This window comes from Anaeromicropila populeti, from assembly GCF_900112775.1.
Taxonomy (GTDB): Bacteria; Bacillota; Clostridia; order Lachnospirales; family Lachnospiraceae; genus Anaeromicropila_A; species Anaeromicropila_A populeti.
On the sequence record NZ_FOYZ01000020.1, the window covers coordinates 1 to 57,671 of the forward strand.

At 36.0% G+C, this 57,671-nt stretch carries 60 protein-coding genes (1 of these 60 running past the window's edge); 50 read left to right on the plus strand and 10 right to left on the minus strand.

Features of this window, described 5'->3' with window-relative positions:
* Window positions 1–281 precede the first annotated feature (281 nt).
* The 9 genes from BM305_RS17300 (at window position 282) to BM305_RS17335 (ending at window position 9,177) form a co-directional block, all read left to right on the plus strand.
* On the plus strand, window positions 282–746 hold the full coding sequence (locus BM305_RS17300) for an RNA polymerase subunit sigma-70 (RefSeq protein WP_330393531.1): 465 nt from the start codon (window positions 282–284) through the stop codon (window positions 744–746).
* A complete protein-coding gene (locus tag BM305_RS17305) occupies window positions 736–1,992 on the plus strand; it encodes a site-specific DNA-methyltransferase (RefSeq protein WP_092563826.1) in 1,257 nt (418 codons plus the stop codon). Before BM305_RS17300 ends, BM305_RS17305 begins: the two co-directional genes overlap by 11 nt.
* Window positions 1,970–3,292 (plus strand): DNA cytosine methyltransferase, encoded by a 1,323-nt coding sequence (locus BM305_RS17310; RefSeq protein WP_092563829.1) that lies wholly within the window; start codon window positions 1,970–1,972, stop codon window positions 3,290–3,292. The genes BM305_RS17305 and BM305_RS17310 overlap by 23 nt, the downstream gene beginning before the upstream one ends.
* An 88-nt stretch (window positions 3,293–3,380) precedes the next feature.
* A complete protein-coding gene (locus tag BM305_RS17315; RefSeq protein ID WP_092563832.1) occupies window positions 3,381–4,163 on the plus strand; it encodes a hypothetical protein in 783 nt (260 codons plus the stop codon).
* A gap of 119 nt (window positions 4,164–4,282) precedes the next feature.
* On the plus strand, window positions 4,283–5,173 hold the full coding sequence (locus tag BM305_RS17320; protein WP_092563835.1) for an amidoligase family protein: 891 nt from the start codon (window positions 4,283–4,285) through the stop codon (window positions 5,171–5,173).
* Between the two features lie 113 nt (window positions 5,174–5,286).
* Window positions 5,287–5,778, plus strand: coding sequence for a gamma-glutamylcyclotransferase family protein (locus tag BM305_RS17325; RefSeq protein ID WP_207649509.1), 492 nt, complete (start codon window positions 5,287–5,289; stop codon window positions 5,776–5,778).
* A complete protein-coding gene (locus BM305_RS19250; protein ID WP_330393532.1) occupies window positions 5,759–5,962 on the plus strand; it encodes a DUF4314 domain-containing protein in 204 nt (67 codons plus the stop codon). The genes BM305_RS17325 and BM305_RS19250 overlap by 20 nt, the downstream gene beginning before the upstream one ends.
* Before the next feature lie 189 nt (window positions 5,963–6,151).
* A complete protein-coding gene (locus BM305_RS17330) occupies window positions 6,152–6,631 on the plus strand; it encodes a phage terminase small subunit P27 family (RefSeq protein WP_092563838.1) in 480 nt (159 codons plus the stop codon).
* Window positions 6,631–9,177 carry a terminase TerL endonuclease subunit gene (locus tag BM305_RS17335; RefSeq protein WP_092563841.1) on the plus strand — a complete coding sequence of 849 codons (2,547 nt, stop codon included), beginning with the start codon at window positions 6,631–6,633 and terminating at the stop codon, window positions 9,175–9,177. Before BM305_RS17330 ends, BM305_RS17335 begins: the two co-directional genes overlap by 1 nt.
* A gap of 202 nt (window positions 9,178–9,379) precedes the next feature.
* Here the strand turns inward: BM305_RS17335 and BM305_RS17340 are convergent, their stop codons facing one another.
* A complete protein-coding gene (locus BM305_RS17340) occupies window positions 9,380–9,592 on the minus strand; it encodes a hypothetical protein (protein WP_092563844.1) in 213 nt (70 codons plus the stop codon).
* A gap of 158 nt (window positions 9,593–9,750) precedes the next feature.
* Here BM305_RS17340 and BM305_RS17345 point away from each other — a divergent pair, with 158 nt between their 5' ends.
* From BM305_RS17345 to BM305_RS17425, 18 genes are all read left to right on the plus strand, one after another.
* The gene (locus BM305_RS17345; RefSeq protein WP_092563847.1) at window positions 9,751–11,055 is read left to right on the plus strand and encodes a phage portal protein; all 1,305 of its coding nucleotides are present in this window, start codon (window positions 9,751–9,753) and stop codon (window positions 11,053–11,055) included.
* On the plus strand, window positions 11,052–11,741 hold the full coding sequence (locus BM305_RS17350; protein ID WP_092563850.1) for a head maturation protease, ClpP-related: 690 nt from the start codon (window positions 11,052–11,054) through the stop codon (window positions 11,739–11,741). The genes BM305_RS17345 and BM305_RS17350 overlap by 4 nt, the downstream gene beginning before the upstream one ends.
* A 12-nt stretch (window positions 11,742–11,753) precedes the next feature.
* Window positions 11,754–12,950, plus strand: coding sequence for a phage major capsid protein (locus BM305_RS17355; protein WP_092563853.1), 1,197 nt, complete (start codon window positions 11,754–11,756; stop codon window positions 12,948–12,950).
* Window positions 12,951–12,961: 11 nt separating this feature from the next.
* Window positions 12,962–13,237, plus strand: coding sequence for a head-tail connector protein (locus BM305_RS17360; RefSeq protein WP_092563856.1), 276 nt, complete (start codon window positions 12,962–12,964; stop codon window positions 13,235–13,237).
* Window positions 13,237–13,569 carry a phage head closure protein gene (locus BM305_RS17365; protein ID WP_092563859.1) on the plus strand — a complete coding sequence of 111 codons (333 nt, stop codon included), beginning with the start codon at window positions 13,237–13,239 and terminating at the stop codon, window positions 13,567–13,569. Before BM305_RS17360 ends, BM305_RS17365 begins: the two co-directional genes overlap by 1 nt.
* Window positions 13,570–13,574: 5 nt before the next feature.
* Entirely contained in the window at window positions 13,575–13,955 is a 381-nt protein-coding gene (locus tag BM305_RS17370) for an HK97 gp10 family phage protein (protein WP_092563862.1), read from the plus strand.
* Window positions 13,952–14,269, plus strand: coding sequence for an LAGLIDADG family homing endonuclease (locus tag BM305_RS17375; protein ID WP_092563865.1), 318 nt, complete (start codon window positions 13,952–13,954; stop codon window positions 14,267–14,269). Before BM305_RS17370 ends, BM305_RS17375 begins: the two co-directional genes overlap by 4 nt.
* A gap of 3 nt (window positions 14,270–14,272) precedes the next feature.
* The gene (locus tag BM305_RS17380) at window positions 14,273–14,857 is read left to right on the plus strand and encodes a major tail protein (RefSeq protein WP_092563868.1); all 585 of its coding nucleotides are present in this window, start codon (window positions 14,273–14,275) and stop codon (window positions 14,855–14,857) included.
* 10 nt (window positions 14,858–14,867) lie between these two features.
* Window positions 14,868–15,245, plus strand: a complete 378-nt coding sequence (locus tag BM305_RS17385) for a hypothetical protein (RefSeq protein WP_092563871.1) — start codon at window positions 14,868–14,870, stop codon at window positions 15,243–15,245.
* On the plus strand, window positions 15,242–15,406 hold the full coding sequence (locus BM305_RS19255) for a hypothetical protein (protein WP_177214789.1): 165 nt from the start codon (window positions 15,242–15,244) through the stop codon (window positions 15,404–15,406). The genes BM305_RS17385 and BM305_RS19255 overlap by 4 nt, the downstream gene beginning before the upstream one ends.
* A gap of 49 nt (window positions 15,407–15,455) precedes the next feature.
* Window positions 15,456–18,299: a phage tail tape measure protein gene (locus BM305_RS17390; RefSeq protein ID WP_092563874.1), complete on the plus strand. Its 2,844-nt coding sequence runs from the start codon at window positions 15,456–15,458 to the stop codon at window positions 18,297–18,299.
* 2 nt (window positions 18,300–18,301) lie between these two features.
* Entirely contained in the window at window positions 18,302–18,664 is a 363-nt protein-coding gene (locus BM305_RS17395; protein ID WP_092563877.1) for a hypothetical protein, read from the plus strand.
* 11 nt (window positions 18,665–18,675) lie between these two features.
* Complete coding sequence (locus BM305_RS17400; RefSeq protein WP_092563880.1) at window positions 18,676–20,412, plus strand: hypothetical protein; 1,737 nt, start codon at window positions 18,676–18,678, stop codon at window positions 20,410–20,412.
* 10 nt (window positions 20,413–20,422) lie between these two features.
* Entirely contained in the window at window positions 20,423–21,910 is a 1,488-nt protein-coding gene (locus tag BM305_RS17405; RefSeq protein WP_092563884.1) for a hypothetical protein, read from the plus strand.
* Window positions 21,911–21,967: 57 nt separating this feature from the next.
* Entirely contained in the window at window positions 21,968–22,372 is a 405-nt protein-coding gene (locus BM305_RS17410) for a phage holin family protein (RefSeq protein WP_092563887.1), read from the plus strand.
* Window positions 22,373–22,399: 27 nt separating this feature from the next.
* Window positions 22,400–23,356 (plus strand): N-acetylmuramoyl-L-alanine amidase, encoded by a 957-nt coding sequence (locus tag BM305_RS19560; protein WP_242940578.1) that lies wholly within the window; start codon window positions 22,400–22,402, stop codon window positions 23,354–23,356.
* A gap of 157 nt (window positions 23,357–23,513) precedes the next feature.
* A complete protein-coding gene (locus BM305_RS17420; protein WP_242940579.1) occupies window positions 23,514–24,803 on the plus strand; it encodes a recombinase family protein in 1,290 nt (429 codons plus the stop codon).
* Window positions 24,739–26,064 carry a recombinase family protein gene (locus tag BM305_RS17425; protein ID WP_242940581.1) on the plus strand — a complete coding sequence of 442 codons (1,326 nt, stop codon included), beginning with the start codon at window positions 24,739–24,741 and terminating at the stop codon, window positions 26,062–26,064. The genes BM305_RS17420 and BM305_RS17425 overlap by 65 nt, the downstream gene beginning before the upstream one ends.
* A 141-nt stretch (window positions 26,065–26,205) precedes the next feature.
* On the opposite strand, the gene BM305_RS17430 is transcribed toward BM305_RS17425, so the two are convergent.
* Both BM305_RS17430 and BM305_RS17435 read right to left on the minus strand, forming a co-directional pair.
* A complete protein-coding gene (locus tag BM305_RS17430) occupies window positions 26,206–26,814 on the minus strand; it encodes a hypothetical protein (RefSeq protein ID WP_092563893.1) in 609 nt (202 codons plus the stop codon).
* An 11-nt stretch (window positions 26,815–26,825) separates the two neighbouring features.
* Window positions 26,826–27,368 carry a zinc metalloprotease gene (locus tag BM305_RS17435; RefSeq protein ID WP_092563896.1) on the minus strand — a complete coding sequence of 181 codons (543 nt, stop codon included), beginning with the start codon at window positions 27,366–27,368 and terminating at the stop codon, window positions 26,826–26,828.
* Between the two features lie 261 nt (window positions 27,369–27,629).
* Here BM305_RS17435 and BM305_RS17440 point away from each other — a divergent pair, with 261 nt between their 5' ends.
* The gene (locus tag BM305_RS17440) at window positions 27,630–28,958 is read left to right on the plus strand and encodes a DNA cytosine methyltransferase (RefSeq protein WP_092563899.1); all 1,329 of its coding nucleotides are present in this window, start codon (window positions 27,630–27,632) and stop codon (window positions 28,956–28,958) included.
* Window positions 28,959–29,078: 120 nt separating this feature from the next.
* Here BM305_RS17440 and BM305_RS17445 read toward each other — a convergent pair whose 3' ends face one another.
* The gene (locus BM305_RS17445; protein ID WP_177214790.1) at window positions 29,079–31,571 is read right to left on the minus strand and encodes a toll/interleukin-1 receptor domain-containing protein; all 2,493 of its coding nucleotides are present in this window, start codon (window positions 31,569–31,571) and stop codon (window positions 29,079–29,081) included.
* Window positions 31,572–31,667: 96 nt separating this feature from the next.
* Window positions 31,668–32,615 (minus strand): hypothetical protein, encoded by a 948-nt coding sequence (locus tag BM305_RS17450; protein WP_092563905.1) that lies wholly within the window; start codon window positions 32,613–32,615, stop codon window positions 31,668–31,670.
* A 196-nt stretch (window positions 32,616–32,811) separates the two neighbouring features.
* On the opposite strand from BM305_RS17450, the gene BM305_RS17455 reads away from it, so the two are divergent.
* The 11 genes from BM305_RS17455 (at window position 32,812) to BM305_RS17505 (ending at window position 43,138) form a co-directional block, all read left to right on the plus strand.
* Entirely contained in the window at window positions 32,812–33,120 is a 309-nt protein-coding gene (locus BM305_RS17455) for a P-loop NTPase family protein (RefSeq protein WP_092563908.1), read from the plus strand.
* A gap of 182 nt (window positions 33,121–33,302) precedes the next feature.
* Window positions 33,303–33,854, plus strand: a complete 552-nt coding sequence (locus BM305_RS17460) for a type II secretion system F family protein (protein ID WP_092563911.1) — start codon at window positions 33,303–33,305, stop codon at window positions 33,852–33,854.
* Window positions 33,855–33,859: 5 nt separating this feature from the next.
* Window positions 33,860–35,329, plus strand: a complete 1,470-nt coding sequence (locus BM305_RS17465) for a type II secretion system F family protein (protein WP_092563914.1) — start codon at window positions 33,860–33,862, stop codon at window positions 35,327–35,329.
* A gap of 11 nt (window positions 35,330–35,340) precedes the next feature.
* Window positions 35,341–35,517: a Flp1 family type IVb pilin gene (locus BM305_RS17470; RefSeq protein WP_092563917.1), complete on the plus strand. Its 177-nt coding sequence runs from the start codon at window positions 35,341–35,343 to the stop codon at window positions 35,515–35,517.
* Complete coding sequence (locus BM305_RS17475) at window positions 35,498–37,882, plus strand: DUF5702 domain-containing protein (RefSeq protein WP_092563920.1); 2,385 nt, start codon at window positions 35,498–35,500, stop codon at window positions 37,880–37,882. The genes BM305_RS17470 and BM305_RS17475 overlap by 20 nt, the downstream gene beginning before the upstream one ends.
* A gap of 179 nt (window positions 37,883–38,061) precedes the next feature.
* The gene (locus BM305_RS17480; protein ID WP_092563923.1) at window positions 38,062–38,916 is read left to right on the plus strand and encodes a TadE/TadG family type IV pilus assembly protein; all 855 of its coding nucleotides are present in this window, start codon (window positions 38,062–38,064) and stop codon (window positions 38,914–38,916) included.
* A gap of 29 nt (window positions 38,917–38,945) precedes the next feature.
* A complete protein-coding gene (locus tag BM305_RS17485; RefSeq protein ID WP_092563926.1) occupies window positions 38,946–39,377 on the plus strand; it encodes a TadE/TadG family type IV pilus assembly protein in 432 nt (143 codons plus the stop codon).
* Window positions 39,378–39,381: 4 nt separating this feature from the next.
* Entirely contained in the window at window positions 39,382–40,602 is a 1,221-nt protein-coding gene (locus BM305_RS19385; protein ID WP_207649510.1) for a DUF6382 domain-containing protein, read from the plus strand.
* A 90-nt stretch (window positions 40,603–40,692) separates the two neighbouring features.
* Window positions 40,693–41,688: a rhomboid family intramembrane serine protease gene (locus tag BM305_RS17495; protein ID WP_092563929.1), complete on the plus strand. Its 996-nt coding sequence runs from the start codon at window positions 40,693–40,695 to the stop codon at window positions 41,686–41,688.
* A 10-nt stretch (window positions 41,689–41,698) separates the two neighbouring features.
* Complete coding sequence (locus BM305_RS17500; protein ID WP_092563983.1) at window positions 41,699–42,688, plus strand: SCP2 sterol-binding domain-containing protein; 990 nt, start codon at window positions 41,699–41,701, stop codon at window positions 42,686–42,688.
* A gap of 21 nt (window positions 42,689–42,709) precedes the next feature.
* On the plus strand, window positions 42,710–43,138 hold the full coding sequence (locus BM305_RS17505) for an HIT family protein (protein ID WP_092563932.1): 429 nt from the start codon (window positions 42,710–42,712) through the stop codon (window positions 43,136–43,138).
* Here the strand turns inward: BM305_RS17505 and BM305_RS17510 are convergent.
* Both BM305_RS17510 and BM305_RS17515 read right to left on the minus strand, forming a co-directional pair.
* Window positions 43,135–44,202, minus strand: a complete 1,068-nt coding sequence (locus tag BM305_RS17510; RefSeq protein ID WP_092563986.1) for an undecaprenyldiphospho-muramoylpentapeptide beta-N-acetylglucosaminyltransferase — start codon at window positions 44,200–44,202, stop codon at window positions 43,135–43,137. The two genes, BM305_RS17505 and BM305_RS17510, sit on opposite strands and share 4 nt — an antisense overlap.
* Before the next feature lie 17 nt (window positions 44,203–44,219).
* Window positions 44,220–44,465, minus strand: coding sequence for a TIGR03905 family TSCPD domain-containing protein (locus BM305_RS17515; protein WP_092563935.1), 246 nt, complete (start codon window positions 44,463–44,465; stop codon window positions 44,220–44,222).
* Between the two features lie 134 nt (window positions 44,466–44,599).
* Between BM305_RS17515 and BM305_RS17520 the strand changes: the two genes are divergently transcribed.
* From BM305_RS17520 to BM305_RS17530, 3 genes are all read left to right on the plus strand, one after another.
* Window positions 44,600–45,298: a 5'-methylthioadenosine/adenosylhomocysteine nucleosidase gene (locus tag BM305_RS17520; RefSeq protein WP_092563938.1), complete on the plus strand. Its 699-nt coding sequence runs from the start codon at window positions 44,600–44,602 to the stop codon at window positions 45,296–45,298.
* A gap of 135 nt (window positions 45,299–45,433) precedes the next feature.
* Window positions 45,434–46,162: an ATP synthase subunit B family protein gene (locus tag BM305_RS17525; RefSeq protein ID WP_092563941.1), complete on the plus strand. Its 729-nt coding sequence runs from the start codon at window positions 45,434–45,436 to the stop codon at window positions 46,160–46,162.
* A gap of 111 nt (window positions 46,163–46,273) precedes the next feature.
* The gene (locus BM305_RS17530) at window positions 46,274–47,623 is read left to right on the plus strand and encodes a glucose-6-phosphate isomerase (protein WP_092563944.1); all 1,350 of its coding nucleotides are present in this window, start codon (window positions 46,274–46,276) and stop codon (window positions 47,621–47,623) included.
* Between the two features lie 43 nt (window positions 47,624–47,666).
* Here the strand turns inward: BM305_RS17530 and BM305_RS17535 are convergent, their stop codons facing one another.
* Together BM305_RS17535 and BM305_RS17540 are read right to left on the minus strand one after the other, a co-directional pair.
* Window positions 47,667–48,530 carry a M15 family metallopeptidase gene (locus BM305_RS17535; protein ID WP_242940580.1) on the minus strand — a complete coding sequence of 288 codons (864 nt, stop codon included), beginning with the start codon at window positions 48,528–48,530 and terminating at the stop codon, window positions 47,667–47,669.
* Window positions 48,530–48,802: a hypothetical protein gene (locus BM305_RS17540; RefSeq protein WP_092563947.1), complete on the minus strand. Its 273-nt coding sequence runs from the start codon at window positions 48,800–48,802 to the stop codon at window positions 48,530–48,532. The genes BM305_RS17535 and BM305_RS17540 overlap by 1 nt, the downstream gene beginning before the upstream one ends.
* A gap of 171 nt (window positions 48,803–48,973) precedes the next feature.
* On the opposite strand from BM305_RS17540, the gene BM305_RS17545 reads away from it, so the two are divergent.
* From BM305_RS17545 to recR, 6 genes are all read left to right on the plus strand, one after another.
* Window positions 48,974–49,480: a transcription repressor NadR gene (locus tag BM305_RS17545; RefSeq protein ID WP_092563950.1), complete on the plus strand. Its 507-nt coding sequence runs from the start codon at window positions 48,974–48,976 to the stop codon at window positions 49,478–49,480.
* Window positions 49,481–49,533: 53 nt separating this feature from the next.
* The gene (locus BM305_RS17550; RefSeq protein ID WP_092563953.1) at window positions 49,534–50,607 is read left to right on the plus strand and encodes a PTS sugar transporter subunit IIC; all 1,074 of its coding nucleotides are present in this window, start codon (window positions 49,534–49,536) and stop codon (window positions 50,605–50,607) included.
* Between the two features lie 57 nt (window positions 50,608–50,664).
* Window positions 50,665–51,738, plus strand: a complete 1,074-nt coding sequence (locus tag BM305_RS17555; protein ID WP_092563956.1) for a 6-phosphofructokinase — start codon at window positions 50,665–50,667, stop codon at window positions 51,736–51,738.
* Between the two features lie 183 nt (window positions 51,739–51,921).
* Window positions 51,922–53,508 carry a DNA polymerase III subunit gamma/tau gene (gene dnaX / locus BM305_RS17560; RefSeq protein ID WP_092563959.1) on the plus strand — a complete coding sequence of 529 codons (1,587 nt, stop codon included), beginning with the start codon at window positions 51,922–51,924 and terminating at the stop codon, window positions 53,506–53,508.
* Between the two features lie 27 nt (window positions 53,509–53,535).
* Window positions 53,536–53,886: a YbaB/EbfC family nucleoid-associated protein gene (locus tag BM305_RS17565; RefSeq protein WP_092563962.1), complete on the plus strand. Its 351-nt coding sequence runs from the start codon at window positions 53,536–53,538 to the stop codon at window positions 53,884–53,886.
* A gap of 17 nt (window positions 53,887–53,903) precedes the next feature.
* Window positions 53,904–54,500 (plus strand): recombination mediator RecR, encoded by a 597-nt coding sequence (recR, locus tag BM305_RS17570; protein ID WP_092563965.1) that lies wholly within the window; start codon window positions 53,904–53,906, stop codon window positions 54,498–54,500.
* A gap of 284 nt (window positions 54,501–54,784) precedes the next feature.
* Here recR and yyaC read toward each other — a convergent pair whose 3' ends face one another.
* On the minus strand, window positions 54,785–55,354 hold the full coding sequence (yyaC, locus tag BM305_RS17575; protein WP_207649511.1) for a spore protease YyaC: 570 nt from the start codon (window positions 55,352–55,354) through the stop codon (window positions 54,785–54,787).
* Between the two features lie 355 nt (window positions 55,355–55,709).
* Here yyaC and BM305_RS17580 point away from each other — a divergent pair, with 355 nt between their 5' ends.
* Both BM305_RS17580 and BM305_RS17585 read left to right on the plus strand, forming a co-directional pair.
* Window positions 55,710–56,984 carry a LysM peptidoglycan-binding domain-containing protein gene (locus BM305_RS17580; RefSeq protein WP_092563968.1) on the plus strand — a complete coding sequence of 425 codons (1,275 nt, stop codon included), beginning with the start codon at window positions 55,710–55,712 and terminating at the stop codon, window positions 56,982–56,984.
* 81 nt (window positions 56,985–57,065) lie between these two features.
* Window positions 57,066–57,671: the 5' portion of a DUF5711 family protein gene (locus tag BM305_RS17585; RefSeq protein WP_092563971.1), read on the plus strand. 582 nt of this gene lie beyond the right edge of the window; the window shows 606 of its 1,188 coding nt (coding positions 1–606); it begins with the start codon at window positions 57,066–57,068; the stop codon falls past the right edge of the window.

Here is a 57,671-nt window from a genome sequence, read left to right on the forward strand (position 1 = left end):
GGGGTAAGAAAATCTCTACAACCTTTTACAAGAAATACCGATGCACCCTTTTACGCAGAATTTCGCAGAATTAAACAGGGGGGATACCCAAAACGAAAAAAATAGCTGAAGGATGCAGGCAATAGTTGAAATAGAGAATAGAGGTTTTGTTAAAACGTAAATAAAAAAGAAGATTTTAGACCAAAAAACAAGTGAAAAAGCGATGTTTTTAAGGTCTTTTTTAGTACCATAAAAGTGTAGCTGTTGGAGAGTAATTAACTCTGGCAGCTGCACTTATTTTATTGCTGGAAAGAAAGGATAAAAAAGGAATGACGGCTTCACAAGAAAAACAGATTCGGGAACTCCGTATGCGGGGAATTGGTTATCGAGCGATTGGCTCAGTGGTAGGAGTGTCTCGTGATATTGTAAGAAACTTTTGTAAAGCAAGGGGCTTGGAAGGCTATGCAAAAGCCTTAACCAAAAATGTAATGGAACAGATGCAGTCGGGGGAGGCTTGTTTCTATTGTGGAAAAAGAATGGAGCAGCCTTATACAGGACGTCCAAGAAAGTTTTGCTCCAACCAATGCAGAAGAGATTGGTGGAAGGCACATCCAGAGGCAGTGGAGAAAAGAAAAACAGCTGTTTATCAACAGACCTGTGCTTGTTGTGGAATAACCTTTGAAGCCTATGGAAACCGAAACAGAAAATATTGCAGTCATAACTGCTATATCAAAGACAGATTTTGGAGGGAAGAGAATGGAATTTAAAAAACTAAAGATAACAGAATTGATTCCCGCCGCCTATAATCCAAGAAAAAAACTGAAACCCTGCGATAAGGAATATGAGAAAATCAAAACCTCCATTACAGAGTTTGGATATGTGGAGCCCATCATTGTAAATACAGATTTCACAATTATTGGAGGGCATCAAAGAGTTACGGTGCTACAAAATTTAGGATATACCGAAATTGATTGTATTGTAATTGCAATCGATAAAACAAAAGAAAAAGCCTTGAACATTGCCTTGAATAAAATTACTGGATCTTGGAATGAAGAACTGTTGGCAGACTTATTAAAGGACATAGAAGCATCTGATTTTGACCTGAGTAAAACAGGGTTTGAACCTCCGGAAATAGAACAATTATTTAATGCGGTTCATAACAAGGATATCCGGGAGGATGACTTTGATGTAGAGGAAGAACTAAAAAATCCATGTATTTCGCGGAAAGGTGATGTGTGGTTGTTAGGCCCCCACCGTCTGATATGTGGTGATGCTACTAGACCTGAGACTTATAAAAAACTAATGGAAGGGCAGAAGGCTAATCTAATTGTTACGGATCCACCCTATAATGTTAATTACCAATCAGAAGTTGGAATAATACAAAATGATAACTTGAAAGATGAGGAATTTTACAAGTTTCTATTTGCTGCTTTTGTGAATATGGAGGCAAACATGGAACAGGATGCCAGCATTTATGTGTTTCATGCAGACACAGAAGGATTTAATTTTAGAAAAGCGTTTCGAGCAGCTGGGTTCTATTTATCTGGAACCTGCATTTGGAAGAAGCAGAGCCTAGTATTAGGAAGAAGCCCTTATCAGTGGCAGCATGAGCCAGTTTTGTTTGGATGGAAGCTAGGGGGAAAGCATTTGTGGTATTCGGATCGAAAACAGTCAACCATATGGGAGTTTGACCGTCCAAGCAAAAATAATCTTCATCCAACCATGAAACCTATTAATTTGGTATCTTATCCGATTACCAACTCCTGTATGAGTAATTGTATTGTATTGGATCCGTTTGGTGGCAGTGGCTCTACGTTAATGGCTTGTGAGCAGACCAGTCGAATTTGCAGAACCATTGAGTTGGATGAGAAATATGTGGATGTTATTGTACATCGATATATGGAATGGAAAGGAACTGCAAAAGATGTTTATTTAATTCGGAATAGCAGAAAAATTAAATATTGTAATATGGATAAGGAAGGTGAAGCGAATGAAGCAGTTGACCTTCCTTGATTTGTGCGCAGGAATTGGGGGCTTCCGTTTGGGATTAGAGGCTGCAGGGCACAGATGCATTGGATATTGTGAGTATGATAAATTTGCAGTAGCTTCTTATAAGGCTATGCATGAGACGGAGGGAGAGTGGTTCGCTAGTGATGTCACAAAACTCAAATCAGAAGATGTCCCACGAGCAGATATCTGGACATTTGGGTTTCCATGCCAAGACGTATCCGTTGCAGGGAAGCAAAGAGGATTGTCAGGAAAAAGAAGTGGAATCTATTTTAATATTATTGACCTTATCAAAGGCAAAAAAGAAAGTGATAAACCCACATACCTTCTTGTTGAGAACGTTAAGAACCTGTTATCAGTACATGCAGGATTCGATTTTGCCACCGTTTTGTCTGAAATGGACAAAGCAGGGTATGATTGTCGATGGCAGGTGCTTAATTCAAAAGACTTTGGAGTCCCCCAAAATAGAGAACGGGTATTCATTACTGCAAATCTTAGAAGCAGAGGTAGACGAGAAATATTATCTCTCGAAGGAAAAAACGGAGCAGCTCTTAAGCAGGTTATAAGAGGTATGCAGGGCTATCGGGTATATGATCCCCATGGAGCAGCTACCACTTTAATGGGAAATGCAGGAGGAGTTGGAGCAAAGACAGGATTGTATCTGGTAGGTTTTAACCGAAAAGAAGGAATCAAAGGAAGACTTGAGACGGCACATACAATTGCTGCAAGTGACTATCGTGGAATTAACCGAAATCAGACGATGAATGCGGTGTATGAAGAAGGAAAAAAACGACAGCTTTTTATTGACCAGTCCAATACCAAAAGTCAGATAACGGACACTGCCCGCTGTTTAACTGCCCGCTATACCGCAGGAATGGTCAATCGCATGGCAATGAATTCTGCTGTATTGGAAGTTTATCCAGTTCTTACACCACAGCGTTTGGAGAAACGGCAAAATGGGAGAAGAATCAAAGACAATGGCGAACCTATGTTTACGCTTACTGGACAGGACAGGCACGGAATTCTTCTTTACAAAAGTGTGACTAAAGAGGGAGAGCCTGTTCTTAAAATTAAAAATATAATTAGGCAGGAATATCAAGGAAAAAAAGAAGCAGTAATCAAACAAGGAAGAATTCGGAGGCTTACACCGAAGGAGTGTTTCCGCCTTCAAGGGTTTCCAGATTCTCTATTTGAAAAAGCACAAGCGGTAAATTCAGATGCACAGTTGTACAAACAGGCAGGAAATGCTGTAACTACCACAGTTGCCTATGCTGTAGCAATGACATTGCCAGAGTCTAGAAAATAGATTTTCTTTTGCAGATACAAGAAAAAAGCTTGACTTAGAAGGCAGTTAGAGTGATGTATAGTGTACCAAAAGAAAAGGAGAACAGCAGATGGAAATTATGGTAACTGGCAAGGATAGAAAACAGGTAGTAAAGGTAATTGCAGAACATTTAGGTGATACTTCTGTTTATCTGGGACCGCCATCGTTTGCGTACAAAATAGGAAAAATTACGGTGGACAGAAACAACCGGATTTTAATTGAAGATGCGGAAAAGGGAAAGGAAGTAAAAAGGATATTAGAGAAAAAAGGAATGCTCGATGAGGAAGAAAAGACTTTGATTAAAATACCAATTGAAAATATGACTGCACAGGGAATCATCAATCTTGTCAATATGCTCCATTCTAAACAGTATCTGATCAACAAAGCCATAGGAAAAACAGGTTTTCTTATCAAAAATGAACTGATAGAAGCTCTCGAGAAACAGGAGTTTACCAAGAAAGAAGAGGTGGTTTCTTTTCTTCAGAAAGTTGCAGATAGTGGTGTCGGTGTTTCCTTTACAGAGGAAGGTATCTTATTTACGGGATTTCCTTTTTCCCAAGAGCCAGTCAAAGTAAAAGCCTACTGTGAACTGTCTGCCATGATGGTGGCATATGCCAGACAACATCAACGAATTCGTTCCAAGCCTACTAAGGAAGAAAATGAAAAATATTATATGAGGGTGTGGCTTGTCCGAATTGGACTGGGAGGCAAAGGCGGGAAAGAGACTAGAAGGGAACTCTTAAAAAATCTGAACGGTCATACCGCATTCTCTAACCAGCAAGAAAAAATGAAGTGGCAGGAGAGGCAAAAAGCCAAGAAGGATGCCGAAAGAGCTAGCCACTGTAAGGGTTAAACTACACAATCTGTCAACCAGATATTTGTGTACATTATGGTTCAGAATTCTCTGGATAATTAGTGTGTTTAGAGTGATATATAGACTACCAAAAGAAAACACACAGCGGAGGATTAAGAATGAGAACACAGACATTTGGAATTGAAATTGAAATGACAGGCATTACAAGAAAAAACGCAGCAAGCTTACTTGCGGAATTTTTTCAAACAGAGAGTCAATACGTAGGGACAGGTTATCAAACTTACGAAGTTAAGGACAAAAAAGGGAGGACTTGGAAAGCGATGTACGATGCAAGCATTGCCGCACAAAAAAAAGAAAATGGAAGAACCTTTCATGCGGGAGATGATTACAAGACGGAAGTGGTCAGTCCGATTCTTACTTATGAGGATATGGAAACCTTACAGGAACTGGTAAGAAAGCTAAGAAAGGGAGGAGGTATAATAAACTCTTCTTGTGGAATTCACATCCACATCGGGGCAGAGAAATTTAAGCCACAGACTCTACGGAACATTGTGAACATTATTGCAAGCAAGGAAGACATCCTTTACAAGGCACTGCAGATTGATCCAGCAAGACTTCAGTATTGCAAAAAGACCAATGAGAAACTTTTGGAAACCATTAACAGAAGAAAGCCAACAACCATGAAGCAGTTAAAAGAAATTTGGTATGCAGAAGATCCTTATAACACGAGCAGACATTATAACGAGACCAGATACCACGGATTAAACCTGCATGCCACTTTTACAAAAGGAACGGTTGAGTTTAGACTTTTTAACAGCACCCTTCACGCAGGGGAGATCAAGGCATACATACAGTTCTGTCTTGCGGTAACGCATCAGGCACTGACACAAAAGAAAGCAACACCGAGAAAAACGGTGACCGACAATGAAAAATATGCATTCAGATGCTGGATGCTCCGACTGGGGTTGAATGGAGAGGAATTTAAGACCTGCAGACTTCATTTTTTAAAGCACCTCGAAGGAAATTCAGCATGGAGAAGTGGACATTAAGAGCCAGATGTCACATGCCAAGGGCGGAGAAAACCGCCCTTAAGGCAGTGAAAGGAGGCTCCAGAGCGGGATGCTTTAAGAAGTGAAGTCTAATGTAGAAAGGAAGAATTAAGGTGAAAAAATATTACATTGCTTATGGCAGCAATATGGATTTGGAGCAGATGGAATATCGGTGTCCTAACGCAGAACTAATTGGAACAAGTATGTTGGAAGGATATGAACTGCTTTTTAAGGGTTCTCTTACTGGCTCCTACGCAACGATTGAAGCAAGAAAAGGAAGCAAGGTTCCCGTACTGATATGGAAGCTAGGGGAAGGGGATGAAGAACGGCTTGATCGCTATGAAGGATATCCAATCTTTTATGATAAGAAGGAGCTTGAAGTTAAAGTCGAGGAAAATCAGATGACAGCCATGGTTTATCTCATGGATAAACAGAGAAGCTTTGGAAAGCCGAGTGACTCCTATTATCAGGTGTTGGACAGGGCGTATCAGAAATTTGGCTTTGACAAGAAAATACTGAGAAAAGCCTTTAGAAAAAGTTTGAAAAAGAAAGGAATTTCGTATGTTCAAGGTATCGAAAAGGATTGTGAAAAAAATAAAAGCTGACTACCCTTCAGGCACGAGGGTGGAACTTATTAGTATGGATGACCCCTATGTGAAAATTCCAGAGGGAACAAAAGGAACGGTAGTAAGCGTGGATGATGTGGGAACCATTCATGTCCATTGGGATACGGGACACAAGTTAGGAATTGTTTATGGAGAAGATATGTGCAGAAAAGTCATGCAGTGAGAAGCCGACAAATAATAAGAGAATCCATGTGAATTTATTATTTGGTAAAAGATTAAGAGCAGAAAGCAAGACTTTTGTACCAAGAAACAGCAAATTGTAGCGGCTATCAAAATAAATTTTAGAGTGACAAGGGGAGAAGGCATCTTAGGAAGCCTTTTCTTTTTGTGTTTTTAGAAGGAGGTGAGGGCAGTGGCACAGAGAGGAAGAAAACCGAAGCCAACTGCAGTAAAAGTGCTTGAGGGAAACCCCGGAAAAAGAAGTCTGAATACAGGCGAACCGAAGCCGGGGAAAAAAGCTCCACGCTGCCCAGCATGGCTTGAGGAGGAGGCAAAAAAGGAATGGAAGCGTCTAGCAAAGCAGATGGAGCAGTTGGGAATTTTAACGGAAGTAGATGCGGCAGCTTTTGCAGGATACTGTCAAGCTTATGCGAGGTGGAAAGAGGCAGAAGAATTTATCTCACAGCATGGAACCATTGTAAAAACACCATCTGGGTATTGGCAGCAAGTACCACAGGTATCCATTGCACAGACCTATCTTAAGATAATGAATCGATTCTGTGAGCAGTTTGGCCTGACTCCATCTGCAAGAAGCCGTATCAATGCAAAGGACACCGAGGAGCGAAATAGTGATGAAATGGAACTTCTTTTGTTAAAGGGAGGTGGTAGGTAGTGTACAGTAAAGAAAAAGCAGAACATGTAGTGCGTTTTATTCATTGCTTAAACCACACCAAAGGACAATGGCGTGGACTCCCTTTTGACCTCCTGCCTTGGCAGGATAAAATTATTCGAGACGTATTTGGGACTGTAAAAGCGAATGGGTATCGTCAGTACAATACGGCTTATGTGGAAATTCCTAAAAAAAATGGAAAGCAGTTAGAGGTAAACACAGTAATTCCGACACCAGATGGATTTACGACAATGGGAAATCTTAAGGTGGGAGATTTTGTTTTGGATGAAACAGGAAAGCCTTGTCATGTAGTTGCGTTTAGTGAAATAGATGATACGGAGCAAGCTTATCGGATACATTTTCGGGATGGAAGTAGTATTGTTGCTGGTGCAAGACATTTATGGAAGGTGCAGGTAACCAATAATGGAAAAAGAGAAAAAATAATATCCACAGAAGAAATGTATGAAAAACAGAAAAGAAAAAATAATCAGGAGAACAGAGCACTTTTTCGAATTCCGATAGCAGGTGCTTTTTTACTGTCAGAAAAAACATTGCCAATTGATCCGTATTTATATGGCTTTTGGATCGGAAACGGAAATGCAGTTAAGCCAGAAATAACCGTTATGAGGGATGACGTGGAAGAAGTCAAAAGAAATATTCCCTACCCGATTCAAAAACAGTATCAACAAGCTGGACATAGTGATATATTGGTTTATCAAGAATTAAAGTCTGTTTTAGTAAGAGATTTTACCAAAAAAAGAATTCCCATTCGCTATCGGAGGGCGTCTATTTCACAGAGAAAACGTCTTTTGAATGGGCTCATGGATTCGGATGGCTGTATCAGTACAGTAAGAGGACAGTCTGTCTATGTAACCATACTTCCTGAGTTAGCAGAAGAGGTTCAAGATTTATTATGGTCATTAGGAATAAAAAATACAAGGAAAACAACTCCTTCTACAAGGTTTGGCATACCTACTGGAGAGACGTGTTATTTGATTCGGTTTACCGCTTTTGAGGATCAGATGATTTCAGGTCTGGAGAGAAAAGAAAAGGGTAAGAGAAAAAGAAATCCAAGAAGCTGCTCGCATTTTCATTATATTTCATATATTGAGAAGGCAGAAAAATGTAAAATGCGGTGTATTCAGGTGGATAGTCCATCTAGATTATATCTAGCTGGAAGGTCAATGATACCAACACATAATAGTGAGCTTGCCGCAGCGGTTGCTCTGTATATGACTTGTGGGGATGGAGAGTGGGGAGCAGAAGTCTATGGGTGTGCTTCTGATAGGCAACAAGCATCTATTGTATTTGATGTAGCGGTTGACATGGTAGAGCAATGTCCTGCTCTTAAAAAAAGAATTAAACCTATCATGTCTGTAAAAAGGCTTGTATATAAACCAACTAATAGTTATTATCAAGTATTATCGGCAGAGGCGTACACTAAGCATGGATTAAATGTCCACGCAGTTATTTTTGACGAACTCCATAGTCAGCCAAATAGAGAACTGTTTGATGTTATGACAAAAGGTTCTGGGGATGCCAGAACGCAACCGTTGTATTTTTTGATTACGACAGCTGGTACAGACAGACATTCCATTTGTTATGAACAGCATCAAAAGGCAGAGGATATCAGTCTAGGAAGAAAAGTGGATCCAACCTTTTATCCTGTTATTTACGGAATTTGTGATGAGGAAGACTGGGGAAGTGAGGACAGTTGGTACAAAGCAAATCCTTCTCTTGGGCATACCATTGATATAGAAAAAGTACGTAATGCTTATCTTAGTGCCAAAGAAAACCCTGCAGAAGAGAATATCTTTCGGCAGCTACGTCTAAATCAGTGGGTGAAGCAGTCTACTCGTTGGATGCCAATGGAAAAATGGGACAAGTGTGCCTTCTCCATTGATAGGGAATCTCTCAAAGGCAGGGAGTGTTATGGCGGGTTGGATTTGAGCAGCACGACGGATATTACGGCATTTGTATTACTATTTCCACCAAGAAATGCAGATGAGAAATATATTATTCTACCGTACTTTTGGATACCGGAAGAGAATATGAAGTTACGTGTAAAACGTGATCACGTTCCTTATGACATTTGGGAACAGCAAGGATTTTTGAAAACAACAGAAGGAAATGTGATTCACTATGGGTTTATTGAAAAATTTATTGAAGAATTAGGTATGCTGTACCATATCAAAGAGATTGCGTTTGACCGCTGGGGAGCCGTGCAGATGGTTCAAAATTTAGAGGGTATGGGATTTACCGTTGTGCCTTTTGGTCAGGGATACAAGGATATGTCACCGCCGAGCAAGGAACTGATGAAATTAACATTTGAGGAGAAGTTGGCACATGGAGGGCATATGGTGCTTCGGTGGATGATGGATAACATCTTTATTAAGCAAGACCCAGCGGGGAATATAAAGCCTGATAAGGAGAAATCTACGGAGAAGATTGATGGTGCAGTAGCTACCATTATGGCACTGGATCGAGCAATTCGCAATACAGGTAATTCTGGGAGTGTATATGATGACAGAGGTGTTTTAGTGTTTTAATGTAACCAATTTTTATGGAATACTATGTGTAAAGAATATATAGGGAATGGTTATCAATGTCTTATAGATTTTGTAGTGCCTTTAGGACTGCATATTTTTCTGGCTTAAATTTAGGAAATGCTTGTGAAAATAAAAAATCTATTTGGATAAAAAATAATAGAGCATTTTTAATATATAAACGCTCTATTATTTTACACTAATATTAAATGTCATTTTTGCTAAACTTTGCTCCACAGCTACTACATTTGTTATTAAATACAGTATATTTGTTGCAATTAGGACATTTTTGTCCTTTTCCACCTTTACCACTATTGGAAGGTACAGTCATTTCATAGTTACATTTTGTGCATTTTCTTCCAGTAGCTGTCTCAAAAAAAGTGTATTGATTGCAATTAGGACATAGTTTTCCTGCCATTATATGACCTCCATTCAAGCAATAAGTTAAGTTTTAATAGATAAATACATGAATATGTATATATGTATATATGTATATAATAGCTATTGCATCTTGTGATGTCAATATTTATATAAAAAGTAATAAAATAACTTTTATTATTTAGGGGGTGTAAGCCTGTGGTACTTAGTTCCATATTTGGAATTACTAAAGCAAGAGATAAACCAATCAATCATTACGGTTCGGCTTATTCTTTTTTATTTGGTCGATCCACAAGCGGTAAATCGGTGGATGAACGAACGGCTATGCAGACTACGGCAGTGTATTCCTGTGTCAGGATTCTTGCAGAAGCGATTGCATCCTTGCCACTTCATATTTATAAATATAGTGATACGGGAAAAGAAATGGTGTATGACCATCCCTTGTATTCTATTCTTCATAATGAACCAAACAACGAGATGACTTCTTTTGTGTTTCGAGAGACACTGATGAGTCATCTTTTAATTTGGGGAAATGCATATGCACAGGTTATTCGAGATGGAGGAGGCAGGGTAATTGGTTTATACCCTTTGTTACCCAATAAAGTTGAAGTGGAACGGGGTGGAAATGGTCAGCTTTTTTATATCTACTCCAAAGATTCAGATGAAAATCCAAATTTTAAAAAAAATGGTGAGTTCTATTTAAAGCAAGAAGATGTTCTTCATATACCGGGTCTTGGTTTTGATGGGTTAGTAGGATATTCGCCCATAGCCATGGCAAAGAATGCCGTAGGAATGACACTTGCATGTGAAGAATACGGTGCCAGTTTCTTTGCCAATGGTGCCAATCCAGGAGGAGTATTGGAACATCCTGGAGTGTTAAAAGATCCCAAAAAGGTGAGAGATTCTTGGAATTCTGTATATCGTGGGACAAACAATGCCCATAAAGTAGCGGTTCTGGAGGAGGGGATGAAGTACCAACAGATTGGCATTCCGCCGGAAGAAGCACAATTTTTAGAGACAAGGAAGTTTCAAATTAATGAAGTTGCCAGATTATATCGAATCCCACCACATCTGGTTGGAGATTTGGAGAAATCCAGTTTTTCTAACATTGAGCAGCAATCGCTGGAGTTTGTGAAATACACACTTGACCCTTGGGTAATCCGTTGGGAGCAGTCTTTACAAAAGGCATTACTGTTGCCCCAGGAAAAACAGGAGTACTTCATCAAATTTAACGTGGATGGTTTGTTGAGAGGGGATTATCAGAGCCGAATGAATGGATATGCCATCGGAATTCAAAATGGTTTTTTATCACCAAACGATGTCAGAAAATTAGAAAACCTAAATCCTATTCCAGAAGCAGAAGGAGGGAATCTGTATCTGATTAACGGAAATATGACCAAATTGAAAGAAGCAGGAGCGTTTGCAGAGGATACGATTTCTCAAAAAAGTATAGACGTAGAAGAAAACAATGCAGCAAAACAGAATAGGAGGAGACAGCAATGAAGCGTAAGTTTTGGAACTGGGTGAGGGATGAGGGGGAAAGGACCCTCTTTTTAAATGGGGAAATTTCGGATGAAACCTGGTTTGGGGATGAGGTAACACCTAAGCTGTTTCAAAAGGAGTTGAAAGCGGGAGAAGGAAACGTTACCGTTTGGATTAACTCTCCTGGCGGGGACGTATTTGCGGCAGCACAAATTTATAATATGTTGATGGAGTATCCAGGAAACGTAATCGTAAAGATTGATAGTTTGGCGGCCAGTGCTGCTTCGGTAATTGCCATGGCAGGAACGGAGGTACAGATGTCACCAGTAGCTATGATGATGATTCATAATCCTATGACGATAGCCATTGGAGATTCCATGGAAATGAAGAAAGCCATTGCCATGTTAGAGGAAGTAAAAGAAAGCATTTTAAATGCCTATGAGAGAAAAACGGAAATGAACCGTACCAAACTTTCAAACCTGATGGATGCAGAAACCTGGTTTAATGCCAGAAAAGCAGTGGAGTTAGGGTTTGCAGATCAGATTCTTTTTGAAGGAGAAGAGTCGGCGGATTTGGAAGTAGAATCGTTCTTGTTTTCCAGAGCGGCGGTAACCAATTCGCTGCTTACCAGATTGGTTTCTAAACCGCAAGAGAACAAGACACCGATTGAGCAATTAGAAAAAAGACTGAGTCTTATAGCACATTAGGAGGAAATGTAGATGAGTAATGTATTAGAATTAAGAGAAAAACGTGCAAAAGCGTGGGAGACAGCAAAGGCATTTTTAGATTCCAAAAGGGGGAGTGATGGCCTGCTCTCTGCAGAGGATACAGAAGTTTATGACCGAATGGAAGCAGATGTAGTGAATTTGGGAAAGGAGATTGAACGTCTGGAGAGACAGACAGCAATTGATTTAGAATTGTCAAAGCCTACTAGTAAACCCATTACTAATCAGCCAAATGCAGAATGTGGTGGTGTGATAAAAAAGGGAAGAGCATCTGACCAGTACAAAAAAGAGTTCTGGAATGCTATGCGAAAGAAGCAATATTTTGATGTCAGCAATACGCTTTCTGTTGGTACGGATGCAGAGGGAGGATATCTGGTTCCAGATGAATATGAAAGACAGCTGGTGCAGGGGTTAGAGGAAGAAAATTTCTTTCGAAGTCTTGCTACCACCATACAGACTTCTAGCGGGGATAGAAAAATCCCTATTTCAACGGGCAAGGGAGAGGCTAGTTGGATGGATGAGAATGGGCAGTTTCCAGAATCAGAGGACAGTTTTGGACAGACTTCCATTAGTGCTTATAAGTTAGGAACTATGATTAAGGTATCCGACGAGCTGTTGCATGACAATGTATTTGACCTTGCAGGATATATTTCCAAGGAATTTGCAAGGAGGATTGCAACGAAAGAAGAAGAGGCTTTTTTTGTAGGAAATGGTGTGGGGAAACCAACTGGTATTTTTCATGAAACGGGAGGAGCAGAAAATGGAGTCATTACCGCAGGAGCCAATCTTACGTTTGAGGATGTAATGGATCTTTTCTATTCTCTGCGAGCACCTTATCGGAAAAATGCAAAATGGATTTTAAATGATGCTACAGTAAAAGCTTTACGTAAATTAAAGGATGGTAACGGAAATTATATCTGGCAGCCAAGCGTTTCTGCCAATATACCAGATATGATTCTAAACCGTCCTTATTTTACGTCTATTTTTGTACCAGAAGCGGAATCTGGAAAGAAAGCAATGGCTTTTGGAGATTTTAAATATTACTGGATTGCGGATCGGGAGGGCAGAAGTTTCAAACGTTTAAATGAACTGTATGCTGCCACGGGACAGGTTGGTTTTCTGGCAAGTCAAAGAGTAGATGGAAAGTTAATTCTTTCAGAAGCAGTGAAAACCTTAACGATGAAAAGCTAGGAGGAAACGGTATGGTGATTACTCTGGAAGAGGCAAAAGCCTATCTTCGTGTGGATACAGAAGAAGAAGATACCCTTCTATTATTGTTGCTTGCAACAGCGGAAACCCTTTGTTTTGGCATTCTGAGAAAAGAAGTGGATGAGAGAGAAAAACCATCCGAACCAGTAAGGACTGCCATTTTGTATGGAACCTCTTATTTATATGAAAACCGAGAGAACGCAGATTTTAAGGAATTAACACTTACCTTGAAATGTTTGCTGTTTGGGGAACGGGAGGATGTATTTTAATGAAAATCGGGCAATGGAGAAACCGCATTCTGATTCAGAAAAGTGTACCTGAAAAAGATATGGAAGGAAATCATGTGTTAAGTTGGAGAGACTTCTATTCCTGTGCAGCTTATGTGAATCATTTGTCAGGAGCCGAGTACTGGGCAGCCGCACAGGCAAATGCACAGCAGGAGTTGTGTTTTGTCATTCGCTTTTGCAGAGAAGTAAAAGAACTGGATACTCAGCATTATCGAATTATATTTGGTGGAAAACCTTATAACATTACTCTGGTGGATCTGGTTCAGTTTCAAAATAAAGTAATGAAGCTTCGAGCTTCCTTGGAAAAGAGGTGACGGGTATGGCAGAAAGAGTAAACATTACGGAAATGGCAGATGCGATTCAGGAAGGGCTGTTGGAATATTCTCATCTTGCGGCCAATACCATGAAAGATTGTGTGAAGCAGGCAAGTACAGTTGTTAAAAAAGAGATAAAAGCCAATGCGCCAGTAAAAACAGGTCAGTATCAAAAAAGCTGGAAGGTATCCAAACAAAGGGAAACCAGTACTTCCTTGCACATGGCCGTTCATAGTAAAAACAGGCATCAGCTGGCACATTTGCTGGAAAAAGGGCATGTTAAGCGGGGAGGCGGAAGGGTACAGGAGTTTCCACATATTGCTCCAGCAGAAGAAAAAGGAAGGCAGAAGCTAACCGAAGGGCTACAAAGGGGGTTGCAAAGGTGAATCATGAAGAGGTAATGCAGATGGTGGAGGAAATGAAACTACCCAGTGCGTATCATCATTTTGTGGAAGGAGAATCTCCAGAGCCGCCATTTTTTGTGTTTTCTTATGCAAAAACCAATCCATTTGCAGCGGATGGAACGCTGTATTATCAGAGAAATCGTTTTAAAATTGAATTGTATACCAATCGAAAGTCCATCAAAACAGAAGATCAGATTGAAACCGTGCTGGAAAGGTATGGTATTTTTTATGTCAAAAGCGAAATATGGATTGCCTCAGAACGTCTGTATGAAGTGCTTTATGAAATGGAGGTGTAAAGTATGCCAAATAAAGTAAAGTTTAACATTTGTAATGTTTATTATGCACCTATTGTAATTAGTGTAGATCGTTCGGTTACATTTGGATTGCCTGTCGCTATGCCAGGGGCAGTATCCATTGCGCTGGATCCAAATGGGGAACCAGAATCCTTTTATGCGGATGGAGTGGAGTACTATATCATTAATAATAACATGGGATACAGTGGTGATTTGGAACTTGCCATGATTCCAGAGTCTTTCCGTACAGAAATCTTAAAAGAAGAGGCAGATGATAATTATGTTTTAGTTGAAAATGCAAATGCCGAAACAGGTAGTTTTGCACTCTTGTTTGAGTTTGATGGAGACGTCAAGAAAATTCGTCATGTTCTGTATAACTGTTCTGCTTCCCGTCCCAAAATTGAATCCAAAACCAATGAGGAGTCCAGAGAAGTACAGACAGAGACAGTAACCATTCAGGCAAGACCGATGGCAAACGGTTATGTAAAGGCAAAAACAGGGGATAAGACAAATTCTTCTGTTTATGCAGACTGGTATAAAGCCGTATATTTGCCAACAGCTATAACAGAAGCAGCAGAAGTAGAGGGTTAGGAGGAGAAGAATGAGCATTCAAAAGAAGATTGAAATTGATGGCAGGGAAGTGGTGTTTAAGGCTTCCGCCGCCATTCCAAGAATCTACCGTTTGAAGTTCCACCGAGATATTTATAAGGATTTACGCTTATTAGAACAGAGTATGAAAGCTTCAGATGAAGAAGAATCCGCATTGGATGTATTTAGTCTGGAATTATTCGAAAACATTGCCTTTATCATGGCTAAGCATGCAGATCCGACTATTCCAGATACACCAGAAGAGTGGCTGGATTATTTTAATACGTTTTCCATTTATCAGGTCCTTCCTCGTTTGATTGAACTTTGGGGATTAAATGTGGAGACGGAAGTGGAGGCAAAAAAAAAGTTCGTCCCACGGAGCGGGAGATGACGACACCGCTGTTTTTATTGCGTTGTGTACAGCTGGGGCTTTCTATGCAGGAGTTAGAGTTGCTGACTATTGGGTTGATTCATGATATGTATGCAGAAAGCAGAAATGATGACAGCAAATATGCTGCATTGGCTACACAGGAGGATATGGATCGTTTTTAGGCATTCGGTAGGATAACTGGGTGTCTTTTTATGTTTGGGGGGTAAGTGTATGGCAGGGAGAATACAGGGAATTACAGTAGAAATCGGGGGAGATACGACGAAGCTGTCTTCTGCTTTGAAAAACGTAAATACAGACATCAAATCAACACAGGCTCAGCTGAAAGACGTGGAGAAATTATTAAAACTGGATCCTGGTAATACAGAACTTTTGGCGCAGAAACAAAGACTTTTGGGGGCGGCAATTGAGAATACAAAAGCCAAGCTGGAGACATTAAAAACAGCACAGAGGCAGGTACAGGATCAGTTTGAGCGAGGAGAAATTACAGAAAGCCAGTACAATGCCTTGCAGAGAGAGATTGTGGAGACAGAGTTGAGTCTGAGAGATTTGGAGATGCAGGCAGAGGATGCAAATAGAGCGCTATCTCATATCAGCATGGCTTCTGAAAGAGTAGAAGCCTTTGGAAATGCCTGCACCACCGCAGGGACAAAGCTACTTCCTCTTACAGGGGCTATTCTTGGGGCCGGAACTGCGTCTGCTAGATTAGCCATGAATTTTGAAGATGCCATGGCAAAAATAGCTACCATTGCAGACACCACAGAAGTACCCTTGAAAGAATTGGAAGCGGCTATTTTAGAGCTTTCTAACCAGACGGGCATTAGTTCTATGGCTATTGCGGAAAACGTATACGACGCTATATCGGCAGGACAGTCTACAGCAGATGCAGTAAACTTTGTTTCTCATTCTACTAAATTAGCAAAGGCAGGTTTCACAGATGCAGGAAGTGCTTTGGACATTCTTACTACTATTTTAAATGCTTATGGTCTGGAAGCTTCTGAAGTCACTACAGTATGTAATACCTTGATTCAAACACAGAACTTAGGAAAAACCACGGTAAACGAACTGGCCTCTTCCATGGGTAAGATTATCCCGACGGCAAAAGCCAATGGCGTGGCATTAAACCAAATTGCTGCGGGTTATGCAATTATGACTGCGAACGGTGTGGCAACAGCAGAATCTACTACGTATATGAATGCTATGCTGAATGAACTGGGGAAAACGGGAACAACCGTGTCGGATACCTTACGGCAAAAGACAGGACAATCCTTTGCAGAACTAATGGGAAATGGCTTCAGTTTATCCGATGTGTTACAGATGATAGCGAACAGTGCAAAGGAACAGGGACTTGCTTTCAGTGATTTATGGTCTAGTACGGAGGCAGGAAAATCCGGGCTTATTCTGCTGGGAGATAGTGCAGACAGTTTTAACAACACACTAGCTCAGATGCAGAACTCTACAGGAGCAACAGACGTGGCATTTGAAAAGCTTCAGACCAATTCCAATACGATTAAAATTGCAATGAATCAGCTAAAGAATTCATCAATTGAACTGGGAAGTGCTGTTATGAGTGTGCTTGCCCCTATGATTAGTTCGCTTTCTGAAAAAATTAGCCGCTTTAGCACCTGGTTTTCAGGATTGAGTGATGGAAACAAAAGAATGATTGTTGTGATTGCAGGAGTGGTGGCGGCAATTGGACCTGCATTACTGATTGTAGGGAAAATAGCTGGCAGTATTAGTGCCATTATAAATCTGGTTGGAATCATTGCTCCTGTTTTGTCTGCCTTGATTCCTGTGATTGCAAGTGTCGGATGGCCGATTTTAGCGATAATTGCTGCAGTCATTGCAGTTATTGCAATTGGCAGATTGTTAATGAAGCACTGGGATGAAATCAAAATTGCTTGTGAAGTAATATGGGGAGCCGTAAAAGAGTTTTTTCGAGCAGTGTGGGAAAATATTAAAGTCGTATTTCAAACGGTGGTAGAGGTGATAAAGACCATTGTAATCACCTATTTTACCATATACAAGACCATTATCCTGACTTTATTGACAGCCATTAAGGTAATTTTCCTGGCTGTCTGGAATGGAATCAAACTGGTACTGGTAACCGTAGTAACGGTGATAAAGACCATAATAATGACCTATTTTACCATATACAAAACCATTATTCTGACACTGTTAAAAGCCATTCAGATTGTGGTTATGACGGTGTGGAGTGGAATCAAACTGGTGATTACTTCTGTAATCAAGGCAATTCAAACAATTATCCATACAGGCTGGAATACCATAAAAACGGTGATAACCACAGTAATAACAGCCATTCAAACGGTGATAACCACGGTGTGGAATGCGGTTAAAACAGCAACCGTAACCATAATGAATGCTCTAAAAATCATCCTGTCAACTGTTTGGAATACCATAAAATCTATTGTGACAACGGCAGTAAATACCATTAAGACAACGGTTACAACCGTATTTACGGCTGTAGTAAAGGGAATTCAAACAGCAATGTCCAAAGTATATGGAGCCGTAAAAAAAGGCTTTGATAAAGCGGTTGAGTATATAAAAAGTCTTGCTTCCAGTGCCTTTACCTGGGGTGCTGATATGGTGGATGGTCTTGTAAAGGGCATTCAGAGCTGCATTGGAAAAGTGGGAGAAGCCGTAAAAAGTGTGGCAGACAAAATCACCGCATTTCTTCACTTTTCTGTTCCGGATGAGGGTCCGCTTACGGAATATGAATCCTGGATGCCAGATTTTATGAGTGGATTGGCAAAAGGAATTGAACAGAGTAAGAGTATGGTAACAAAAGCAGTGGATGGGGTTGCTTCCGATTTGATAATACAACCGCAAGTTAGTACAGGGAATGGTTCTATGGCAGAACATACGGCTGTCAGCCAGATAAATCAGCTTTTAAGCGGATTACAAGATACCATAAGCAGCATGCAGCCACAGGCTGGTGGCACCATCTCAATTCCTGTGTATTTAGGAGGAAACTTATTAGATGAAGTGGTGGTGAACGCACAAAGCAGAGTAAATTTAAGGTCAGGAGGACGATAGGCATGTCATTTATACAGTATCTGTATTTTCAGCAGGAAAGTCTTCCTCTTCCGGAACAGTATAGTGTGCAGATAGCAGATGTAGAAGCGGACTCTTCTGGAGAAACAGAGGCTGGTACTACCCAGACGGATTTGGTGAGAATGGGGGTGCATACAATAGAGGTTACATTTTCAGTTTCTGCAAAATGGGCAAAAAAGCTGGCACAATTTCGTTCCCAGAAGAGTATTTCTGTACAATATTTTGATACCGAAACATTGTCTGTGCAGAGTACGTGTATGCGCATGCAGGATTTTTCCACAGAATTGGTAAAAGACACTTCTGGTCAGGGGCTGTGGAAAGTATCTTTTACCTTAAAAGAGCTGTAGGAGGTAGAAACGTGTATCCAGTAAGTAGTTTATTTCAACGTGCCATTCAGAAAAATACGCGCGAATTTTATTATACAGGAACCATTACTACAACAAAAGGAATGGTGTATTCTTTTGACAATTCGATACTCGTAAAAGGCAGTGGATATTTGACAAACCAATGTACTGGAACCGAGGAAATGGGAATTGGCAGTGTATATGCGGGAGAGTGTGGATTAAGTTTGTATCTGGAGGTAGATCGGTATACTTTATTTGGTGCAGCCGTGCAGCTGTTTTTTCATTTAAAATTGGAAGATGGCACTTATGAAACGGTACCCCTTGGCATCTATGAAGTAGCAGAAGCAAATCGAACCATTCAGTGTGTGGAAGTAAAAGCCTATGATTATATGCTACGTTTTGACAAAGTGTTTCCAGAGGAGTACCTGTCTCTGACAGGAACACCCTATGAGTTGTTACACATTGCTTGTCGAGAGTGTGGGGTGGAACTGGCACAAACGGAAGAAGAGATTGCGGGCATGAGCAATGGAGCAGAACGGTTTGGCATGTATTTAGAAAATGATATTCAGACGTATCGAGATCTTCTGTATTATATAGCAGTGGTAGTAGGGGGATTTGCTACCATTAACCGCAGAGGGCAGCTAGAAATCCGTTCTTTTCATAACCAAGTCTGTGATGTGCTGCCAGACCATCTGCGTTTTCGGAGTAACTTTTCTGATTTTAGTACTGCTTTTTTCGGAGTATCTTTTCAAAATGCTAAGACGAATGCTCTCGAAGAAGTCTATACCGAACGGGAGAGCGGATTGATGTTGGAGTTGGGAACCAATCCCTTCATCCAAAGCTTCTCTCGGTATTCTGCCAGAATAGAACGATTACGTGCTATCTTAAAAGCACTTGAAAAAATTAAGTATATACCATTTGATGCAAGCATTGTCAGCAATCCTGCATATGATTTAGGGGATGTTATTCGATTTACGGGAAGACATGCGGATGAGGAGGGAATTTCTTGCATTACTGGCTATACCTATCACATAAATGGAACACATGAAATTAAGGGGGTTGGGAAAAATCCAAGGCTGGCCAAGACTGCTTCTAAAACAGATAAAGCAATCGGTGAAGCAAAATCAGCGTCTGACAGTAATAAAATGGCGGTGTATCACTACATCAATCCTTATGGATTTCAGATAGCATCGGCAAAAACGCTAATTGCTACTATTTTATTTACCTCAAAGCTGGAAACACAGGCATTATTTTACGCTTCTGTGTTGTTGGAGAGCCATGCACGGGAGGCGGTTACTGTGGTAACCGTAACATACCAGTTGGATTCGCAAGAGATATCAGATTTTCAGCCAATGGAAACGTATTGCGATGGAAAGCATGTGTTAGAATTGTTTTTCCCCTTGCAGGTGAGAGGAAATCAGGCAAGCCGTTTTGAGGTGTATGTAATGGCTAGTAACGGAAGTGTGGAAATACAAGAAGGAAAAATAAGAGCCAGTATTTTTGGACAAGGCTTAGTCGCTTCTGAAGAAACGTGGGATGGTATGCTGTATGCAGAGGAAGAAGTAAAGCAAATCCAGATTGAGAATAATACAATTTCCCTAGAGACCTATGGGATAATGGATACCAGAACCTGTGTCATGGAGCACCCAAATCCTAAGGAAGTCAAAGAAGAGGTAGAGGAACTGACCATTTTACCAACCGTACAACAGTTAAAATTAACGGAATGGAAATCCTTTATGGAAATAGAATAGGGGGAAAAGCATGCAGATAAAGGGACAAGCAAAAATTGAACTGTTTCATGCGTTGACAGGAATGCAGACAGATTGTATAGAGGAAACAAATTTAGTTACCGATTATGTTAAAAATATAATAAATCCACCACAGATGGCAAGGGAGTTTGCCTATTATGAATCATCTACGCAGAGTTTAAATGCGTATCAGCAGGTTTATAGAAAAAAAATAGATGTGGATCTGATGTACAGTAGTGATTTGATAACAAATTATTTTTCTGGTTTGTTGCTGTTTCGAGAGAAGCTGGAAGAAAGTAAAGATCATATAGCGATGACAGTAGGAGACGTAGTTTGTGCAGCAGCCTGTGAAACTACTTCAATGGCTAACCTGGAGTTGGGGACTTTGAACGCCAATGAGACGGCAGACGTGACAGATTCCAATGGAAAAGTAATTGGAAAACGGTTTGTCTGGGATTTTGGAACGGATCGTGCTAATGGGCAGATTGCAGCCATGTCTTTGGTAAGCCCTGCGTGCGAGCATCGATTATATGGTCCAAGTGGAGGAGGAGACGGATCATTTCTTACCATGTACGGGTATTATTATGGTGCACCTGCATATCGAAATGGCTATTTAGTGAATGCAGGGGTAGACAGTATTACGACCATTGGCAGTCCCTTGAAGCAAAAAGAAGATCAGTCTGTTTTATCTTTGGTTTATGAAACAGAAACCAGAAAACTCAAAATATATCAAAATACCTATGATTATTCCAAGGTGTCACTAGGAAAGAGCAATCATGATACTGCAGGACGGACGTATACGTTGTTAAAAGAAGTACAGCTGACGAGTTCTGCCATTACAACCAATCTCTATGTAACGCAGACGGTTGGGGATACCTTGTATGTCATGACAACAGCCTCTGTGTATTTATCAAATGGAAATTATGCAAAACTGAATCTGCATATGGTTAATTTATCTACTTTTGAGCTGACAGAACAGTTGGGCATTACCTTGCCAGTACCGTGGTATAGTTGGGGGGATTTCTTGATTCTGGAACAGGATGTATTTTATACAGCGGGTAAGTACGGAAGTTACAATAAAGTGGTATTAGTGCATACTACCTTGCAGAATTTAGCGGATCATACTGTCATTATGGAAGAGGATACTCTTGGAAATTGCAAACTGAATTACTATAAAGGATTGGTATATTTGGCTTGTTATTCCAGTTATACCGCGTCCTCTCGGTTTGGAATTTTGTACCCAGACTCTTTAAAAATAGTACACTGGGGAAGTAATTTTAGTCTATCTTCTTCTTATAACAGCAGTTCCGTTTTCCGCATGGTGCCATCCGATTATTTAAAGCCGCCGTTTGTATTGTATCAGATAGGAAGTGAGACAAACTGTTACATGGGAACGTTTGCGTTATGTCTTAGTACCATTAATAATTTAGCTAGTCCTGTAATAAAAACAGCAGATAAAACCATGAAAATCACGTACACAATTAAAGAAATCAGCGAGTAGCTTAGTAACAACTGTCCTTTTAAAAGGGCATTTTTTTAGAAAGAGGAGGAGGTCAGCATGAAACAAGGAATGAATCAGATACCCTATTTGTTTAGTATGTTAGGTGGAATTTTAGGTTGGTTTTTCGGAGGTCTAGATGGATTTTTATATGCCTTGACTGCATTTGTTGTGCTGGATTATATCAGTGGATTAATGGCGGCGGGAGTGGAAAAAAAGCTTTCCAGTAAAGTGGGTTTTCGGGGAATCTGCAAAAAGATATTGATTTTTTGTTTGGTAGCAGTCGGGCATATTCTGGATTCCAGAATCCTGCAAACAGGAAGTGTATTCCGTACAGCAGTTATTTTTTTTTATTTATCCAATGAAGGAATCTCGCTTTTGGAAAATGCAGATCGCATCGGACTTCCCATACCTAGAAAATTGAAAGAGATACTGGAACAGTTAAGAACTGACAGTCAGGAATAAAATGCTTTTCTATTGGGAGGAATCAGAATGAGAGTGATCAAACAATTATGTACTAAATCGGATTGTTACAAGGCAGGAAAAAGCATAGAGGTAAAAGGGATTATGCTTCATAGTGTAGGGTGTCCACAACCGAAAGCCAGCGTCTTTCTAGAAAAATGGAACAAACCTGGAGTCAGTTCCTGTGTGCATGGGATTGTGGAACCAGATGGAACGGTGTATCAGCTGCTTCCATGGAATCATCGGGGATGGCATGGAGGAGGAGCTAGTAATGATACACACATTGGAATTGAAATGACGGAACCCTCCACCATACATTATACCAAGGGAGCAGAATGGATAGAAACGGGGAATGGGGAGATTACAAGAAAACATGTACTTGCTACCTATCAAACAGCAGTGACTCTTTTGGCTGCTCTTTGTGAAGAATACCATTTAAATCCGATTGCGGATGGGGTAATTCTATCTCATGCGGAAGGGTATCAAAGAGGAATTGCCTCCCATCATGGTGATGTGGAGCATATTTGGACTAGGTTTGGACTTACTATGGAGCAATTTCGGAACGATGTGAAGCAGAGGATGGGCAAAAAAGATTCTAGTAGAGAAAAAGAGACAGTCTCCAGTTTGAGAATTGAGTGTTACGGCAGATTGAAGAGGGAAATGTGTATTCGAGAAGGGACCAGTATAAAAGAGGAATGCCTTACTACTTATAAAAAAGGAGCATTTGTGGAGGTTGTATCAAAGTGTGAGAATGGCTGGTTACAAATTCGTTGTAAGGAGAGCACATCAGGGTATGGCTATGTATCGAATGTAAAAAGTGCGTATGTGTCTTTGGGAAGTGAAGTGTATACGGTACAAAAAGGTGATAGTCTTTGGAGAATTGCAGAAGACAAGCTAGGGAAAGGAATTTATTATACAAAAATTAAAACATTAAATGGATTAACGAGTGATATTCTTTCAAAAGGATTCCAGTTATTAATTCCGTAAAAAAATACCTTACAGGAACACACCCTGTAAGGTATTTTTTAAACTATACTATTGCTAAAAACTATGCCAATAAAATAAGGTGTGATAAGGATAGGGTACTTGACTTATGGAGCGTTTAGAGTGATAGATAGACTACCAAACAGAAGGGAGGAATACCATGCGAACTCGTAAAGTGGAAAAAAGAGAGCCTAAAGAAAAAAAGAAAAGAGTATGTGTATATGCCAGAGTCTCTACCAATCATCTGAATCAGGAGGATTCACTGGAAATGCAAAAAAGTTATTATGAAGAATTGATTATTGCGAATAAAGAATGGGATTATGTTGGTATTTATTATGACAGAGGAAAAACGGGTACCAAAGAAACAAGACCAGGTTTTCAAAAAATGATAGCTGATGTAAGAGCAGGAAAGATTGACTTTATTTTAGTGAAATCTATATCAAGATTTGCCAGAAATACCATTACTGTTTTAAAGTTTGCAAGAGAACTGAAGGAAATAGGAGTGGGTATTTTTTTTGAAAAAGAGAACCTCAACACGTTGACAGGTGAAGGAGAAATGCTGCTTTCGGTATTGGCATCCATAGCACAGGAAGAAAGCAGAAGTATCAGTAAAAATATTAAGTGGAGAATCAAAAAGAAGTTTGAACAGGGAGAAGCCATCTCAAGTGTGTACTGGCTGTTAGGGTATCAGCGGGATGAGTATGGGGATTTGGTTATTGTTCCAGAAGAAGCAGAGGCGGTCCGAACAATCTTTGACTGGTACTTAAGTGGAATGGGGATTAAGGCAATCTGCATAAAGTTGGACATGCTAGGAATACAGACAGTAAAGGGCGGTTTATGGGCGGAAAAAACCATTCAGGGAATGTTGAAAAATGAAAAATACAAAGGGGATTTTCATCTGCAGAAGAAATACACTCCAGAAGGAAATGTGAATTGTCCACAATATAACCATGGAGAAGTGGATAGTTTTTATATTACGGGTAACCATCCTGCTATTATTGAAAGTAAAAAATGGGACAGGGTACAGGAAATGATAGAGGAGCGTCAAAAAAAATATGGCTATAAAGCAGAAGAAAAGAAAAAATATCAGAACCGTTATCCTTTATCTGGAATGCTGTTCTGTTCTAAATGCGGAGCGCCGTTATACCGAAAGAAAAGTATGGCGAAGGGAGAAGAATTTATTTACTGGGTTTGTGCAAACCGTTTAAAGCATGGGGAAACAGAGTGTAATGGAGTTTGGATGAATGAAAAAGAGTTAAGAGAACATAAGATTACTGAACCTACCATTGTGAAGGAGGAAATAATAAATGGCAAAAAGTGTTACCATTATACCAGCAAAGAAAAATTTAGTGAGCGAAAGCAACAAAAAGAGGGAAGAAGAAAGAATGGTCAAAACAGCGGCATACTGCAGGGTATCAACCGACCTCGAAGAACAGTCATCCAGTTATGAGTTTCAAATGGCTTATTATAAGAAATATATTGAGGAGCATTCCGAATATTCTTTTGCTGGAATTTTTGCAGATGAAGGAATTACAGGAACCAATACCAAAAAGCGAGATGAGTTTAACCGTATGATTGCAGAGTGTGAAAAGGGAAACATTCAGCGCATTATTACTAAATCCATTAGCCGCTTTGCGAGAAATACACTGGATTGTTTACAGGCAGTAAGACGGTTAAAGGAATTAGGAGTTGGCGTATATTTTGAAAAGGAAAATATTGATACGTTAGATGACAAAGGAGAAGTTCTTTTAACCATTTTATCTTCGCTTGCCCAGGATGAAAGCCGCTCCATTTCAGAAAACTGTACCTGGAGCATTCGGAAGAGATATGAAAGGGGGGAGGTATTTATTAATACCTCACAATTTTTAGGATATGATAAAGACGAAGAAGGGAATCTGGTCATTCATAAAAAGCAAGCCAAAATTGTAAAAGAAATTTATCAATGGTATTTGGATGGTTGGACGGCGAGCCAGATAGCAAGAGAACTGGAAAAGAAAAGAGCAGTTAACTGGAATGGAACTACAAAGTGGCATGAAAGCGGTATTACCAATATTTTAAAGAATGAAAAATATAAGGGAGATGCTTTGCTGCAAAAGACTTATACACTTGATTTTCTTTCCAAAAAAAGAGTAACAAATGATGGAAAGGTACCACAGTATTATGTAGAAGATAATCACCCAGCTATCATTGATGCAGAGATGTGGGAGTGTGTACAACTGGAAGCCAAGAGAAGAAAACAGTATATGAACGAGCATACGCTGATGGGATACAGCAGATGTTCGAATAAGAATCCGTTTGCCTTTCATGTCATCTGCGGAGAATGTGGCAGGGGTTTTGGACGAGTGCGATGGGCTTCTTCCAAAGGACCACGTTTTGTATGGCAGTGCGGTTTCCGATATCATCAAAAAGGCATTATAGGCTGTCATAACCGACATATTGAGGACAGTACGATTGAGTTGGCATTTATCAGGGCTTGGAACCACTTAGTTGAAGACCAGTCTAATTATTTGGAACATTGGAATGCACTAGTGAAAGGTGATGATTTGTTAAAAAAATATAAAGCAAAGCAGTTTATAGAATTAAGCAAGAATGGAAGAATCACAGAACATGTCGAGTGGAAATTGGTACTTAAGGTTCTGGATCATATAAGAATATATGAAAGTGGAGAAATTGTGATTGCGTTTCTAGAGGGGACAGAATGCCAGTTCTAAACTGTTCTTATGTGAATCTTTATAAAATTACATTGTAAAGATTAAAATACAATTGCACCATAAAATAAAAACTATTTCTAGTGCAATTGTATTTGTGTAATTTTTTTGATAATTTTAATATTTGAAACAACATACGAAGCATTATTTTGTTTCGTTTAAAACATTCATAATGTCATTCAATGTAATTTCTTTGTTTGTCGTAAAATTTGTTTGTTCAGAATTTTCAGCTTTTGAAGATGCACTTTTAATAGAACTATCCGTGGTATTTAATTCATAAACAGATTGAGTTACATTCAATAAACTTGGGTAACTGTCTGGAAAGGAAGCTAATGTAAATAAATATTCCTTTTCTTGTACAATATCAGCAGAGTCTACGGTATCTAATTGCTTAATCTTGATAGTTTTATCTGCACATTCACCTTTATATACAGTAAATATTTCAACTTCATAAATGGTATAAGGAAGTTGTGAGGTATCTGTACTGCCGGTGTCGGTATTGTCATCGGTTTGACTGCCTGATACATTCAGTGATTCTTCTGTAATGCCAATTACTTTGCCATCTAACACTAAATCTGCAGCATCTACCAGAGAATTTGCTGAATCGTAGGTGGGATAATCTGCGGATATACTGACGGTGCTAGTTGTATTAACATTATTACTAGTCTCTGATAAATTATCTGTTTTATTACTACAGCCAAATAAAAAAAGTGCTGAACAAAAACATAATGCTATAAACCCTTTTTTCTTCATTATAAAACCTCCTAAAACTTTTCGTTTACATTATCAATATCAAATTGCTGCGGTGTTATCATGGTATTTCGATCTCGACTATAACTCATAATCGTGGATTGTGTAGTATTTGGATTATCACATAGCCAAAATACATGACCAAATTCATGAACTGTAGTGCTTTGGGCAAAGTTCGAGACATTTGTAGCATCATTAGTAATTGTGCGAGAGTTAATTTTGATTGTAAAAGAAGTTAAAATATTATTGGATACAATTGATGATTTTAATCCATACCATGTATCTGAATAGTAATCAGCATAAACAGTGTTAGAACTAGAAGATGATTTAGCAATTGTTACTGGTGTATCGGTTGCATTCCAAGCAGCTATTGAATTGTTTAGTCTTGTAGTCCATGTAGAATTAATACCAGATGCAAATTTTACTGATACGTTGGCACTGCTAACTCCGTAATCTAAAAAAGGATCTGCAGCTAAAATAATATAGCCACTATTAATTAATACAGAACAGCATAGAAAACAACAACTAAGTAGAACAGTAAAGATTTTTTTAAACATATTAAATTCCTCCCTGTAAAAGTATTTAAAACGGTATCTCAAATTGTGAAAAAGAAATACATTATATGTAACCATCATCATAATATTAACACAAATAAAATAAATGTAAATACAAAAGAGTAAATAAGTACAATTTAATGATTGAATTCACTTACTAGTTAAAGTATAATGAAGATTTAAGATTTCAAATAAAACCCTGGACATTTTGGACAGGTTATGTTAAAGTAAATATATAGACAATGATTAATGGAGGTTGACAAAATGCCTTATGCAATAGACTTATTTTCAGGGGCAGGTGGTATGAGTGAGGGCTTAATACAAGCAGGTTTTCATATTTTGTTTTCAAGTGACATAAATGAAGATGTTGAGCGAACTTATACAAACAGACATGAGCAATTAGGCTTAATACAAGGAATTAATACTTATTATCATAGAGGGGATATTCGAGAGTTAACAGGTCAATTTATTACTGATTGCATTGAAAACCTACAAATGTTTGAGAATGAAAATCTTCCAAGGGATATTGATGCTATTTTTGGAGGACCGCCATGTCAAGGATTTAGTAGGGCAGGCAGACGAAATGCTACTGATCCTAGAAATTTATTATTTCGAGAATATTTAAGGGTGATAAGTGAGGTTAATCCTAAATATGTAGTTATGGAAAATGTGGTGGGGTTCTTAGATACAAAATTTTTTGGTTTTATTGGTGTTACGGGACATGTTTATGCGGATGGAATGACAGCACCTCAAATATTACGACAAGAGTTTGAACGTATTGGCTATCAAACGCTAGAACCAAGAATTTTAGATGCTGCTGATTATGGAGTACCACAAAGAAGAAATCGAATTATTTTTATTGCTTATAGGAATGGTGTGGAAGCTCCACAATACCCACAACCACTTATAGTAAATGAAGAAGATAAAGTTACTATTACGGAAGCTATATCAGATTTAATTAGAAATAATCGAATTAGAAACAGAATATTCCATGGAAAAATGTCACAATTTCAAAGGGATTCCATTAATGGAAGAACTCCTAATATTAATGGTCAAACAGTTCATAGCAATGGAGTTATCCACAATAATGAGTACTCTATGCACACAGGATTAATTGAAGAAAGATTTTCGTTATTTAAGGAAGGTGAAGATGGTAATCGACTTAGAATTAGAGTAGCAACTCAAGGAGTTAATTTGCGGAATAAAACTTGTTTGGTGAGGCATTGTTCAGAGAAACTTAGAATCACAGAAGATGAAGTTATTAGATTATACAGAGGCAGAAATTTAGATAATGTGTTGCTAGATCTTCTATTAACAAAAAAAAGTATTCGAACACGCTTAGATAGAAATAGACCATCTGCGACAGTAATGACAATTGCAGATGATTATATATCGCCATTTGAAGATAGAACTTTTACTGTTCGTGAATTGGCACGATTACAGTCTTTTGATGATAGCTTTGTATTTTTAGGTAAAAGAACTACTGGTGGAATTAGACGTAGGGTGGAAGTACCACAATATTCGCAAGTCGGAAATGCGGTACCTCCGTTGTTAGCAAAAGCAATAGCCTTAGAAATCATATGTGTATTATAGAAAAAGGTTGGGGAAAATTCCTCAGCCATTTTCTATAATATTTGTTTGTTTAATAGCTTTAATCATACCTATTAAAACAGTAAAACACTTATGAATAAGCTACAAAATAAAAGTACTTATTTAATCGTTTGTTGCGGCAACTTCATTTGCTGAAGAATAATACCTATCAATCCATTTAGTTATGTACTCCTCTGGATAATTCTGCAAACCTTTTATGATAGATGGTATCTTTTCGGATTCTCCTGTTACTGCAAACAATAAAATCTTTAACTTAATAATTGTATTATTATGATTTGTATTTTTGCTCTTATATTTTTTTGTATATTCTTCTATAAGCTCCTCCATATCCTTAGTTTTTTTAAATTTAGCACAAATATAAAATTTATCTATTAATACTCTATAGTTATACGGAAATTCTTTACATGCAGAATTTATTAATCTTAATGCTTCTTTTGGATCATTATTAACAAACGCTTCAAATTGGGCTTTACATCGATAAAAGAATTCTTTTGCATTTTCATGTTTATTAACTTCCAATTCACCTACTAATTTATTCAATGTCTGGTTTTTATCTTTAATATTATTAAGCCTGATTAACGCGGAAAAATAAGCATGTATATGGAAAGGATTTCTTTGATTATCATTTTCATAATTTTCCTTAGCTAATTTATATGCATTCTCGTAATCTTCTATACTTAGGTAAACTTGAACCAAATCTCTCTGGGCTCTTGCAAAACGTTTACGTTTTCTAAGCGCAATTTCATACTTTTCTATAGCTTTTTTTGTATTACCAGTCTGCCGATAATAAAATCCATAAAGAAAATCATGTTCTGCACCTTTTATTTTCATTACTTCTGCTTTAAATCGCTGATCTTTCATTCTAGCCAGTGACATACATAAGTAATACCTTATTTCATTGCTAATATGTTCATCCATAAATTTGTCATTTTCGAGAACTCTATATGCTAAGCTAATTACATCATCATAATTTTTACGCACATCATATAATTCTTTCATAGATTGCAAATAATGGGAGGGGACTAATAATTCAGTTACCTCATCTATTCTATTTTCTATTATTGCCTTTTTAATTAAATATTGATATTCTGAAATATCCGTAATATATTCGCCATCAACTTGCTTTTCAATAAAATTATTTAAACTATTAAGAATTATTTTTTTATAGTTTTCTGGTATTTTTAATCCCATTCTAATCAAATAGTCATGCACAATATCATTCAATCGTATATACTCTTTATTCCTTCCAAAGGTTTCACATATGCCTTTGGAAAATAATTTTTCCAATATATCGTTATTTTCATCTGTATATCCTACAATATTAAAAAATGTATTATATCCAATTGCACTATATTCAGATAATAGAGCTAAAATATTCATTGCATTTTTATCTTTTTCAAGTTCATTTATTAAATATATGACTCTGTCGCTATTATAGTCAATAATCAATTTTGAGTTAAGCAAGGCTCTAGGCAATCCCATTTCGTTTATTAATCTCACTGCATAATATGCTTGTTCAGGAAAACCACTTAATAGATCAACAAAATGTCTGATGTCTTCAGTTGATAGTTTAATATTTTCAAATTGCAAATATTTATAAAAAAGAGCTGCTCTTTCTTCTTTATTAAGTTCTGGGACATGTGCAAAGAAAATATTTTCTAATTCAAAAGTATACGACTCATAAATTCTATAAATAGAAGAAACGCCCATCACAATATAGTCAAAATCTCTAATGCTTTTATACAGTTCTTTAAACCAACCTACTAATTCCCTATCGTGAGTAATAATACATCCGTTGTCCTCAATAAAAATTCTCTGTCTTTCTTCTTTTATTTGCTCTAATATATTCTTTAATAAAGCAATTTTCTCTTCAAGCGTAAGATTTAGTAGCCCTGTTCTTTTTATACTTTGTGTCAAACCAAGGTCATCAATCTTTAGAATAAAGTCTTCTATGGATTCATGAGAATTGAGTTCAACAATAGGCATTCTATAACTTGATCTAATTAAATTTACTTTTAGAAAAGAGTAATACATTACTTTTTTTCTTCCAATATTTTGTATGCCAGATGCAAAAATGGAAAAAGGTACTACTTTTTCAAAATCATTTATGCGCATTTCAAACATGTTAATAATGTCATTTCTACCAACAAATATTTTGTTTTTTTCTTCTAAACGAGGATGTTGTTTATAACTGAGTTCTCTTAATCGTTGTAAAATCAGATCAGACGCCTTATTTGAACTCACAACAAGCTGTAAATTATTATCTCTTAGCCAATCTGGAATTTTTGGATCATTATATTTTAATTTATTATCTATTATTATAGGATAAATTTGCTGTATTTTACCGCCTTCATCCAATAAATCGTGTGCTTTAAAAAGTTCATATTTTACCCAATCGGATTCTATTGAATTTAAAGATAAAAAAACCACAAATAAATCACTAGCTTTAAGTGTTCTGTTTATTTCATCTATAGATTTTAAGCCTTCTTCAAATGTTAATTCATCATAAACTACTCGATCTCTCCCTATGCGCTTAGCCACTTTACTAACATAAAATTCTTTATCTTTACTACTATGTGATAAAAATACTCTCATCAGTTCTTCCTCCAACATAATATTTTCTAACTATAATTATAATGTAAGCTAGATAAAATAGGATGGCCTAGCAATAGACTACCCCCTACTTTATTATTACAATAGTCTAAAATAAGTATAATCTGCTGATAGTTTTGAAATTTCATTTTTAATTGTCGATAAATGATTGACTGTTTCTCCAGTTCTTAAATTCCGATCTAACATTTCTTTTATTGAACTAGCAATTCCAGACTTTGTTGGCAAGCCCCAATAGTTTCCTCCAGTAATATTTCGTACTCGTTGGACAGCTACGGAAGTAGAGGCTATTTTATCGAGTTTTACTGTAGGAACTGTTACAAAAGAATAGGTAAATGCTTTGGCATCAACAATAGAATAACCTTCTCTTCCGATTGTAATGCCAGATCTAAATGCTTTTGCGGAATATATCATATCCCATAACATTGGGATTTGAGCATTATCATTCCAATTAGTTTTACATTGAATGATATGTATTTCTATTTCTTTAAAGTCTTCTGCTGCTAATGCATTTAATACAGGTAGTAAATTATATTTACTATTTTTGATTTTGTGCAAAGGGACAGTAGTTCCATTTGTATCAGAAATGCAAATGCTTTCTTTATCAATTGTATAATTTGCTTTATTAGGAAAAGTAAGCGCAATTAAATCGGATTCTGTATTTGATATAAAACTTCCATAGTTAACAGTAATGGCATTACTGATAGGTTCTGGAATAAGCTTTTTTGAATGCTTTATAACAACTGTTCTGCGGCCAATGAGACACAAATTTAAATACCAACAAACTAGGGCTTCCCAATTTGCACCACCGCCTGAAACATCACTTTGGCTTCTTGAAGAAGACATATTTGTGGTGTAAAAAATTTCCTTCAAAGAATCTCCTAAGGCTAAAATTTGGTGTTGCGTTGGGGTAGGGGCTAATGAATTAATTTTAGTCTTCCATGTTGGCCAAGCCGTATTAAAGCCATTAGCAGAAAAAAGATTATTAATTGAAGATTCTCTAAGATATTCAATAATGTTTTGACTCATTCCAATACCCACTTTCTTGTGTTTTGTATTATTATATCAAAGCCTGGTTAATTTTACTACAAGTAATTGTTTGATTTTATGTATTTGTGTATAGGCTTATATTTTTAGTGGGGTAAAAGCGCATTTTTTAAAGATGTGCGTAGATACTTTTGTTATATAGTATCAATTTATAAAACCAATGAATAGTCCGGCTGACATGTTGAACCGTTTAGAAACTCTGGTACTAATGGGAATGGATATACCACTTATGGCTGTTCGTAGGCAAATTGCATCAGCAATTGATATTATAGTACATTTAGGAAGATTAAGAGATAAGACAAGAAAGGTATTAGAAATTGTAGAGGTTTTAAATTGTATTAATGGTGAAATTGTAGTGAATCCGCTCTACTTATTTCAAGAAAAAGAATGTCAACAGGACGGAAAAGTAAGTGGTGTATTAGAAAAAACAGAAAATTCACTGGTTAATACGCAAAAACTTATAAAAATGGGGGTAAAATTATCGTAAATTATAATGGTTTCAGTTTTACGGCAAAGGAAAAGATTTTATATGTAGCAGCAGGAGTTTTAATTTGTTGGGCTATAACCTATTTATTTTATAAAAATATTGTAATAGTTGGAGTTTCTACCCCTTGCGCATGGCTGCTAGTAAAAAGATTTAAAAAGAAAAAAATTATAAAAAATAAGTGGATGTTAAACCTACAGTTTAGAGATGGTATTTTATGCTTATCTAATGCACTTAATGCAGGGTATTCAATTGAAAATGCTTTTTTCGAGGCAGTTAAGGATTTGAAAATGATTTATCCAGAAGAAGTTCCTATTATAAAAGAGTACCAGTACATGACTGCACAGATAGCAAATAACTATAATGTTGAAGAACTTTTATATGATTTTGCAGTACGTTCAGGTATTGAAGATATTTATAATTTTTCAGATGTGTTTTCTACAGCAAAAAGGACAGGTGGAAACATAATAAAAATAATTAATCTTACTAGTGAAAGCATTAATGAAAAAGTAGAAGTACAAAGAGAAATTGAAACCTTAATTACAGCAAAGAAGCTAGAGGCTAATATAATGAGTGTTGTACCAATTGGAATAATACTTTACCTATGGTTATTTATGCCTGGTTTTTTAGAACCTTTATATCAAACATTAGTAGGAAAAGTTATTATGTCACTTAATCTTGTTGCATATCTTGTGGCAATAGCAGCAGGTCAAAAAATAATGAGTATTAGGATGTGAGTAAGATGCAGTATTATGCATTAGCAGCATTGGCTGCCGTTCAAATAATTTTTTTCTGGGTAACTCATAGTTATAAAGATCCTTATTTAAAAGAAATAGTACATAAGAATAGAATTTTGTCATTCTGGTATCCAGGTATTTTGTTTCTACTAAATAAAATAGATTACTTTAAAACCCAAAAGGCAGAGAGGGAGGGAAAAAGATTAGTATGCTTGTATCCGGGACTTAGTAAAAGATTGTTATTAAAAAGAGACATGTGCTATAGAATTGCTTTGTGCAACAGTATTTTTGTAATGGGAACTATTTTCATATTATTTAGCCAGTGCATTCTAAAAAAGGCAGATCAGCCACAAGAAATTTATTGTTTATTAAAAAATAATTTTGGAGAAGGGGAAAAGCAGGTAAACATTAAAGCCATAATTACCGATCAAGATTCTGTTTATGAAGAGGAGGTAATGGTCTCTGTTCCCGAACAATGTTATACCAATAATGAAATTTTGCAATTCATGAAAACGGCCCAGGAGGTTTTAGAAAAGGAGGTGTTAGGAAATAATTCGGATTTACTACACATACAGAATTCACTTAATTTTATAAGGCGTCTTCCCAATAATCCCATTCATGTAAGTTGGTTAAGCAGTAACAGAGATATAATTGAAGATACGGGAAACATAAATAATAAGGAACTGATATTACCTATAGAAGTTATTTTAACAGCAGTATTGTCTTATGGAGAGCAGGAGATAAAATATAATATACCAGTACAGGTATTGCCGTATCAATGGAAAAATAACGAAAAAATAAAGTACGATCTTAAAAAAGCATTAGGTGAGGCTGTTAATGAAAATAAGACAAGTGAAACCATTATTCTTCCAACAAAAATTGGGAATAGAAGCGTTTCATATGAAATTAATAAAAAGAAAAAAAGTATTAATTTTCTAATTATTTTATTTGTTATTATTGTAATAACTTGGATTAAGGGAAACCAAAGTACAAGTAACAGATTAAAGAAAAGGGAAGAAGAACTATTATTTGATTATCCTACATTGGTAAACAAGTTAACATTACTTATTGGTGCAGGAATGACAGTAAAAGGTGCTTGGAACAAAATGATATTAGATTACCAAAAACATCAGAAATCCTTTTTAATAAAAAAATATGCATATGAAGAAATGTTAGTAACATGGAGAGAAATGCAAAATGGAAAATCCGATGCAGAGGCATTTGAGCAATTTGGAAAGCGTTTAAAACTGAGGCCTTATGCAAGGCTTTCCTCTTTAATTGTACAAAGCATTAAAAAAGGTTTGGATGAAATACTGGATTTATTAGAAGAAGAAGCTAGAAATTCTTTAGAAGAAAGAAAGCAATTAGTTAAAAAAGCAGGAGAGGAGGCAGGTACAAAATTACTGTTTCCTATGATGGTTATGCTTATAATTGTTTTGTTAATTATTATGGTACCAGCATTTCTTAGTTTATGAGGAGGTTAAACATGAGTATTATAAAAGAGTTTATTCAAGAAGAAGATGGCGTAGGTGTTGTAGAAATTATTCTTATACTGGTTATTCTAATCGGCTTAGTTCTGCTTTTCCGGACAGAAATAAAAAAAATAGTGGAAAATGCATTTAATTCAATAAAGGATGACTCAGATGAAATCATTAATGACTAATGAAAAGGGTAGCATTACTGTATTTTTGACATTTGTTTTGTTTTTTGTTTTTACTTTAGCAGGAAGTTTACTAGAAACAGCCCGGTTCTATTCTGGAAAGGCATATAGTAATGGGGTTCTAATAGGTGCAGCAGATTCTGTATTGACAGAATACTATGCACCCTTACAAAAGGAATATCATTTATTTTTTGCTAACTTTGGTAACGGCAATGAAGATGAGACTGAGGTTATTATTAAGAATAAAATGCTTGGCTATAGCCAGTATTCATTAAAGCCTGGAATGGAACTGGATATATGGAACTGGCAGTTCGAAAAGCTAGAAGACAATTTGATTAATACTTCAATTGAAGAAATAGAAATATCAAATATTCAAAGAACTATAGATAAAAATGGAAGAATATTTCGAGAACAAGCAGCTGCCTACATGAAGTATAAAGGAATAGAACATTTATTAGAAAATTTTTTGAAAAAAGAGCAAGTAATAAATTCTTCTAAGGAGGCTGCTAAAATAATTGATAAAAAGTTTCAGACGGAAGAAAGAGCCGCATTACTAAATAAATATATGCTACAGGTTATACAAAGTGTGGAGGGACTGGCTGTTAATAATGATGGGCTTTTGTATAATTCCAATCATACAATTAAGATGAAAAAATGCTTTGCTAAGAGGTTATGTACTTCTACGCCTGATGCGGGCGTAGTTGGGATATCTAATACTCTTGTGTGGACAAGTTCAAAAAATCATTATGTAAATGTGGATAAATTAATGCAGACATTAATTAAGGACATTGAAAGTGCAGGTGAGCTTCTTCAAATTATAGGGTTGTCAGAAGAAAAAGAGGAGGCAGCAGGTCTTGAGGCAAAATTAAAATTAGAGAATCAAATAATTAAAATTAATACTGAAAAAAAAGAGATAGTAGCACTTTTTGAATCAGTGAAACAATCCATTGCTCAGGCATTACTAAACATTAGTAAGTTAGAAAGTGAAAGAAAGGTGGTAGAAAAAGAACTATCAGACTATAAGGAGGTACTTGAAAAAAATCAGAGTAAGCTGGACAATATTACATATGCAGGTCTGTTGGAAGATTATCAGGCAATGGAAGATTATGTGGGGGATAAAGAGAAGTGTGAGACTGCCATAAAAAGAATAACGGACATGAAGCCTATTCTGGAGCAAAATTTACTGATACTAGATAAATGTATGGAACTGAAAGGTATGACATGCACCAAAAGCAATATGACACAAATGGAAAGAACTGTTACTATGTGTTTATGCAGCTTTTATAATTATAACATTATGAGTCTCAAATTTGATTATTCAGATTTAATTGCAAAGGAACAGGTAAACAATCCAATGGATTCAGTGGGAAATCTTTTAAAGAGTAGTATTTTGGATTTAGTTTTGCCCGAAGGAATTTCATTATCAGGAAAAAAACTATTAAGTACCGATTATTTATTAGAAAGATACAAACAGGATAAAAATGAGACCCCGCAAAACTTAACTATTGAAAAGGATATGAGCCAGATAAACAAGACTAGAAGTATAGGTGGTGCAGCTAAAACCTTTAGCTGCTATGGAGACAACAAAATGGAAGAAGATAAAAGTAAAGATTCTTATTTAACAGATTTTTTAATGATTATGTATATGGAAGATCATTTCACTTCATTTACTACAGAAGAAAAACAAATTATTGAAAATTGTCTGCAATATGAAAGAGAGTACATTTTGTTTGGAAATGAACGGGATATAGATAACCTAAGTACTATGACTACACAAATCGTACTTAGCAGAACAATCTGCAATTTTATTAGTTTAATGGGTGATAAAGAAAAAGGAGCATTAGCATATAGTACAGCAATTGCACTAGTCGGATTTACAGGTTTAGAACCACTGGTTCGTTTTACAAAAACAATGATATTGTTGGTGTGGGCTTTTGAGGAAGGATTAGTGGACGCGGCAGCAATATTATCTGGATATAGTGTTCCCATCATAAAAAATTCAAGTGAATTTTTAATAAGATATGAAGAATTATGTGTGATTAACCGTTCAGCAATTTTAAAAAAAGCAGCAAGTTACAAAGAAAAAATAAATAAGAATGTTACAATTAATTATATTGAGTACATCAGATTAAACCTATTGTTTCAAAAAGAGTCAGTGCAGAATTTCAGAAATCTTCAGCTAATTGATCAAAACATTCAATTAAAATACAACAAAGATTTCCGAATAGAGCGTGGAATAAGTGGTTTTCATGTGAAAGGAATTTTTCTAATAAAGCATAAGTTTCTAGCTATTCCAGAAACGGATTTATTTCATAAAAAGAAAGAATCTATCTGGCAGATAGAACTGGAATATGAGGCTTGTTATTAATTTTTGCATAACTGGGTAAGCCAGGAGACCCTTCTGGCGCCACTGCTACATTAATTTTCTTAATAACATAATTATAATTGATCTTTCAAGAAGCACTATCATCCCCTTGTTGTAGCAGTCATTCCCCCTTTTTGCCAGAAGGGCGTTTTGACTTACTCAGTTAAATTGGAGGCATTAACATGAAGCAGATTATTTTAAATGAAAAAGGCAGCATGACAGTTGAAGCTGCCATTGTTTTTCCTATTTTTATTTTTGCAGTAATTTCTATTGTATTCTTTTTTCAAATTATATTATTTCAATTGCAGTTGCAGTATGGATTAAATCAAACAGCAAGAGAGATTTCCCAGTATTCCTATATATATAAAGAATATGAGCAGACAAATAAGGCAAATTCGTATAAAGAAGAGAACCTGCCAGAAGAAGCCACCTCAGTTGTAAATAAAATTGCCAGCAGCTCTATTGTAAAGGTACAAATGAATGATTTTTTTAGTAAAAGCAATATTCATCCTTCTTTTGTTTCAGGGGGTGTAAAAGGTATTTCCTACAGTTTCAGTTCAGTTTTGAAAAAAACCGATAACATTGATTTAGTAGCATATTATAAAGTTAAAATACCAGTTCCTGTTTTTTCAATTCAAAAGTTTAGTGTAGTTCAAAGAGTGTATACAAGAGGATTTGTGGGAACGAATTTAATAGGAGAGCCTAATTCTAGTAGTCACTCAGATACAGATACTATAATGGTTTATATAACCGAGACAGGAACCGTTTATCATAGAAATCTAAGCTGTAGGCATTTGTGTGTGGATATTCAAAGCTGTAGTATTATTGACATAAAAAGTAAAAGGAATTTATCGGGAGGAAAATATTATCCATGTGAAAAATGCTGCAAGAATTGTTTGGAAAATCAGACGGTATATATTACAGAAGATGGTAAATGCTATCATAGTTCGATTACCTGTCCAGGATTAAAGAGAACAGTAAAAGTAGTGCCATTATCAAGTGTTTCCAATTATAGACCTTGCAAGAGATGCGGTTAAAAATTTTTTAAGTAATGAGGGTGGATAAAATGAATCAAATTACAAAAAGTTGTAGGGGAAGTATGACGGTAGAAGCTGCATTTATCCTTCCTATTATAGTGTTTGTTATTTTTGCATTAATGTATCTTATGTTTTACTGTGGTGATCAGATTAAGCTAACAAGTTTTGCTGTACTATCTTGTCAATTAAATGCAAATGGTAAGGAGCTTGAAAAGCAAAAGATAAATCTGTATATAAACGAGGAGTATTCAGGGGGCATTCTTGCTGACCGAGAAGTGACAATTACCACTGAAACGAAGGTAATGGGAAATGAGATTTGTTTTTTCAATTACTTGGAACTTCCTATGCCAGATGTTTTGAGTTATTGGGAGAGTAGGGTTTTGATAATTAGAGTGCATACCAAGGAATATAATCCTTGTAGAATTGTAAGAATATATGAAGCATTTAAAGGACAGGAGTGATATATTGATAGAGCCTGTATTTGTAGGAGATATGAAAAAAAGTTATTTTGCAATTGAAAATCAAAAAAGTACGTATGATCAAAAAATGCTTCTTCAGAATCAAATTGAGGGCATTATTTCTGTTGAAAATCGTATTTTAGATAATAAAGAGCAATATTATTATGACATTACAAGAAAGCAATCACTTTTACATTATTATGAAGAAAAAAAGGCTTCGGGAACAGAGGTACAAAATATTATTCTTAGTATTATATTTACTATAGAAAATAGTAAAAAATATCTGTTAAAGGAAGATTCTTTTATTATTAGGCCAGATTTTATTTATCAGGATGGAATACAAAACAAAATAGAATTGTGCTATTTAGGAGGAGAAAATAAAAAAATTCGTGAGCAAATAGGTAATCTTATGGAGTTTTTTATGAATAAAATTGATTATCAAGATGAAAAGGCTGTACTATTGACATATGGAATTTATAAAGTTACACAGACGGAATACTGTACCTTTTCTGATATACAAAATGTAATTTCTCAATATAGTCAGCAAGATAAAAGAGAGATTGTTGTCAAAAAAGAACAGACTCCACAGTTTATAGAAAATAATAAAAATATAAATAATATGAGCAGTTTTTCTAAAAATATATTTTTAACTGTACTTCTAAGCTTGGTTTTTATAATTGAGTTATTTACTGCTTTTAAGATACATTTTTTTATAAAACCAGTATCACAGACTATAGATTGTATGAAAATTCTTTTATTTCTAATATTCATGGCGAGTACAGAAGTTATAGTATATATAAAAGGAAAGACTATAGTTAATAAAAAAAGCCAGATTTCAAAAAGAAAGGATATAGCTGAGGAAAGCACAATAGTATTAGCTAATTTTCAACAAGAAAATATGGAATCAAACAGAGAAGAAAAAAGAATTGTGCTTATTCCGCTAAATAATGTGCTAGAACAAGAAATTGAAATTAAGATGCTCCCATGTATTATTGGCAAATCTGCAAAAGATGCAACTTATATTATTTCAAGAAATACAGTTAGCAATAGTCATTTAAGAATTTATATAGAGAATAAAAAGCTATTTCTGGAGGATTTAAATTCAACAAATGGCACTTATTTAAACAATATAAAGCTAGAAGCAGGAAAGGAATATGAATTAAATATTGGTGATACAATAGGGATTGCTCAGTATACTTATACATTAGAAGAAAAATATACCATATAACTATCTTGCAGTGTGCTTTAAAAAAGGTTAAAATAGGCTTATACAATATCTCTGCTGCGTATATTGTAAATATAAGAAAGGTGGAGAAGGATGGTAATAGAACAGTTAGGCCAGAGATTGATAGAAGAGGGATTTCAGGAGATATCATTAAATGTAAAAGGTTTTTTCTCATATAATAAAATGGAAGGTAATGAAATCTATATTGTAAATATTCTGAATTTGGGAGAAGAAACAGAGATGGGGTTACAAATATATCCTATAGAAATTGGTAATTACACTAATTCTATTGCAAATCAGGTCATGAAACTGCCTCGTGTATTAAATGTTTTTGTTACATCTCAGCCGGATTTAGTAAGAACTATCTGTAGTACAAAAGATGAGAACTGGATTATTGATAAAAGTTCAAACAGATTGATTATATATGAAAATCAGCTGGGTAGTTTTTTAAATATAGAGAATATAATTGAACAGGTCCTAAGCAAACCAGACAGACCAGTGATTCCGTATTGTACGTATGGACTAGTTGCCATTAATAGCTTGATATTTATAATTATGAATATCTTTTTTAGCAAAAGTATTGATCAGATCTATTTATCCGCTGGTTCATATTGGCCGGACATTCTGGGGAATCTTCAGGTATGGAGACTTATTACGTCAATGTTTTTGCATGCTGATTTTCAACATGTTTTTAATAACATGATTTTGCTTGCCTTTATAGGTGGATATGTTGAAAAATATTTGGGAAAAGGGAAATATTTTTTGCTATATACTACTTCGGGCATTCTTGCAGGAGTTACATCCATGATTTATAATATAAGCATAAATGAAAAACCAGTTGGAATAGGGGCTTCAGGGGCTATTTTTGGAGTGGTCGGGGCATTGGCATATTTACTAGTAAGAAACAAAGGAAAGTTAGATGGAATTGACGGAAAGCGGTTTATATTATTTCTTATACTTAGTTTAAATAGTGGATTCAGGGCTGAGAATATTGACAATATGGCACATATTGGAGGTTTGTTCAGTGGGTTTATACTTTGTATGTTTATGGTACTATTTAAGCCAGTAAATAAAGTAGAAAGAGTGTAGATAAGATATGATGAAAATAAATATATATTATGGTGGAAGAGGTTTGATTGAGGATACTACAATATATGCAATAAATAAACTGACGGAAGTATTAGAAGAATTAAGAGTAGAAGTAACCCGGTATAACCTGTATGAAGAGAAAAATGGAATTAATATGTTGCCCAATACATTGAAGGAGGCAGATGCTGTAATTCTAGCAACTTCGGTAGAATGGTTTGGTATTGGGGGATTTATGCATCAGTTTTTAGACGCTTGCTGGCTTTACGGGGATAAGGACAAGATAGCTAAACAGTATATGCTGCCCGTTGTAATGGCTAGTACTTATGGGGAAAGAGAAGCGTTATATACGTTAATTAAGGCGTGGGAAATGTTAGGTGGCATACCTCTGGAGGGGTTATGTGCATATGTAGATGACCATGTAGAGTTTGAGACAAACCCAGACTATGCTGTTATTATTGAAAAAAAGGCAGAAATGCTTTATCGTAGTGTGAATCAAAAAGTAAAGGTATTTCCCAATAGTACAAATGAAGTAAAACATAGTGTTTTAAAAACACCAAGTATTGATTTAACGCCACAAGAAAGTGAGCAGCTTTCTAAATATGTCTCGGATGATACTTATGTAAAGAAGCAGAAAGAAGATATTGAAGAACTGACACAAATGTTTAAAGAATTGTTAGGAGATGCATCAACTGGGGCAGAGGGGGAATTTGTGAATGACTTGAAATCACATTTTACTCCGATAGAAGATTTCAGCGCGGTTTATGCAATTCAAATAACTGAAAAGCCCAAGGCATTAATTATTGAAGTAAATGGATCAGAACTAAGATGCTATTACGGTATAAAAGAGGATGCAGAGGTTTTAGCCAAAGTACCATATCAAATATTTAAAAATATTACAAATGGAAAACAGACATTTCAAAAGGCATTTATGTCGGGAGAATTGACAGCCAAAGGTAATTTTAAAACCCTTAGGATGTTTGACACTATTTTTGCGTTTTAAATATAAAGGAGGAGTAGAACAATGAAAGATGCAAATTGTATTTTTTGTAAGATCGCAGATGGGGAGATTCCATCAATAAAATTATATGAGGATAAGAACTTCGTAGTTATATTTGATATTTCACCAGCTGCTCAAGGACATGCTATTATTATTTCTAAAACACATGCAAAGGATTTATTCGAACTTCCAAATGAGTATGCAGCAAATATTATGGTGGTAGCAAAAAAGGTAGGAAGTGCTTTGATGGAAGCGTTAAATTGTGATGGTATGAACATTTTACAAAATAATGGTGAGGCAGCAGGACAAACGGTTTTTCATTTACATGTGCATTTGATTCCAAGGTATGCAGACGATGCAGTAAATATAAAATGGAATATTGGAACTGCGGATCAAGAGTTTTTGAATGATTTGTCAAAAAAAGTAGAAGAAAAGATTGCAAAACACAGTTAGTGTTTTGCAACTTCTTCAATTAAAGATACAATAGTCCCAATTGCATTATTTAGTTCACTTTGGGTCATTTTATCAATGTAATTTCTTTTATCTTGGTACACTGCTTCAATAGCATTCAATAGGCTTTGGCCATCTAGCTTTTCTTCAGGAAGTACATAACTAAAGCCTTGCTTTTGAAAAGACGCTGCATTCAAAATTTGGTCTCCCCTGCTTGCAGCAGCAGAAAGAGGAATTAAAATATTAGGCTTTCTTAATGCAAGGATTTCACAAATAGCATTTGCTCCAGCACGGCTTATAACTAAGTCGGCAGCATCCATTAAATCACTAAGTTCCTTTTTAATGTATTCATATTGAACATAACCTGGTGTTCCAGCAAGTTTATGATCAAGCTTATCTTTTCCACATAGGTGGATTATCTGATATTTTTCTAATAACACAGGTAAAACCGATCTTACGGCATCATTTACTACAACAGAACCAAGACTTCCACCTATTACAAGAATTACTGGCTTATTTACGGTAAAGCCACAAAATTCAAGTCCTGCCAGCTTGTTGCCAGAAAAAAGTTCTTTTCGAATTGGAGAACCAGTGAGTACTGCTTTTTCGGGCGGAAGAGACTGTAAGGTTTCGGGGAAATTCGCACATACCTTTGTGGCACAAGGAATGCAAATGCGATTTGCCAGACCAGGTGTCATATCAGATTCATGTATAATTGTGGGAATTTTTTTTCTTTTGGCAGCTAAAACTACAGGAACTGTCACAAATCCACCTTTTGAAAATACCACATCAGGTTTTAGCTCTTTTATAAGCTTAGCAGCCTGGCGATAACCTTTTACTACTTTAAAAGGATCACTAAAGTTTTTAGGATCAAAATATCTTCTTAATTTGCCAGAAGAAATTCCGTAATAAGGAATATCAAATTCTTCAATTAGCTTTTTTTCAATACCATCATAAGAACCAATATACCGGATATCATATCCATGAGCCTTTAATTCTGGTAACAAAGCTATATTTGGAGTGACATGACCAGCAGTGCCACCACCAGTTAAAATAATCCGCTTCATAATTTTATATCCTTCCATTAATGTTCTGCCTGATATTTTTTCAGAGCCTTTGCAAGCTGATCTGGGCAGGATGTAGCCTTATATCCACAGGTAACACCTTCTAATCTGTCAATTACCTCGTTTACATGCATACCTATAGTCAGTCTGGCTATACCTTGTGAGTTACCAGAGCAGCCGCCCACAAATTCAACAGATTTAATAATATCATCTTCAATTTCAATATTAATTTGGCTAGCGCATACGCCTTTTGTTTTAAAGACCATAAAAACCTCTTTTCTATTAATAATATTCTATTTTATACTAGTAATGTTTTTTTTGCAATTTTATTTTATCGCGTACAAAAATTAGAATTTGTGATATAATTATACAAATTTGTGTTATAGAATAGGAGGAAATTATGAGCTGTTATGGAATTATTGGAGCAATGGAAGAAGAAGTAAGTATTTTGAAGGATAAAATGAAACTAAATAATATTGTAAAAATTGCTTCTATGGAGTTTTGTGAAGGTGAGTTATCAAATAAGCAGGTTGTTATTGTACGAAGTGGAATTGGTAAGGTAAATGCAGCAATATGTACCCAGATTTTAATAGACAAGTTTCATGTAACAGAAATTTTAAATACTGGAGTGGCAGGTTCCTTGCGAAATGAAATTAATATTGGTGATATTGTTATTTCTTCAGATGCCATGCAGCACGATGTTGATGCAAGAGGATTTGGCTATCCGCTGGGAGAGATTCCAAGGATGGAAACATCAGTATTTCCAGCAGAACTGGCACTTGTACACATAGCAAAAGAGGTTTGTCAGATTGTTAATCCAGAAATACAAACATTTGTAGGACGAGTAGTAAGTGGAGATCAGTTTATATCGGATCCAGATAGAAAAAAGGTTATAATTGATAATTTTCAAGCTTACTGCACTGAAATGGAAGGAGCCGCCATCGCCCAAACGGCATACCTTAATCAGATTCCGTATTTAGTAATTAGAGCAATTTCCGATAAAGCAGATGATAGTGCTCATATGGATTATGGTGAATTTGAAAGACAGGCAATTAAACATACAGTAAATTTGGTGACAACTCTTTTAGAGAAAATATAGCAGGTTAAAAAGAAGTTGTATTTGTCAAAATATGGTTTATTTTAAAATACGATTTTTAAGTTTCTCTCTTTTCAAAAAGGACAAGTTATGTTATAGTAATTGTAAATTAATGGAAAAGAGAGGAGCATTTTATTTATGATTTTGACAATGTTTGAAAAAAATATATTAGTATACATAATGCTAGCATTGTGTGGACTGGGAATATTGATTAAATTTGTTGTGTCTTGTGTATATGGGCGCTTAGTTAGGGCATCCGATCAAATGGGGGCATCGGCAAATAAATTAATAAAAACGCTAAGGCTCAAGTTTGAAACAAGTTATTCCATGAAGCTAGGTGTTAATAATGTGGATATCTTTGTGGATAAGTATGTATACAAGCATAAATTTTGTGGAATTTTATTATACACATGGGAAAATTTTAGTGGACAACTTTTGCTATTGTGTATGCTAACTGGTACAGCAGGGGCTCTTTTGGGGCTTACATATGATTGTGGAAAAGAAAAAATTTTATTCACATTTTTTATAGGCGTATTAACTAGTGCAATGTTAATTGTTTTTGAGCAATTAATGAATATTCAAACAAAAAAGAGTGTATTAAGGACTAATATAAGAGATTATTTGGAAAATTATTTAAAGGTAAAATTGGAAAAAGGAGAGGTGAATTTGCAAGGCAGTCAGGCTGAAATGCTGGCCGAACAAATAAATGCGGAAAATAAAAAGCGTGCTGAAAGCAAAGCGTTAGATGAAAAGACAAAGGATTCTGGTAAAAACACATTGCAACAAAAAGAAGTAACGAAACTGTACGAAATAAACAAAAGGGAAGAAAAAATTATTCAAGACATCCTTAGAGAGTATATTATTTAATAAAAATTACTGTAAAATCTCTACACATTTGTTGGTAAATTAATATTGTCAAGTATTCTTGGGTTTGATACAATTAATCTGAAAATAGAACCAAAAGGAGTGCAAAAGACAATGGCAAAGCAGGTTGTGCTAGATTATTCCTTAGCCCAGAAGTTTATTTCTAATGAAGAATTAGAGATGATGAAAAGTATTGCAGATAATGCAAAGAAAACTTTATTAAATAAAAGTGGTGCAGGAAATGATTATTTAGGATGGATAGATTTACCAGTTAATTATGATAAGGAAGAGTTCAGCCGTATTAAAAAATCGGCTGAAAAGATTCAAAGCGATTCAGATGTATTAATTGTTATTGGTATCGGGGGTTCTTATTTAGGAGCAAGAGCCGCTATTGAATTTTTAAGACATAGCTTTTATAACAGTGTCAGTAAGGAAGTGCGTAAGACACCAGAAATTTATTATGCAGGTAACAACATTAGCAGCACTTATATTAATCATTTGATACAGGTAATTGGAGATCGTGATTTTTCAGTTAATGTAATTAGTAAGTCTGGGACAACTACTGAACCAGCAATTGCATTTCGAGTATTTAAAAAGATGCTAATTGAAAAATACGGAAAAGACGGAGCAGCAAAGAGAATATATGCAACAACAGATAGTGAAAAGGGTGCATTGAAAAATCTTGCTACTGAAGAAGGTTATGAGACATTTGTTGTGCCAGATGATGTTGGAGGACGTTTTTCCGTATTAACAGCGGTTGGATTATTACCAATTGCAGTAAGTGGAGCAGACATTGACCAGTTAATGGAAGGTGCTGCCAGCATGAGAGAAAAATGTATTAATCGTGCATATGAAGAAAATGATTCTGTTTTATATGCAGTAATAAGAAATATTTTATTAAGAAAAGGCAAGGGAGTAGAGATTCTTTGCAATTATGAGCCAGCATTGCACTATGTTGGTGAGTGGTGGAAACAGCTATATGGTGAAAGTGAAGGTAAGGATCAGAAAGGTATCTTCCCAGCAGCAGCAGACTTTACCACAGATTTACATTCTATGGGTCAGTTTATCCAAGAAGGTCAGAGATGCATGTTTGAAACAGTAATAGAACTTGAAAAATCTACCTGTGAACTAGTTTTAGAAAAAGAAGAAGTTGATTTGGATGGATTAAATTATTTGGCAGGACAAACTGTAGATTTTATTAATAAAAGTGCGATGAAAGGTACTTTACTGGCTCATACAGATGGTGACGTACCGAATTTAATCGTGAAGCTGCCAGAACAGTCAGAGTTCTGCTTAGGTGAATTAATGTATTTCTTTGAGTTTGCTTGTGGAGTAAGTGGGTATATACTAGGTGTGAATCCATTTAATCAGCCAGGAGTCGAAAGCTATAAGAAAAATATGTTTGCATTATTAGGAAAGCCTGGATTTGAAAAGGAAAGAGAAGAACTATTAAAGAGATTATAGAAAACTTAAGGGGCTGTCATCAGACAGTCCCTTATATAAATAGCTATTCATCAAGTTCAATTTGAAAATGCTGATAATCTTTCATAGAATTCCAGTTGCCTCCCCATTCAAAACCGTATTTTGTAAAGATTTCATAGCAAATATCATCCTTATGAATCATATAGGGGCAATCACTTGTTCTGTCCACATAAAGTTTGCCCTCAATAGGAAGTACGCTATCTTCCGAATTATTTGGTCTTACATAAGGGTTATAAAGTGGGTTTATGTCAATGGCAAGACCTTGACTATGCTTAGATAACCTGGTAGTTCCATCCACCAATCTATAATTAAAGCAAGAGGTGTTATTATCGCTCATGGAAGCATTATCATCTGCATCATATTCATCCACTAAAAGCATTTTTTCAATGGGATATTCTGCTTCAAAAAGTTCTTTAAAAATATTTTTAATTAAATCTGAAATTTCTTTATTTACGATAAGTTCCCCAGTGTGGACTTTCTGGTCAAAGCCCCAGTGCGAAACCTCTATGTAAACCAGATCATCTTTTGGTATCGTACAATTTTCCTTAAAGGACTTCCCATAAATACGTTTAAAAATGGAATCATCAATTTTACGAATACTACATGTATACTCCATAAGTGTGTCTCCTTTTAATGGGATTTCTGCTAACTCATCTGTAGGTGCTTCGGCAGCTTTTCTTGCAGGCTCTTTTAAAGGCGCAGTTGTATTTTGAATTACAGGCAGTTCTGGAGTAGGTAGCAATGGAGTTTCAGTAAAAGGAGTTGACGTTATATCAGAATTAATCGTTGTTATGTTGTGTTGCCCTAATTCGTGGTCTATAAAATAATATATGAATAGTATCGTAGTAACCATACAAAAAACAAGCAGGCGGGTTATGGTCTTTTTCATTAATCATCTTCCTCAATCACATGAATTTCTAAAAAATCAAAATCAATTGTATCAATAAAATTATCTTGGGTAAATCGGGTTTTATCATGGCGTTTAAAGTCTGCAATATTGCTTTCTAGCCATATTGGCTTAGATAAATCAAATTCATAGCATATAGTGTCTATGGCAGCATATACTTTTCGAGTTCGGTTTAATTTGGTATCATCATTGGAAATAACGACATCCTTTTGTAATTTATTATCTTGAAAAACTTTTGCCCATAATCGAAACATGTAAATTCTCCTTTCAAACAAGGGTTCTAAGAACTTTAGTATATCATGAAAAAAAATATTTTAATACCCCTAAAAAACTATTGTGAAACACTCTTTCATAAAATGTAATACTATGTTAAAATAAAAACGGAATATAAAAATACATATTTTGTACATATAAGAGGGAACATTATGGATGGGTTAGAACGTAGGAATAAGCTGGTTAATATACTAAAAACGCAAGTTGAACCTATTAATGGAACGATGTTGGCAAAATGCCTGGGGGTCAGCAGACAGGTCATTGTGCAGGACATAGCACTGCTTCGGGCAGAAAATGAACAGATTATAAGCACAACAAAGGGTTATATGTTACTAAAGCAATCCTTGAAAGCAAGTAGAGTGCTTCAGGTTAAACATGCAAAAAACGAAATAGAAGATGAATTAAATACCATTGTTGATCATGGTGGTAAAATAAAAAATGTAATAGTAGAACACCCCGTATATGGTCAAATACAGACGGAGTTAGAGATTTCCAGCAGAAAAGATGTAGAGGAGTTTCTTAATAAGATTTATAATGATAAAATTGTTCCATTAAAAGAATTAACTAATGGAATTCATTTTCATACAATTGAAGCAGAAAGTGAGAACATACTTAATTTAATTGAAAGTATGCTAAGAGAAAAGAATTACCTGATATAAGATATACTGTGTGCTATGTTAAGCCCAATATGGAGGAGAAAGGTTACAGAAATATGGAGTCATTAAAAAAATTATTAAATAGAATATTTATTGAAGGTTTAAGTGGAATGGCACTTGGATTATTTTCCACATTAATTGTTGGTACAATTATTCAGCAGGCAGGGATTCTAATAGGAGGTACCATAGGAAATTACTTCTTATATATTGGGAAAATGGCCGCGGCGGTTACGGGCGCTGGCATTGGCTGTGGTGTAGCTTATAAGTTTAAAGAAAGCCCACTGGTAACATTATCCGCCGCAGCGTGTGGTATGGTAGGAGCCTTTGCGGGTAAAATATTGGCAGGAGCAGCAATTGCATTGGATTCTTCTTCTGTAACTTTAATAGGACCCGGAGAACCATTAGGAGCTTTTATAGCTGCTTATATAGGTATTGAAGCAGGCCATCTGATTTCTGGAAAAACAAAAATAGATATTATTTTAACTCCGTCGGTGTCTATCATATCAGGTTCATTAGCAGGTCTTTTTGTGGGACCCAAAATTTCAAAAATAATGGCTGATTTAGGTGCAGTCATTAATTGGGGAACGGAAAGAGAACCCTTAATTATGGGAATTATTGTTTCTGTATTAATGGGTATGATATTAACATTGCCTATTAGTTCAGCGGCATTAGGAATTATTCTGAATTTGTCAGGGATTTCCGCAGGAGCTGCTACCGTAGGCTGCTGTGCCAATATGATTGGATTTGCGGTTGCAAGTTACCGAGATAACAAACTGGGAGGTTTATTAGCACAAGGAATTGGGACAAGTATGCTTCAAGTTCCCAATATTGTAAAAAAGCCTATTATTTGGATTCCTGCAATTTTAACTAGTGCAGTATTAGGACCAATTGCAACCTGTAATTTTATTGCAATGAAAAATAATGCAACGGGTTCTGGTATGGGAACAGCAGGGCTAGTTGGACAAATTATGACATATCAGACAATGGCACCTGAAAGAGGGGCTGTTACAACATTTATTCTAATTATAATTATGCATTTTGTTCTGCCAGGTGTATTAGCGTTTGGAATATCTGAATTTATGAGAAATATGAAATGGATTAAACCAGGTGACATGAAGCTGGACGTTTAAATTATTTATGTGATGGGGAATTGCAACAAATGCATACAATATTTTAAGGAGGAAACCATGAAAAAAATAGCATTGTTAACAAGTGGAGGAGATTGCCAAAGTTTAAATGCAACCATGAGAGGGGTAGCCAAAACATTATATCAATCTTCTAAGGATATTGAAATTTATGGAATACTTGAGGGGTACAAAGGTCTGATTTATGGAAATTATAAAAAGATGGAGCCTTCCGATTTTTCCGGAATATTAACAAGAGGCGGGACTATTATTGGAACATCCCGTCAGCCTTTTAAATATATGCAGATCCCAGATGATAATGGATTAGACAAGGTAAAGGCTATGAAAGCTACTTATAAAAAAATAGGGCTTGATTGTCTGGTTGTAATGGGGGGAAACGGTACACATAAAACAGCAAATTTGCTTAGAGAGGAAGGTTTAAATGTTGTTACCTGTCCCAAAACCATAGATAATGATATCTGGGGTACAGATATGACATTTGGGTTTCAAAGTGCGGTAGATGTTGCCACAACTGCAATTGACTGCATTCATACAACAGCAGCATCTCATGGCAGGGTTTTTATTGTGGAAATTATGGGGCACAAGGTAGGTTGGATGGCTCTACATGCAGGAATTGCAGGGGGAGCCGACATTATCTTAATTCCGGAAATACCATATTCTATTGATAAGGTAATTCACGCAATTCACAATAGGACAGAGCAAGGGAAGGCTTTTTCTATTTTAGCGGTTTCTGAAGGAGCAATTTCAAAGGAAGATGCTGAATTATCAAAAAAGGACTATAAGAAAAAACTGAAAGCGTCACCTTACCCTTCTATTTCCTACAGGATTGGAAAAGAAATTGAAGAAAAAACGGGGCAGGAGATTAGAATTACAGTCCCAGGTCATACACAAAGGGGAGGTAATCCTTGTCCTTATGATCGGGTAATTGCAACAAGACTGGGTGCAGCAGCAGCAAACCTTATTTTAAAAGAAAAATATGGATATATGGTTGCATTAAAAAATGATGACATTGTTCCTGTTCCTTTAGATGAAGTTGCAGGAAAATTGAAAATGGTTGATCCAGACTCATCTATTATATATGAAGCAAAATCACTGGGTATATGTTTTGGTGATTAAAAAGAGAAAAGCACCCTTACAAGCAGGGTGTTTTTTAATTGATATAATATATTACAGTACAGCTATGCCATTTAAAATCATCCAGTCAATGTAACATCATCAAACATTTATGAAGTGGTGGCAGATGTTTGACAACGACACAGGATACTGGTAAAATAATAGAGTTAGAAAGGAAGTGCCATCATGTCGTATACAGCGCTCTATAGAAAATTTCGCCCAGGCAACTTTCAGGATGTAAGAGGACAAGAACATATTGTTACTACATTAAGAAATCAGATAAAAGCAGAAAGGGTTGGTCACGCGTATTTATTTTGTGGGACAAGGGGAACAGGAAAAACAACAATTGCCAAGATATTAGCGAAGGCTGTTAACTGTCAAAACCCTCAGGATGGAAGTCCCTGCAATGAATGTGAAATGTGTAAAAGAATAAGTGCCCAGATTTCCATGAATGTGATAGAAATAGATGCTGCATCTAACAATGGTGTGGACAACATTCGAGAAATAGTAGATGAGGTTCAATATTCACCAACAGAAGGGAAATACAAGGTATATATTATTGACGAGGTCCATATGCTTTCAACAGGAGCATTTAACGCCTTGTTAAAAACTCTCGAAGAACCGCCAGCATATGTTATTTTTATTTTGGCGACTACAGAGGTTCATAAAATACCTATTACCATCTTATCCAGATGTCAAAGATATGACTTTAAGCGTATTTCTATTGAGACAATTACGAAACAGCTTATGAGTCTGATGGATCAGGAACAGGTTGAGGTGGAGGAAAAGGCAATCTGGTATATTGCCAAGGTAGCAGATGGCTCGTTACGTGATGCCCTTAGTCTGCTGGATCAATGTATTGCATTTAACTTTGGCGAAAAATTGACCTTTGATAAGGCGTTAGATGTATTAGGTGCTGTGGACATAGAGGTTTTTCACCGATTAGCAGGCTGTATACTTGCAGCGGATGTAGTTGAAGCGATGACACTAGTTGAGGAGATTGTGATATCTGGAAGAGAGCTTACCCAGTTTGTTACAGATTTCACATGGTATCTGCGTAATGTGCTGCTGCTTAAAACATCAAAGGAAGCATATCAGATGTTAGATGTTGCAACTGAGCAGATTAGTATACTTGAAAGTTATGCAGAAAAATTCTCAATGGAAACTGCTATGAGGTATATTCGGATTTTTTCTGAATTAAGCAATCAATTAAAGTATGCGTCCCAAAAGCGGGTTTTGCTTGAAATTGCAATAATAAAATTATGTAAGCCGTCTATGGAGAGAGACTTGAGTTCTGTCTTAGAGAGGCTTCGTATAGTAGAGGAACAGTTGGAAAGGGGAACGTTTGCTTCGGATACCACTAGTTCTAGGCAGAACACGACAGATGCCGGACAGGAGGGAAATGAGCAAGGGGACAATTCTCAAAGAAATGCTGTGCAGAAACTGCCCAAGGCAATTTCAGAAGATTTAAAAGAAGTTGCAAAGAATTGGGATGGTATTGTAAATAATTTGTCTGGACAGATGAGAGCAATGCTAAGAGGTGTAGTACCTTCAGTTGGATCGGACAACTCATTGCTGTTGATATTTGAAGAAGGGATAAATTACAAAATTATTTCGGATGAAAAGAAGTTATTTGAGATTGAAGAAATGATTATGAAAATGATACAAAAAGAAGTTAAACTTCAGACAAAGCTGGTCGAAGCTAGAGAAAAGTCGCAAGACATAATTGATCTGACAAAGTGGGTCAATATGGATATAGAATATGAAGATTAAGTAGAAATTAAAGGAGGCTTATATAAAATGGCTAAAAGAGGTGGATTTTCTGGAGGAATGCCAGGAAACATGCAAAATTTAATGAAACAGGCACAGAAAATGCAGAAGCAGATGGAAGAAAGACAAAAGGAAATTGAAGAGAAGGAATGGGAAGCTTCAGCAGGCGGCGGAGCAGTTACTGTAAAGGTTTCTGGTAAAAAGGAATTAGTATCTGTTAAGCTTACAAAGGAAGTAGTAGACCCTGACGATATTGAAATGTTAGAGGATTTGATTCTTGCTGCTGCAAATGAGGCATTGCGAAAAGCGGAAGATGAGTCTAACGAAGTAATGAATGAAATTACCAATGGATTTGGAGGACTGGGAGGACTTTCATTCTAATATAAGAAGGAGAGGTCATGGAGTATTATAGCAGTCAGATTAGTAATTTAATTGAAGAGTTATCAAGGCTTCCTGGTATCGGAGTTAAATCTGCCCAACGGCTGGCATTTCATATTATCAATATGCCTGTGGAGCAGGTTCAAAAGCTTTCCCAGTCTATGGTAGAGGCGAGACAAAATGTTTGCTATTGCAGTAATTGTTTTACGCTGACAGATAAGGAACTTTGTCCTATTTGCAGTAATAGTAAGAGGAATAGAAGGGTTATCATGGTGGTGGAAAATCCAAGGGATTTAGCTGCATATGAGAAAACCCAGAAGTATGAAGGCGTTTACCATGTTTTACACGGAGCTATTTCTCCTATGCTTGGAATAGGACCCACTGATATAAAATTAAAAGAATTAATGCAGCGGCTTCAGGAAGAGGTAGATGAAGTGATTATTGCTACTAATTCCAGCTTAGAAGGTGAAGCGACAGCGATGTATATTAGTAAATTGATAAAACCAACGGGAATTAAGGTGAGCAGAATTGCCAGTGGTGTTCCTGTTGGAGGCGATTTGGAGTACATTGATGAAGTGACACTTTTACGGGCATTGGAAGGACGGGTTTTGTTATAATAAAATATTTAAATAAAGAAACTGCCACATAATTTAATATGTGGCAGTTTCAAGGTTAATGAGAGGGGGGGAGTATTTCAAATGTATGAAAATCTCTTGCAAGTAATACTATACTAGATAAATATGTACAGAGTATGTACAGAAAATAAAAAAAAACCGAAAACACAAAGGGTTATATAAAAAAAAAATAAAATGAAAATTAATAAAAAAAACATAAGAAAAAAAGCCGTTTTTACATTAAAGTGAATAACAGCTTTAATTTTTCTTATATAAAATAATTTCTTTTAAGTCTTCGCTCCATTTCGAATTGCATATCGAACACCCACACAGATATAATCAGCCAGTTTCATTACAACATCTAAGCGAGTTGTTTGTAAAAGCATATGATTAAGCATTCCAGAAATATTTACAATTCCTGTAATAAATATATCTCCTACAGCAGGCAATTCTTTATCAACGCCGATGCCAGGTCGGAGAGAACCTTCTCCCAAAGTAATATAGCCCACATGATTTGTAGAACCAAGAGAGGCATCAATAGCAATTAGAACTGGATTTCTGTGATGCTCTTTAATATAGCTTATTGTTTCGTTTAAATTTTTTGCGTGTACAGGTTTATCTAAAGTACCATATACAAATAAATTTGGATGTGACACTTTAGAAAGCTTATATCCTATAATAGGACCAAGGCAATCTCCAGTAGCACGGTCTGAGCCAATGCAAAGTAAAACAACTTCCTGCATTGATGTGGATTTTTTTTGCAGCATATTTGTAAATGTTTTGCAAAAATCATAAATAGTCGAAACATCTTTCGCATTATAATAGTGAATTTCTTTTTCTTGTTTCGTTGTGTTCATGACTCCCTTTCTGCAATGTATCAAACATTACTCAATTACAAAGTTTATATTAGTAAGTATTTACTAAAAATTTATGAAATAGACATCCAGTTAAAAAAAATTACGCAAATAGTTACAAAATAATAACGATATTCCATTTTAGCCAGAAAAAAAATGAGTAGACAAAAAGAAATAAGGAAGTTAAAAAAGGAAAATAATGGAATATAGGGAATTGTTTTTAGTATGTGATAAACTAATATGACAAATTAATTTTCTGGCATGTGTTAGTATTCTAATAATGTCAGTAATGTCCGAGCAAAAAGAGAAAGCATTATTGGATAAGTAGAGAGATAGAAAATCTTTAGGAGGTATCACCATGAATGGAAATGAAAACAGCAGTGAAACTCATGGGGGCACATCAGCTGTGCCTTTTAAAATACCAAAGAATGTAAGGCAAATTGGACAAGTTAACGACAGGGAAAAAATATATGTAGAAGATTACGTAATGACATATGTAAAGCAGGTAGGTGCAAAAAAAAGTGTAAAAAGTGCAATGCTGGCTTTTCTGGGGCAATACACAATGTTGGATAATTGTGAATGCATGTTTATTAGCGGTGCGGTTGAAATAGAAAATGTGGAGTATGAAGAAAAAGCCATTTTTACAAACGAAACGTGGACAAGTATTTACGAAGATATTAAAGAATACTTTTCAGATGTAGAAATTTTGGGATGGTGTTATATTAAAGCTGGGTTATCATTAACAGTTGATGATGGAATTATAAAGTTTCATAAGGACAATTTTCCTGGTAAAAGTAAAATACTATTTTTGTATGACAGCTTAGAGAGAGAAGATGCATTTTATTTATGTGAAGGGGAAAAATTAAAACGTCAAAATGGTTATTATATTTATTATGAAAAAAATATTGAAATGCAAAATTATTTAATTTCAAAAAGAAAAGGTAAAAGCGAGGAAAGTACATATGAAGATAAGGTTGCACAGGATATTAGAAGAGTAATTTCAAGTAAGAAGACAAGCAGCAAGGGAATTAGTGTTCCCGTTACAATAATGTACGGAACGGGAGTTTTGATAACAGCGGTAGTATTGGTTTTTACAGCATCAACTATAAATAGCAATGATCGCATGAAAGGGATGGAACAAACATTAAATGTAATTTCTAGAACTATAGTAAAAAATGTTTCAGAAACACCAGATGCAACTGCTATGGTAACGGCATCACCTGTTATTACAGAAGAACAGGGTTTGTCCGTAACTACAATACCAGGGGAAATTACAACAATAAAAGGAGAAGAAGTTATTGAGGAGGAATCCTCAAAGGATGAGAGTGAGGATGTCACTGCATCTGAGAAAACGAAAACAGATGAAGTAACAGAAAAAGAAAGTAGTAAGACAGAACAACCAAATACTGGTGAAGATAATGAAGGTATAAGCAAAAAAACTAAAAAAGCTAGTGCAGAGACAGAAACTTCAGCAGAAGGAAATATTTACATTGTTCAGGAGGGAGATACACTGGCATCAATTAGTATTCAATTGTACCATGACGTTGGATATACAAAAAAAATTATGGAAAAAAACGGAATAGAAAATCAAGATATGATATTTGCTGGTCAAAAATTAGTATTACCAGATTAACATATGCTTTTAATACACTTGAAAATATTGTATAATAGTTAAGTGCAAAATAAACACATATGAAAAGGTGTAGAAATAATTATGAAAAGTTTGACAGAAAGAAATGAAATTCAAAGATATGAACGAGAGAAAAAGAGACAGAACTTGCTAAAAAGAATAATCCGTCTATTTATTGTGCTACTTGTAGTTGGAAGTGCCGTATTTGGAATAAAAATAATATTTTTTAAGGATTATAATTCTTATAAAGTATTAAAAACCATTGATAGGGCCGACAGTAATACCGTAAAATATAGGAACTATGGAAATAAACTTTTAAAGTATAGCAGAGATGGCGCGCTTGCATATGACAGTGATTTAAATATGAGTTGGAATGGCAGTTATGATTTTAATGAGCCTATTATTGATACTTGTGGCAAATACGTTGTAATTAGTTCAGTAGGAAGTAAGGAAGCTTATATTTATAATGGAGAGGATTCTGGTACTAAGATATCTGTATTGTATCCCATTAATGATATTGCTGTAGCAAGCCAGGGAGTGGTTGCACTTGTAATGGAAAATAGGGAGTCTGATTTAATTCAGTTATATGATCCATACAATGAAATGGAACTATTGTTAGAGCGCACAACAAATGTAAGTATAGATGGCTATCCTTTGGATATTGATTTATCAACAGATGGAAAAAAGATG

Excerpts from the sequence above, each read along its gene's own strand:
- BM305_RS17305 (WP_092563826.1), top strand. The coding sequence starts at position 736 with ATGGAATTTAAAAAACTAAAGATAACAGAATTGATTCCCGCCGCCTAT.
- BM305_RS17310 (WP_092563829.1), top strand. The coding sequence starts at position 1,970 with ATGAAGCAGTTGACCTTCCTTGATTTGTGCGCAGGAATTGGGGGCTTC.
- BM305_RS17315 (WP_092563832.1), top strand. The coding sequence starts at position 3,381 with ATGGAAATTATGGTAACTGGCAAGGATAGAAAACAGGTAGTAAAGGTA.
- BM305_RS17320 (WP_092563835.1), top strand. The coding sequence starts at position 4,283 with ATGAGAACACAGACATTTGGAATTGAAATTGAAATGACAGGCATTACA.
- BM305_RS17340 (WP_092563844.1), bottom strand. The coding sequence starts at position 9,592 with ATGGCAGGAAAACTATGTCCTAATTGCAATCAATACACTTTTTTTGAG.
- BM305_RS17350 (WP_092563850.1), top strand. The coding sequence starts at position 11,052 with ATGAAGCGTAAGTTTTGGAACTGGGTGAGGGATGAGGGGGAAAGGACC.
- BM305_RS17355 (WP_092563853.1), top strand. The coding sequence starts at position 11,754 with ATGAGTAATGTATTAGAATTAAGAGAAAAACGTGCAAAAGCGTGGGAG.
- BM305_RS17360 (WP_092563856.1), top strand. The coding sequence starts at position 12,962 with ATGGTGATTACTCTGGAAGAGGCAAAAGCCTATCTTCGTGTGGATACA.
- BM305_RS17365 (WP_092563859.1), top strand. The coding sequence starts at position 13,237 with ATGAAAATCGGGCAATGGAGAAACCGCATTCTGATTCAGAAAAGTGTA.
- BM305_RS17370 (WP_092563862.1), top strand. The coding sequence starts at position 13,575 with ATGGCAGAAAGAGTAAACATTACGGAAATGGCAGATGCGATTCAGGAA.
- BM305_RS17380 (WP_092563868.1), top strand. The coding sequence starts at position 14,273 with ATGCCAAATAAAGTAAAGTTTAACATTTGTAATGTTTATTATGCACCT.
- BM305_RS17385 (WP_092563871.1), top strand. The coding sequence starts at position 14,868 with ATGAGCATTCAAAAGAAGATTGAAATTGATGGCAGGGAAGTGGTGTTT.
- BM305_RS19255 (WP_177214789.1), top strand. The coding sequence starts at position 15,242 with ATGACGACACCGCTGTTTTTATTGCGTTGTGTACAGCTGGGGCTTTCT.
- BM305_RS17390 (WP_092563874.1), top strand. The coding sequence starts at position 15,456 with ATGGCAGGGAGAATACAGGGAATTACAGTAGAAATCGGGGGAGATACG.
- BM305_RS17395 (WP_092563877.1), top strand. The coding sequence starts at position 18,302 with ATGTCATTTATACAGTATCTGTATTTTCAGCAGGAAAGTCTTCCTCTT.
- BM305_RS17405 (WP_092563884.1), top strand. The coding sequence starts at position 20,423 with ATGCAGATAAAGGGACAAGCAAAAATTGAACTGTTTCATGCGTTGACA.
- BM305_RS17410 (WP_092563887.1), top strand. The coding sequence starts at position 21,968 with ATGAAACAAGGAATGAATCAGATACCCTATTTGTTTAGTATGTTAGGT.
- BM305_RS19560 (WP_242940578.1), top strand. The coding sequence starts at position 22,400 with ATGAGAGTGATCAAACAATTATGTACTAAATCGGATTGTTACAAGGCA.
- BM305_RS17420 (WP_242940579.1), top strand. The coding sequence starts at position 23,514 with ATGCGAACTCGTAAAGTGGAAAAAAGAGAGCCTAAAGAAAAAAAGAAA.
- BM305_RS17425 (WP_242940581.1), top strand. The coding sequence starts at position 24,739 with ATGGTCAAAACAGCGGCATACTGCAGGGTATCAACCGACCTCGAAGAA.
- BM305_RS17430 (WP_092563893.1), bottom strand. The coding sequence starts at position 26,814 with ATGAAGAAAAAAGGGTTTATAGCATTATGTTTTTGTTCAGCACTTTTT.
- BM305_RS17435 (WP_092563896.1), bottom strand. The coding sequence starts at position 27,368 with ATGTTTAAAAAAATCTTTACTGTTCTACTTAGTTGTTGTTTTCTATGC.
- BM305_RS17440 (WP_092563899.1), top strand. The coding sequence starts at position 27,630 with ATGCCTTATGCAATAGACTTATTTTCAGGGGCAGGTGGTATGAGTGAG.
- BM305_RS17445 (WP_177214790.1), bottom strand. The coding sequence starts at position 31,571 with ATGAGAGTATTTTTATCACATAGTAGTAAAGATAAAGAATTTTATGTT.
- BM305_RS17450 (WP_092563905.1), bottom strand. The coding sequence starts at position 32,615 with ATGAGTCAAAACATTATTGAATATCTTAGAGAATCTTCAATTAATAAT.
- BM305_RS17455 (WP_092563908.1), top strand. The coding sequence starts at position 32,812 with ATGTTGAACCGTTTAGAAACTCTGGTACTAATGGGAATGGATATACCA.
- BM305_RS17460 (WP_092563911.1), top strand. The coding sequence starts at position 33,303 with ATGTTAAACCTACAGTTTAGAGATGGTATTTTATGCTTATCTAATGCA.
- BM305_RS17465 (WP_092563914.1), top strand. The coding sequence starts at position 33,860 with ATGCAGTATTATGCATTAGCAGCATTGGCTGCCGTTCAAATAATTTTT.
- BM305_RS17470 (WP_092563917.1), top strand. The coding sequence starts at position 35,341 with ATGAGTATTATAAAAGAGTTTATTCAAGAAGAAGATGGCGTAGGTGTT.
- BM305_RS17475 (WP_092563920.1), top strand. The coding sequence starts at position 35,498 with ATGAAATCATTAATGACTAATGAAAAGGGTAGCATTACTGTATTTTTG.
- BM305_RS17480 (WP_092563923.1), top strand. The coding sequence starts at position 38,062 with ATGAAGCAGATTATTTTAAATGAAAAAGGCAGCATGACAGTTGAAGCT.
- BM305_RS17485 (WP_092563926.1), top strand. The coding sequence starts at position 38,946 with ATGAATCAAATTACAAAAAGTTGTAGGGGAAGTATGACGGTAGAAGCT.
- BM305_RS17495 (WP_092563929.1), top strand. The coding sequence starts at position 40,693 with ATGGTAATAGAACAGTTAGGCCAGAGATTGATAGAAGAGGGATTTCAG.
- BM305_RS17500 (WP_092563983.1), top strand. The coding sequence starts at position 41,699 with ATGAAAATAAATATATATTATGGTGGAAGAGGTTTGATTGAGGATACT.
- BM305_RS17505 (WP_092563932.1), top strand. The coding sequence starts at position 42,710 with ATGAAAGATGCAAATTGTATTTTTTGTAAGATCGCAGATGGGGAGATT.
- BM305_RS17510 (WP_092563986.1), bottom strand. The coding sequence starts at position 44,202 with ATGAAGCGGATTATTTTAACTGGTGGTGGCACTGCTGGTCATGTCACT.
- BM305_RS17515 (WP_092563935.1), bottom strand. The coding sequence starts at position 44,465 with ATGGTCTTTAAAACAAAAGGCGTATGCGCTAGCCAAATTAATATTGAA.
- BM305_RS17520 (WP_092563938.1), top strand. The coding sequence starts at position 44,600 with ATGAGCTGTTATGGAATTATTGGAGCAATGGAAGAAGAAGTAAGTATT.
- BM305_RS17525 (WP_092563941.1), top strand. The coding sequence starts at position 45,434 with ATGATTTTGACAATGTTTGAAAAAAATATATTAGTATACATAATGCTA.
- BM305_RS17530 (WP_092563944.1), top strand. The coding sequence starts at position 46,274 with ATGGCAAAGCAGGTTGTGCTAGATTATTCCTTAGCCCAGAAGTTTATT.
- BM305_RS17535 (WP_242940580.1), bottom strand. The coding sequence starts at position 48,530 with ATGAAAAAGACCATAACCCGCCTGCTTGTTTTTTGTATGGTTACTACG.
- BM305_RS17540 (WP_092563947.1), bottom strand. The coding sequence starts at position 48,802 with ATGTTTCGATTATGGGCAAAAGTTTTTCAAGATAATAAATTACAAAAG.
- BM305_RS17545 (WP_092563950.1), top strand. The coding sequence starts at position 48,974 with ATGGATGGGTTAGAACGTAGGAATAAGCTGGTTAATATACTAAAAACG.
- BM305_RS17550 (WP_092563953.1), top strand. The coding sequence starts at position 49,534 with ATGGAGTCATTAAAAAAATTATTAAATAGAATATTTATTGAAGGTTTA.
- BM305_RS17555 (WP_092563956.1), top strand. The coding sequence starts at position 50,665 with ATGAAAAAAATAGCATTGTTAACAAGTGGAGGAGATTGCCAAAGTTTA.
- dnaX (WP_092563959.1), top strand. The coding sequence starts at position 51,922 with ATGTCGTATACAGCGCTCTATAGAAAATTTCGCCCAGGCAACTTTCAG.
- BM305_RS17565 (WP_092563962.1), top strand. The coding sequence starts at position 53,536 with ATGGCTAAAAGAGGTGGATTTTCTGGAGGAATGCCAGGAAACATGCAA.
- recR (WP_092563965.1), top strand. The coding sequence starts at position 53,904 with ATGGAGTATTATAGCAGTCAGATTAGTAATTTAATTGAAGAGTTATCA.
- yyaC (WP_207649511.1), bottom strand. The coding sequence starts at position 55,354 with ATGAACACAACGAAACAAGAAAAAGAAATTCACTATTATAATGCGAAA.
- BM305_RS17580 (WP_092563968.1), top strand. The coding sequence starts at position 55,710 with ATGAATGGAAATGAAAACAGCAGTGAAACTCATGGGGGCACATCAGCT.